The 57671-nt window shown below is 56.0% G+C and carries 48 protein-coding genes and 1 tRNA gene (1 of these 49 running past the window's edge); 18 read left to right on the forward strand and 31 right to left on the reverse strand.

Annotated elements, in window-relative coordinates:
* Positions 1-66: 66 nt before the first annotated feature.
* From ABY734_RS12975 to ABY734_RS13020, 10 genes are all read right to left on the reverse strand, one after another.
* Entirely contained in the window at positions 67-1365 is a 1299-nt protein-coding gene (locus tag ABY734_RS12975; protein ID WP_372779702.1) for a sugar MFS transporter, read from the reverse strand.
* A 126-nt stretch (positions 1366-1491) separates the two neighbouring features.
* Positions 1492-2538 (reverse strand): sugar phosphate isomerase/epimerase family protein, encoded by a 1047-nt coding sequence (locus tag ABY734_RS12980; RefSeq protein ID WP_372779703.1) that lies wholly within the window; start codon positions 2536-2538, stop codon positions 1492-1494.
* Positions 2535-3725, reverse strand: coding sequence for a Gfo/Idh/MocA family protein (locus tag ABY734_RS12985; RefSeq protein ID WP_372779705.1), 1191 nt, complete (start codon positions 3723-3725; stop codon positions 2535-2537). Before ABY734_RS12985 ends, ABY734_RS12980 begins: the two co-directional genes overlap by 4 nt.
* 2 nt (positions 3726-3727) lie before the next feature.
* Entirely contained in the window at positions 3728-4573 is an 846-nt protein-coding gene (locus tag ABY734_RS12990; protein ID WP_372779707.1) for a ThuA domain-containing protein, read from the reverse strand.
* 19 nt (positions 4574-4592) lie between these two features.
* Positions 4593-6287, reverse strand: coding sequence for a GMC oxidoreductase (locus ABY734_RS12995; protein ID WP_372779802.1), 1695 nt, complete (start codon positions 6285-6287; stop codon positions 4593-4595).
* 16 nt (positions 6288-6303) lie between these two features.
* On the reverse strand, positions 6304-6927 hold the full coding sequence (locus ABY734_RS13000) for a gluconate 2-dehydrogenase subunit 3 family protein (RefSeq protein WP_372779708.1): 624 nt from the start codon (positions 6925-6927) through the stop codon (positions 6304-6306).
* Positions 6924-7205, reverse strand: a complete 282-nt coding sequence (locus ABY734_RS13005; protein ID WP_372779709.1) for a hypothetical protein — start codon at positions 7203-7205, stop codon at positions 6924-6926. The genes ABY734_RS13000 and ABY734_RS13005 overlap by 4 nt, the downstream gene beginning before the upstream one ends.
* 99 nt (positions 7206-7304) lie before the next feature.
* Positions 7305-8141 carry a hypothetical protein gene (locus ABY734_RS13010; protein ID WP_372779710.1) on the reverse strand — a complete coding sequence of 279 codons (837 nt, stop codon included), beginning with the start codon at positions 8139-8141 and terminating at the stop codon, positions 7305-7307.
* A gap of 78 nt (positions 8142-8219) precedes the next feature.
* A complete protein-coding gene (locus ABY734_RS13015) occupies positions 8220-9650 on the reverse strand; it encodes an aldehyde dehydrogenase family protein (protein ID WP_372779711.1) in 1431 nt (476 codons plus the stop codon).
* A gap of 102 nt (positions 9651-9752) precedes the next feature.
* Complete coding sequence (locus ABY734_RS13020; protein WP_372779712.1) at positions 9753-10289, reverse strand: PadR family transcriptional regulator; 537 nt, start codon at positions 10287-10289, stop codon at positions 9753-9755.
* 124 nt (positions 10290-10413) lie between these two features.
* Between ABY734_RS13020 and ABY734_RS13025 the strand changes: the two genes are divergently transcribed.
* Entirely contained in the window at positions 10414-12432 is a 2019-nt protein-coding gene (locus ABY734_RS13025; protein ID WP_372779713.1) for an FAD-dependent oxidoreductase, read from the forward strand.
* A gap of 15 nt (positions 12433-12447) precedes the next feature.
* Positions 12448-12888: a nuclear transport factor 2 family protein gene (locus tag ABY734_RS13030; protein ID WP_372779715.1), complete on the forward strand. Its 441-nt coding sequence runs from the start codon at positions 12448-12450 to the stop codon at positions 12886-12888.
* A gap of 3 nt (positions 12889-12891) precedes the next feature.
* On the opposite strand, the gene fghA is transcribed toward ABY734_RS13030, so the two are convergent.
* Together fghA and ABY734_RS13040 are read right to left on the reverse strand one after the other, a co-directional pair.
* The gene (gene fghA, locus ABY734_RS13035) at positions 12892-13725 is read right to left on the reverse strand and encodes an S-formylglutathione hydrolase (RefSeq protein WP_372779803.1); all 834 of its coding nucleotides are present in this window, start codon (positions 13723-13725) and stop codon (positions 12892-12894) included.
* An 8-nt stretch (positions 13726-13733) separates the two neighbouring features.
* Positions 13734-14840, reverse strand: coding sequence for an S-(hydroxymethyl)glutathione dehydrogenase/class III alcohol dehydrogenase (locus tag ABY734_RS13040; protein ID WP_372779716.1), 1107 nt, complete (start codon positions 14838-14840; stop codon positions 13734-13736).
* A 113-nt stretch (positions 14841-14953) separates the two neighbouring features.
* Between ABY734_RS13040 and ABY734_RS13045 the strand changes: the two genes are divergently transcribed.
* From ABY734_RS13045 to ABY734_RS13055, 3 genes are all read left to right on the forward strand, one after another.
* Entirely contained in the window at positions 14954-15850 is an 897-nt protein-coding gene (locus tag ABY734_RS13045) for a LysR family transcriptional regulator (RefSeq protein WP_372779717.1), read from the forward strand.
* 128 nt (positions 15851-15978) lie between these two features.
* Positions 15979-17355 carry a cytochrome P450 gene (locus ABY734_RS13050; RefSeq protein ID WP_372779718.1) on the forward strand — a complete coding sequence of 459 codons (1377 nt, stop codon included), beginning with the start codon at positions 15979-15981 and terminating at the stop codon, positions 17353-17355.
* 51 nt (positions 17356-17406) lie between these two features.
* Positions 17407-19521, forward strand: coding sequence for a molybdopterin-dependent oxidoreductase (locus ABY734_RS13055; protein WP_372779720.1), 2115 nt, complete (start codon positions 17407-17409; stop codon positions 19519-19521).
* Positions 19522-19585: 64 nt separating this feature from the next.
* On the opposite strand, the gene ABY734_RS13060 is transcribed toward ABY734_RS13055, so the two are convergent.
* The 4 genes from ABY734_RS13060 to ABY734_RS13075 all read right to left on the reverse strand — a co-directional run bounded on the left by ABY734_RS13060 (position 19586) and on the right by ABY734_RS13075 (position 24904).
* A tRNA-Pro gene (locus ABY734_RS13060) sits at positions 19586-19662 on the reverse strand.
* A 243-nt stretch (positions 19663-19905) separates the two neighbouring features.
* Positions 19906-21654, reverse strand: coding sequence for a carboxyl transferase domain-containing protein (locus tag ABY734_RS13065; protein WP_372779721.1), 1749 nt, complete (start codon positions 21652-21654; stop codon positions 19906-19908).
* The gene (locus ABY734_RS13070; RefSeq protein WP_372779722.1) at positions 21621-22706 is read right to left on the reverse strand and encodes an NAD(P)-dependent alcohol dehydrogenase; all 1086 of its coding nucleotides are present in this window, start codon (positions 22704-22706) and stop codon (positions 21621-21623) included. The genes ABY734_RS13065 and ABY734_RS13070 overlap by 34 nt, the downstream gene beginning before the upstream one ends.
* A 107-nt stretch (positions 22707-22813) precedes the next feature.
* Positions 22814-24904, reverse strand: coding sequence for a CocE/NonD family hydrolase (locus tag ABY734_RS13075; RefSeq protein WP_372779724.1), 2091 nt, complete (start codon positions 24902-24904; stop codon positions 22814-22816).
* 199 nt (positions 24905-25103) lie between these two features.
* On the opposite strand from ABY734_RS13075, the gene ABY734_RS13080 reads away from it, so the two are divergent.
* Complete coding sequence (locus ABY734_RS13080; RefSeq protein WP_372779725.1) at positions 25104-27536, forward strand: TonB-dependent receptor; 2433 nt, start codon at positions 25104-25106, stop codon at positions 27534-27536.
* Positions 27537-27637: 101 nt separating this feature from the next.
* On the opposite strand, the gene ABY734_RS13085 is transcribed toward ABY734_RS13080, so the two are convergent.
* Both ABY734_RS13085 and ABY734_RS13090 read right to left on the reverse strand, forming a co-directional pair.
* A complete protein-coding gene (locus ABY734_RS13085) occupies positions 27638-28498 on the reverse strand; it encodes a sugar phosphate isomerase/epimerase family protein (RefSeq protein WP_372779726.1) in 861 nt (286 codons plus the stop codon).
* A 46-nt stretch (positions 28499-28544) separates the two neighbouring features.
* Positions 28545-30419 carry a DUF3604 domain-containing protein gene (locus tag ABY734_RS13090; RefSeq protein WP_372779728.1) on the reverse strand — a complete coding sequence of 625 codons (1875 nt, stop codon included), beginning with the start codon at positions 30417-30419 and terminating at the stop codon, positions 28545-28547.
* 208 nt (positions 30420-30627) lie between these two features.
* On the opposite strand from ABY734_RS13090, the gene ABY734_RS13095 reads away from it, so the two are divergent.
* From ABY734_RS13095 to ABY734_RS13105, 3 genes are read left to right on the forward strand one after another with little or no spacing between them, the layout of a single operon-like run.
* A complete protein-coding gene (locus ABY734_RS13095) occupies positions 30628-31245 on the forward strand; it encodes a TetR/AcrR family transcriptional regulator (protein ID WP_372779729.1) in 618 nt (205 codons plus the stop codon).
* A gap of 41 nt (positions 31246-31286) precedes the next feature.
* The gene (locus ABY734_RS13100; protein ID WP_372779730.1) at positions 31287-32510 is read left to right on the forward strand and encodes a phosphotransferase; all 1224 of its coding nucleotides are present in this window, start codon (positions 31287-31289) and stop codon (positions 32508-32510) included.
* A complete protein-coding gene (locus ABY734_RS13105) occupies positions 32507-32944 on the forward strand; it encodes a hypothetical protein (RefSeq protein WP_372779731.1) in 438 nt (145 codons plus the stop codon). The genes ABY734_RS13100 and ABY734_RS13105 overlap by 4 nt, the downstream gene beginning before the upstream one ends.
* A gap of 62 nt (positions 32945-33006) precedes the next feature.
* Here the strand turns inward: ABY734_RS13105 and ABY734_RS13110 are convergent, their stop codons facing one another.
* The 7 genes from ABY734_RS13110 to ABY734_RS13140 form a co-directional block, all read right to left on the reverse strand.
* Entirely contained in the window at positions 33007-33600 is a 594-nt protein-coding gene (locus ABY734_RS13110; RefSeq protein ID WP_372779732.1) for an LON peptidase substrate-binding domain-containing protein, read from the reverse strand.
* On the reverse strand, positions 33593-36124 hold the full coding sequence (locus tag ABY734_RS13115; RefSeq protein WP_372779733.1) for an RND family transporter: 2532 nt from the start codon (positions 36122-36124) through the stop codon (positions 33593-33595). The genes ABY734_RS13110 and ABY734_RS13115 overlap by 8 nt, the downstream gene beginning before the upstream one ends.
* Positions 36125-36187: 63 nt before the next feature.
* Positions 36188-36814 (reverse strand): flavin prenyltransferase UbiX, encoded by a 627-nt coding sequence (locus tag ABY734_RS13120; RefSeq protein ID WP_372779734.1) that lies wholly within the window; start codon positions 36812-36814, stop codon positions 36188-36190.
* A gap of 1 nt (position 36815) precedes the next feature.
* Positions 36816-38174: a UDP-N-acetylmuramate:L-alanyl-gamma-D-glutamyl-meso-diaminopimelate ligase gene (mpl, locus tag ABY734_RS13125; RefSeq protein ID WP_372779735.1), complete on the reverse strand. Its 1359-nt coding sequence runs from the start codon at positions 38172-38174 to the stop codon at positions 36816-36818.
* A gap of 126 nt (positions 38175-38300) precedes the next feature.
* Positions 38301-39494 (reverse strand): alginate export family protein, encoded by a 1194-nt coding sequence (locus ABY734_RS13130; protein WP_372779736.1) that lies wholly within the window; start codon positions 39492-39494, stop codon positions 38301-38303.
* 237 nt (positions 39495-39731) lie between these two features.
* Positions 39732-41462: a protein kinase gene (locus ABY734_RS13135; protein WP_372779738.1), complete on the reverse strand. Its 1731-nt coding sequence runs from the start codon at positions 41460-41462 to the stop codon at positions 39732-39734.
* A gap of 92 nt (positions 41463-41554) precedes the next feature.
* Positions 41555-43027: a NarK family nitrate/nitrite MFS transporter gene (locus ABY734_RS13140; protein ID WP_372779739.1), complete on the reverse strand. Its 1473-nt coding sequence runs from the start codon at positions 43025-43027 to the stop codon at positions 41555-41557.
* 391 nt (positions 43028-43418) lie between these two features.
* Here ABY734_RS13140 and nirB point away from each other — a divergent pair, with 391 nt between their 5' ends.
* Positions 43419-45968, forward strand: a complete 2550-nt coding sequence (gene nirB, locus ABY734_RS13145; protein ID WP_372779740.1) for a nitrite reductase large subunit NirB — start codon at positions 43419-43421, stop codon at positions 45966-45968.
* A 29-nt stretch (positions 45969-45997) separates the two neighbouring features.
* A complete protein-coding gene (nirD, locus tag ABY734_RS13150) occupies positions 45998-46333 on the forward strand; it encodes a nitrite reductase small subunit NirD (protein ID WP_372764428.1) in 336 nt (111 codons plus the stop codon).
* Positions 46334-46394: 61 nt separating this feature from the next.
* Here nirD and ABY734_RS13155 read toward each other — a convergent pair whose 3' ends face one another.
* Positions 46395-48308, reverse strand: a complete 1914-nt coding sequence (locus tag ABY734_RS13155) for a sigma 54-interacting transcriptional regulator (RefSeq protein WP_372779742.1) — start codon at positions 48306-48308, stop codon at positions 46395-46397.
* A gap of 444 nt (positions 48309-48752) precedes the next feature.
* Here ABY734_RS13155 and ABY734_RS13160 point away from each other — a divergent pair, with 444 nt between their 5' ends.
* Genes ABY734_RS13160 through ABY734_RS13180 form a run of 5 tightly spaced genes read left to right on the forward strand, consistent with a single transcriptional unit; the run spans position 48753 to position 52773 of the window.
* On the forward strand, positions 48753-50081 hold the full coding sequence (locus tag ABY734_RS13160) for a CmpA/NrtA family ABC transporter substrate-binding protein (RefSeq protein ID WP_372779804.1): 1329 nt from the start codon (positions 48753-48755) through the stop codon (positions 50079-50081).
* A complete protein-coding gene (gene ntrB / locus ABY734_RS13165; RefSeq protein WP_372779743.1) occupies positions 50081-50911 on the forward strand; it encodes a nitrate ABC transporter permease in 831 nt (276 codons plus the stop codon). Before ABY734_RS13160 ends, ntrB begins: the two co-directional genes overlap by 1 nt.
* 2 nt (positions 50912-50913) lie before the next feature.
* Positions 50914-51801 (forward strand): ABC transporter ATP-binding protein, encoded by an 888-nt coding sequence (locus ABY734_RS13170; RefSeq protein WP_372779744.1) that lies wholly within the window; start codon positions 50914-50916, stop codon positions 51799-51801.
* 13 nt (positions 51802-51814) lie between these two features.
* Positions 51815-52255, forward strand: coding sequence for a cyanase (cynS, locus tag ABY734_RS13175; RefSeq protein WP_372779745.1), 441 nt, complete (start codon positions 51815-51817; stop codon positions 52253-52255).
* Positions 52256-52299: 44 nt separating this feature from the next.
* Positions 52300-52773 (forward strand): DUF1348 family protein, encoded by a 474-nt coding sequence (locus tag ABY734_RS13180; protein ID WP_372779746.1) that lies wholly within the window; start codon positions 52300-52302, stop codon positions 52771-52773.
* Between the two features lie 13 nt (positions 52774-52786).
* Here the strand turns inward: ABY734_RS13180 and ABY734_RS13185 are convergent, their stop codons facing one another.
* From ABY734_RS13185 to ABY734_RS13200, 4 genes are read right to left on the reverse strand one after another with little or no spacing between them, the layout of a single operon-like run.
* The gene (locus ABY734_RS13185) at positions 52787-53371 is read right to left on the reverse strand and encodes a DJ-1/PfpI family protein (protein ID WP_372779747.1); all 585 of its coding nucleotides are present in this window, start codon (positions 53369-53371) and stop codon (positions 52787-52789) included.
* 42 nt (positions 53372-53413) lie between these two features.
* Complete coding sequence (locus ABY734_RS13190; protein WP_372779748.1) at positions 53414-54355, reverse strand: Gfo/Idh/MocA family protein; 942 nt, start codon at positions 54353-54355, stop codon at positions 53414-53416.
* 33 nt (positions 54356-54388) lie between these two features.
* Positions 54389-54721, reverse strand: coding sequence for a thioredoxin family protein (locus ABY734_RS13195; protein WP_372779749.1), 333 nt, complete (start codon positions 54719-54721; stop codon positions 54389-54391).
* An 18-nt stretch (positions 54722-54739) separates the two neighbouring features.
* A complete protein-coding gene (locus ABY734_RS13200; RefSeq protein ID WP_372779805.1) occupies positions 54740-55165 on the reverse strand; it encodes an MAPEG family protein in 426 nt (141 codons plus the stop codon).
* Between the two features lie 164 nt (positions 55166-55329).
* Between ABY734_RS13200 and ABY734_RS13205 the strand changes: the two genes are divergently transcribed.
* Positions 55330-56517, forward strand: coding sequence for a class I SAM-dependent rRNA methyltransferase (locus tag ABY734_RS13205; protein WP_372779750.1), 1188 nt, complete (start codon positions 55330-55332; stop codon positions 56515-56517).
* A gap of 21 nt (positions 56518-56538) precedes the next feature.
* Here the strand turns inward: ABY734_RS13205 and ABY734_RS13210 are convergent, their stop codons facing one another.
* Entirely contained in the window at positions 56539-57507 is a 969-nt protein-coding gene (locus ABY734_RS13210; protein WP_372779752.1) for a LysR family transcriptional regulator, read from the reverse strand.
* Positions 57508-57632: 125 nt separating this feature from the next.
* Here ABY734_RS13210 and ABY734_RS13215 point away from each other — a divergent pair, with 125 nt between their 5' ends.
* Positions 57633-57671: the 5' end (the start) of a hypothetical protein gene (locus ABY734_RS13215; RefSeq protein WP_372779753.1), read on the forward strand. Its footprint extends 198 nt past the window's final position; the window shows 39 of its 237 coding nt (coding positions 1-39); the start codon lies at positions 57633-57635; the stop codon falls past the right edge of the window.

Raw genomic sequence — 57671 nt, forward strand, 5'->3', positions numbered from 1 at the left:
ACACCCCCGCCATTTTTGCGACATCTTTTATCGTAACCATAAAGCCCCCGGAAGCAATCGCCCAGTTTACTGCGCTGCCACCTGTGCGGATACACCCCGGCGATCACGCCACCAGATAAAGCCGAATATCGGCAGCAACAGCAAAGGCAGCAGAGCCACCGCCTGGAAGGATTCTACCGAGGCATAGCGAAGCACCTCCTGCATTTCGGCACCACTCAGGGTCGATAGCTGCTCAACACCACCTGCCGCTTCCAGTTTCGCTGCATCAAAAATCGCGCCCATCTGCGGCAATACAAACTGTATAGACAGGCCCCCGGCAAAACCGGTCAAGCCAAGAAACAGAGCACCGCCTCTGGGATAACGCTCGCTGACCACCGACAGCACCGTTGGCCAGAAATAACAGACACCCATACCCCACAAGGTTGCCGATGCAAAGGCCAGCATTGGTGACGTAGACAGACTCAAGCCGTAGAGGCCCGCTGCGGCGAAAATACAACCCACGAACAACAGCCCCACAGAGGAAATATGCTTGGCAATTGCGCCCGCAAAGTGGCGCATGACAAACATCAGCATACTGACGTAAATCAGTACCAGAATGCCCTGCATACCCACGACGTTAGTCAGCGCCAGATCAACCCACTGCCCCGGCGCCAGCTCAGCTGCAGCGGTAATCATCATCACGAAGAACCAGACAAAGTAGCCGGGCGCGCGGAACAGCTCCTTGAACATATCCGCGTAGGACACGCCTGACTGAACCCGCTCGGTGACAGGAAATGCCGTCGATGCCGTCAGATAGGCCAGCACCGCGCCCGGTACAATCAACATCAGCAGATTCGTCTGCCAGGGTAAATTCAGCGCGGCAAAACCCAGGCCTGCGACACCGCCAACAACAATACCCGCAGGCCACCAGGCGTGCAGAATATTCAGGCGATGGGTTTTTTCTTCAGGATAAACCGCTGTAACCATCGGATTACTGGCGGCCTCCACGGCCCCCCAACCCAGGCCGGTCAGCAGGAAGCCGAAAAAGATCAACCAGTAACTCAGCAGCGTGACCGGCATAAGCGACGCCGCCACCACCAACAGACTCCCGACAATATAACCCACTGCAGAAAACAGCAGCATTGCGCGCATACCCACTTTATCGACCAGGGCGCTGCCAAATAACAAAGTCAGTGCAAAACCGATAAAGGTGGCGCCCAGCACCTCACCAACCAAGCCTGCCGAGCGCGCCAGATCCAGTTCGTTGAAAATATCGCCCTGAATATCCGACGCGATACTGGCGCGAACCGCAAAGCCCAGACCGATCATAAAGATAGAGAGATTGCCGACCAGAAAAAGTCGCTTGCGATCCAGTTGTTCCGTCATGGTAAACCTCGTTGTTATGTATTTTCTCGTTCTGCTGCGGGGAGAAGGTTGGGATAAGGGACGGCGAAGTCACTAGCTTCCCATCTCAGCCCTCACCCCTGCCCTCTCCCAGAGGGAGAGGGGGCGCTAGTCCAAGCCCAGTATTCTGCGGTTCGATAGCTCATCAGCGTCCGCACCCGCAAAATCATCAAACGCCCGGTCCGTCAGCCGAATCATATGGTCACTGATAAAGGGCGCTCCTTCCCGAGCCCCATCTTCCGGATGCTTAAGACAGCACTCCCATTCCAGCACCGCCCAGCCGTCGTAACCGTACTGTGCGAACTTGCTAAAAATGGCCTTGAAATCAATCTGGCCATCACCCAGCGAACGAAAACGTCCCGGGCGATCAACCCAGCCTTGATAGCCGCCGTACACACCGCTGCGACCATTCGGTCGGAATTCCGCGTCTTTCACGTGAAAGGCTTTGATGCGATCGTGGTAGTGATCGATAAAAGCCAGATAGTCGAGCTGCTGAAGGATCAAATGGCTGGGGTCATACAGCATGTTGGCACGCGGATGCTGATCGACCGCATCGAGAAATCGTTCAAAACTGGCGCCGTCGTGCAGATCTTCACCGGGGTGAATTTCAAAACAGCAATCGACACCGGCTTCATCAAATGCGTCCAGAATCGGCAGCCAGCGCTTGCCCAGTTCGGCAAAGCCAGTTTCTACCAGGCCCGCGGGTCTCTGTGGCCACGGGTAAAAAGTGTGCCACAGCAGCGCGCCGGAAAACGTCGCATGGGCTTTCAGCCCGAGGCGACTGCTGGCACGGGCTGCAAGTTTCAGCTGCTCAACAGCCCACGCCTGTCGTGCTTGCGGATTGCCACGCACTTCCGGAGCGGCAAAAGCATCCATCGCGTCGTCGTAGGCTGGGTGTACCGCCACCAACTGCCCTTGCAGGTGAGTCGACAACTCGGAGATTTCCAGGCCTGCCTCGGCAACTCGACCCTTGAGCTCGTCGCAGTAACTCTGACTCTCTGCCGCCAGCGCGAGATCCATCAAGCCGCGCTCAAAGGTAGGAATCTGCACTCCCTTGTACCCAAGCTCCGCGGCCCATTGGCACAAACCATCCAAGGTATTGAAAGGCGCCTCTTTGCCAACAAACTGCGCCAGAAAAATAGCGGGGCCTTTCATGAAGTACTCTCCTGTAAAAACGGTATATCCGGAAGGCTGTACCACTTCTGCTCGCTGGCAGAAGCTTTAACCGCCGATTCTATAAAACGCATGCCGCGCAAGGCGTCCGGCAGTCCCGGAACATCGGCTTCGCTCTCAGTTGGCGCTCGGTTCTCCAGACGCGCACGCACCTGCCCCGCGAAATTGCGATAGTGGTTGGCAAAGGCTTCAAGATAGCCTTCAGGGTGGCCTCCGGGCGTGCGGCAATTGGCGGCTGCGAGTGGCGTCATTTCAGGGCCACCGGCACGAATAATCTGAGCATTCCTATCCAGGGGCTTGAACAACAAAGTATTGGGGTCAGTGTGATTCCACTCCAACCCTCCCGCTTCGCCATAAACACGAATTTTGAGATTGTTCTCTTCGCCGGCGCAGATCTGGCTAGCAATCAGCACACCGCGAGCGCCGTTTTCAAAGCGCAGCAGGATAGTCGCATCGTCGTCCATCTCTCGGCTTTCAACGACCGCGCCCAAATCTGCACAGATCGCATTAATCGCGCTGCCGGTGACATACTCACCGAGGTGGGCTGCATGCGAACCAATATCGCCGACGCAGGTACTGGCACCTGAGCGGGCCGGATCAAGCCGCCACTCCGCCTGCTTGCTTTCGTCTTCAATACCCGCTTGAGACAACCAGCCCTGTGGATACTCGACCAACACTTTACGCACTCGCCCCAGGCCCCCTTCTCTGACCATGTCGCGCGCCTGCTTGATCATCGGGTAACCGGCATAGGTGTAGGTCAGACCGTATAGAAGTCCGCTCTCTTTGACACATTGAGCAAGTTGTTCGGCTTCAGAGAAATTCAAGGTCGCCGGTTTGTCACTCAGCACATGAAAACCATGCTGCAGAGCCAAACGTGCCACGGGAAAATGCAGATCGTTTGGCGTTACAACGGCGACAAAGTCCATCCGCTCATCCGGAGACAATTGCGCCTCGCGCTCCATCATGTCTTCGAAGGAGGCATAGCAGCGCTCAGTGGCTAGAAACAATTCCCGCCCCAAGCGCCGTGACACCTCCGGCTTGCTGGAAAAAACACCACAGACCAACTCAATCTGACCGTCCAGATTAGCCGCAGCTCGATGGATGGGGCCAATCATCGAGCCGGGGCCACCGCCGACCATGCCCATGCGAATTTTGCGTGGTGAACTCATCCTTAGTCACCCCTTAGCCAGTGCAGCGCCTTGGTCAGAAAGGCCTGGTATTCCGGCACATGGTAGGTGTGAGACTGGTGACCAATCGCGGTATACAACACTCGCCCCTTGCCCAACTGATGTCGCCAGGCAATAGGGTGCTCGCCGGGCATCGTATCGGTGCCAATCCAGGTTTCACCGGCGGGGAGATAGCTCGCCTCATCCAGCGTCAGCAGTACTTCGTAGCCCTTATCGCGAACATTCTGGTCGAAGGCGTACCATTCTTCCTGCTTCACATTCCATGGCTTGGGTAGATGATCGGTTATCTTGATGGTTTCATCCGCGACCAGAACATCTGCATCCTGAAACTGTGGCTTCATAGTGTGGCCGACAAATTGCGCACCGATCAGCGTGTCTACATACCACTCCCAGTCATAACTGAAATCGCCACCGGAAGCGTGGATACCCAGCCAGCCACCGCCGTTTTCAATCCAGTTTTTAAGCGCCTGGCGCTGTTCATCTGTCAGCACATCGCCGGATACGTTATTCCAGACAATGGCGTCAAATTTAGCGAGCAGTTCCGGTGAATGTACGGCGCCGTTACCTGTCTGATAAACGGCCCAACCCTCGCCATCAATCAATTCAGCCAGTACCTGCTTCGCTACCGGGATTGCGTCTTTGTGAATAAAGCCGTTGGTCTTGGTAAACACCAGCACAGCAGGCCTGGAAAAGTCCGGCACCTCCGGTGCTACGGTTTCGTAGACTTTGCGCGGAATAATGCCATTGGATTTTAATTGGTAGTAACCGTAGCCAGCTAACACCAAGATAAGAACCAGCAAGCCGAGAAGAATCCGTTTAAATAACTTCATTTTTAAATTCTCTTTCCTATTAGAGTTGTCCGGCCTTCAACTGTGCCACCGCGAAATCACAAGCTCTTGCGGTCAGCGCCATATAGGTCAGGGAGGGGTTCACGCAGGAGGAAGACGTCATAGCCGCGCCATCAGTAACAAACAGATTGGGTATGCCGTGCACCTGATTATGGGCATTCAAAACGGCCTGCTCCGGATCGTGCCCCATGCGGGCAGTCCCCATTTCATGAATACCTGAGCCCATCGGCGTTTCAATCGCTTCGTGCTTCATGGAAAACACCGCGCCCGCCGCCTTCAAGATTCGGTCCGCCTGCTCAGCGGCGTCCGACCACAATTTGTGTTCGTTATCCCGCCAGACTGCATCAAAGGCAACTTGTGGAATACCAAAACGATCTTTTTTTGTTGGGTGGAGGTACATGCGATTGCGTTTATCAGGCAGACATTCAGTAAAGGCCGCCAATGCCCATACCCACATACCTGGCTTGCGCAAGGAATCTTTCAGTTCTGCGCCAAAGCCCTTTTTGTTTATGGACGACTGCCAGTTCATTCGAAGCGCATGCGCCTGATAACCATAGCCGCGCAAAAAGCCCAGCGACTCGTCTGCGGCTTTCAGATTTCGGAAGCGTGGTATATAGGTGCCATTCGGGCGATTGCCATGCCAATAGGTATCCATGTCATCGACAAAGATGCCCATGCCCGCCACGCCGTGTGCGTGATCCATCAGGTAACGGCCGAGCGCCCCGCTGCGGTTTCCCAGACCATTGGGAAAGTACTCCGAGGCGGAATTCATCAGTAGTTGAGTGGAAGCAACCGTTGACGCACAGAGAAAGACCAGCTTGGCGCGGTAAGCCATGCGCTCGCCTGTGCGACTGTCTATTACCCGCACCTCGCTGATACGCTTCAGATCAGGGTCGTAGACAAGCTTTTCCACGACGGAATCAGGGCGGAGGGTTAAATTGCCGGTAGCACGAGCTGCGGGTAAGGTTGAACTTTGTGAACTGAAATAACTGCCGGTAGAACATCCCCGGTGACAGGGGCCGCAGTAGTGACAGGCCGCGCGCCCCTTGTGGTCCTGAGTAAGAATCGCCGCGCGCCCCATGGTCATCTTGACATCGGGCGCCTTGCGCTTCAGGCGGCTGCGAATCGTCTCTTCTATTTTGTGCATACCCATGGGCGGCAAAAATTCACTGTCAGGCAACTCCTCAAGCCCCATCGCTTCGCCGCTGACGCCAATAAACTTTTCCACATAGGAATACCAGGGCGCCAGGTCCTTATAGCCAATCGGCCAGGGAATGCCATGTCCGTCTTCTGCATTAGCCTGAAAATCCTTCTCGCTCCAGCGATAGGTTTGGCGACCCCAAAGCAGTGACCGCCCACCAACCACGTCAGCTCTCACCCAATTGAAAGGCTTGCCTTCGTCGTAGGCATAGGGGTTGTTTTTATCGTTATTGAAAAAATGGCGCGTCGCTTCGCTGAAGGCGTAGCTCTGGCTTTGTATCGGGTATTCTTCTCGATAGAGTTCGCGGGGCTTTTTCCCTTGATAGGGCAATTTCCAGTCCGGAGCATGTTCGCCCAGGTAGTCCACACTATGGCGAACGTCCTTGCCCCGCTCAAGCACCAGCACTTTCAAACCTTTTTCGGTCAACTCCTTAGCCGCCCAGCCACCCGTGATACCGGAGCCGACTACGATGGCGTCAAAATCCTGATTAATCATCTTCACACCATCACCCCTAAAGCAGCTGTCCGGCCCAGCTGCTGTCGTCTTTATCCAGCGGTCGATTGCCATCAAACGTCATCGGCATCGCCTCATATCGCAGTACCTGTGTCGAACCGACTTCGGACGTAAAAAAGCCCCAGATGGTTAGCTCCTTTAGCTTGCAAATAAAGGGCGCATCACTGACCTCCTCTCCCATACCGGCATTGCCCATTTCGTACCAGAGGGAATCACTGGCTTCGCTCTCCAGCTCTTCAAGTATCTTTGTTCGCTGCTCCATACCGAGGGTCTCAAAAGGTTTGTTGAAGTTTTCAAGCGTAGTGCTCATCAGCGCATTCAGGCCATTCAGGAAAATCGCGCGCTCGTCCGGTGTAAACCATTCAAACACCATCAGCTCTACGAAACGGGGAACACCGGCATCGATGGCACCGGGCGTTTCAGTACGGGGAATCACCGTTTCTGTCAGCAGTGCCAGCGTGGAACGCTGTTCGGGCGATAAAAAATCGGCCTTCCTCGCAATATAGTTCGGCGCCGTAGCGAGATAGACGCGCTGTTCTTCAGTTAGCGCAAAGCCCGCCTGTGCCGCAGTGGCACCGGTAATCAGCAGAGCGGCGCATTCCAGAAACTGACGACGATTCATTCTGCTCTCCGAAAGATAGACTTCAGGGCCTGCCACCACGGCAAGGCCACCAACAAGCCCGCCAACACGCTTGCAGGCACATGGTAGGACCACTCACCAAAAAAATAGCCCCCAGCTCGAAACACACTGTAGCCATAGTAGATGGGACCAACACCGGTCAGGTGGTAAAGCTCGTAGAAGAGCCAGGCCGTCGGCTCAAGACACCAAATAAGAAAGATTGCCGCGACGGCACCCAGAATCACGCGCCGGCCACTTATGCGCAGCCTGTTTTTATTCATATCCTGCTAGCCGCCAAAAACACCAAGTAAACGTTTACATTAATGCCCTATCCTTATACTGTCAAGGCGTGCGCTACATGCCTCGCCCAGAAGGCGCGATCAAAACTCCAAAGGGTCGTTGGCCAGCAGCAAAACCATTGCCGCCCCCACAAACGCGACATGCTGCTGCTCACCCACCGGCCTGACCAGACTAATCAGGCCGTCTCCACTGCGATCAATCAGGGCCAAAGTGGTATCACCCCGGCGGATTTCATAGCTGACTGTCGTTGGCGAGGCTCCTATATTCGACGACTGACTACCCACCACTTGGAATTCTGTACCCTGTATGCGCAAAGTACCTCGCATTGGCACCGGCTCGTCGTTATGCAAGTCCAACTGCCACTGCGGCCAAAGTTCGCTTATGCCTTTTGCCATGCAGTTCAGCGAGGCGCTATAGGCGACATTCTCTGACATCGAGAAGGTATTGGTTCCGTCACCCCGACTGACGCCCGTTTTCTGGCTTTCGCTGTACAAACGTTGCCTGCAGCGCAAATCTGCCAGCACGCCGTCTGGCCCGGTCAGACGCACTTGCAGTTCGGATTCGTTGCTTTGGATGACCGTGCCGTGATGCAGTTGATGTCCGCGGCTGTCGTCACTGCCGATGGCAACCTGAACATCTGAGGTACTCGTGCTCGGCAGTGAACTCCACAGCGACTGGGCCTCCAGATCACCGCGAAACGGACCTATATGTATCGGTTGTTTACGCAGGCGCGCCCAACTGCCGGCGCCACTGACCTCGTAGCGTTCGACATCAGCACCCACCCAGTCGAGAGGCTCCAGTGCTTTTTGATGAACAACAGAACAGCCGGAAAGAACCAAGAAAACAGCAAAACATAAGGCTATACAGCGCCCGACCACAGAGAAGGGCCGGGCGAGAGGCAGAGCATTGAAAGGCATGGCAGTACTCGCAAACGGGGCAGGTAAGTCGCGCTACTATGCTCTAGATTTCGGTTTTAGCCAATCCCGAATTGTGCCCTATTCCACACCGAGTATGGCCCTGAGTTCGGTGAATTCTTCCACCCCCGCGAGACCCCACTCGCGACCCACGCCAGACTGTTTGAAGCCACCAAAGGGCGCCTGTAAATCAGGGCCTGCTCCATTGAGCAACACCTGCCCGGCGCGGATGTGCCGACCGACATCCCGGGCGCGATCAATCGATCCGCCGTAGACATAGGCCGCCAGACCGTATTCGGTGTCGTTCGCCATTTCGATGGCGTGGGCTTCATCGCGATAGGGAATCAAGGTCAGCACCGGGCCGAATACCTCCTGCCGAGCAATGGTCGCCTTGTTATCAACCACCGAGAAAATGGTTGGCTTGACGAAGAAGCCCTTGTCCAGCCCGTCCGGTCGACCGGTGCCACCCACCAGCTTTTTCGCGCCATCGGCTTCCGCACGCTCGATCAGCGACTGCACCCGCTCAAACTGTCGGCCATTGGCCAGCGGGCCGGTGGTTGTATTCGCATCCTGGGGGTCGCCAACCTTGATATTGTCCAGCGCGGCAACGGCAAGTTTTTCCACCTCCGCCAGCTTTGACTCGGGCACCAGCATACGCGACGGCGCATTACAGCTCTGCCCGCTGTTGTTCATCAGATGCATAACACCCTTGGTCACAGCCGCTTCCAGTGGCGCATCGTCCAGCAGGATATTCGGAGACTTGCCCCCCAGTTCGAGCGACACCCGCTTGATGGTATCCGCTGCACTCCGCGAGACAGACGCGCCCGCTGCGGTGGAGCCGGTCAGGGAGACAACATCCACCTCCGGGTGAGAGGCCATGTGTGGGCCGATTTCCGGGCCACTGCCCCACACCAGATTAAAAACACCGGGCGGTACACCGGCCGCTTCCATGATTTCGCCAAAAATCTGGCCCGACAGCGCTGCATATTCCGAGGGTTTCAATACCATGGTGCAACCGGCCAGCAGCGCAGGCGCGACCTTGCAGGAGATCTGGTTCAGCGGCCAGTTCCAGGGGGTGATCAGGGCACAGACGCCTGCCGCCTCGCGGCTGACAAGGGCGCCGCCGCGACGGCTTTCCCATTCAATTTCATCGGCCAGGGCAATGGCCGTTTGAAAATGCCCCATACCAATGGGCACCTGGGCCGTTTTCGCAATGCGTTCCAACGGCGCGCCCATTTCCGCGCTGACCGCCTGGGCCAGATCATCGAAACGCTTTTCGTATTCGGCAAGGATGGCTTTTAACAGATCAACGCGACTTTGCAGCGTGGAAGATGCAAAAGCCGGAAAGGCTTTGCGCGCCGCCTGCACAGCCTTATCGACATCCGCGGTGCCGCCAAAATGCAGTTCGCCGATAAGCTCCTCGGTGGCGGGATTGACGATTGGATGTGTTGAGCTGACGGCGACTGAGGGAACCCAGGAACCGTCGATAAAATGATTCTGAATGGTGTGCATGGTTAAGCCCCTGCTTATTTAATTTCCGCCAGACACTAGCGCCCGGCGAAGCGTTACGCAATCACCATTCCGGCGCCCTGAGGTTGCAGGGCTGTGCCAGGATCAGTGATCAAACTCATCTAACACTGCCAACGCTTCATCCAACATTTCAATCCAGTAATCCTCGTATTTCAGGCCCGCTTTCAATACAACATAGCGCAGGGCCGCCGCGCGATCCGCTGGCGACTTACTGAAATCTTTTGCTTCAAATTCCCGATAGAGGGCTCGCTTGGCCAAATGCTGCTTGCGCTGAGCCCGCAGCGAATCCGCCAGCCCCGCCGGCCCGACCACGCCCTCTGCCCGCAGCCGCACCATCATCGGGTCACGCAGCGGCGCCGGGTCGCCGCCTTCGCCCACCCAGCGCTTCAGTTCCTTACGACCTTCGGGTAAGACCCTGTGAATTTTTTTGACACCGCGTGCATTTTCCTCCGGGGTGGACTCAATCAAGCCCTCGGCCTCCATCCTCGATAATTCCCGGTAAATCTGCTGGTGAGTGGCGTTCCAGAAGTAGGCGATAGAGCGGTCGAAACGTTTGGCCAGCTCAAGGCCAGAGGCGGGCTTTTCGAGCAACGCGGTCAGCAGGGCGTGACGCAAGGACATAGTTTGAATCCAGAACCAATAGTTGCCGATAAGTCTGCCGCATTCAATTTTATTTGCAACCAGTTGCAACTTAAGGCACGATTAATTGCAACCAGTTGCAAAAACCTTTGAATCGGTAGATCACATGACACATTACCCCCATCTCACCCGCCCACTTGACCTGGGCTTTACCACGCTTCGCAACCCTGTATTGATGGGCTCCATGCATGTGGGGCTGGAAGAAGCTGAACACGGTTTTGAGCGAATGGCCGCGTTTTACGCCGAGCGCGCCCGCGGCGAAGTGGGCCTCATGGTCACCGGGGGCATTGCCCCCAATGAGCGCGGCGTGCCGCTACCCGGCGGCGCCAAACTGACCACCGAGGCCGAGGCCGACGAGCACCGCATCATTACCTCCGCGGTACACGCAGCCGACGGCAAAATCGCCATGCAGATCCTGCATTTTGGCCGCTATGCCTATCACAATGAGCTGGTTGCGCCGAGCGCAGTGCGCGCGCCCATCAATGCCGCCACACCCCACGCCCTGACTGAAGCCGAGATCGAGCAAACCATCGATGACTATGTAAACTGCGCCGCCCTTTCCCAGTACGCGGGCTACGATGGTGTCGAAATCATGGGCTCCGAGGGCTACCTGATTAATGAGTTTATCGCCCAGCGCACTAACCACCGCGATGATCGCTGGGGAGGCGACTATGCAAACCGCATCCGCTTTCCGGTTGAGATCGTCCGCCGTGTGCGTGAGCGGGTGGGTCCCAATTTCATTATCATCTACCGCCTCTCCATGATTGATCTGGTAGAGGGTGGTTCCAGCTGGGAAGAGGTTGTCGCTCTGGCCCATGCCATCGAAGCGGCCGGCGCCACTATTCTCAATACCGGCATCGGCTGGCACGAAGCCCGGGTGCCAACCATCGCCACAAAAGTACCGCGCGGAGCCTTTGGCTGGGTGACCAAACGCTTGATGGGCGAGGTAAACATTCCACTGGTCACCAGCAACCGCATCAATACGCCGGAGGTGGCCGAGCAACTGCTTGCCGAGGGCTACGCCAACATGGTGTCGATGGCGCGACCGTTTCTGGCTGACTCGCAATTTGTCGTGAAGGCGCGTCAGGGCCGGGCCGACGAGATCAACACCTGCATCGGCTGCAACCAGGCCTGCCTCGATCACACTTTCTCCGGCAAGATTACCTCGTGTCTGGTGAACCCTCGTGCCTGCCACGAAACCGAACTCTTGATTGAACCGACCTCCCAGCGAAAACGCGTGGCCGTCGTCGGTGCCGGCCCGGCCGGTCTGAGCTGCGCCGTCACCGCCGCCGAGCGCGGCCACAAGGTCACCCTGTTTGACGCCGATGCGGAAATAGGCGGCCAGTTCAATATTGCCAAACGCATTCCCGGCAAAGACGAATTCAATGAAACCCTGCGTTACTTCGGCCGCCAGATCGAAATCCACGGCGTTGACCTGCGCCTCAACACCCGTGTCAGTGCCGAGCAACTGCTGCAGGACGATTTCGATGAGGTGGTGATAGCCACCGGCATCGCCCCGCGCACTCCCGAGATACCCGGCGTAGAGCACCCGAAAGTCCTGAGCTACCTCGATGTGTTGCGCAATGGCGCCGAAGTCGGCGAAAGTGTGGCGATTGTCGGCGCCGGCGGTATCGGCTTCGATGTCGCCGAGTTTCTCGCCCACGACACACAGGAAGGCGATTACACCGAAACCTTTTTCCGTGAATGGGGCGTTGATACCGACTACCAAACACCCGGTGGACTGAAACCCGCCGAGATGGCACCGGCCAAGCGCAGCCTGCATCTCCTGCAGCGCAAAACCAGTAAGGTGGGCGCGCAACTGGGCACTACCACCGGCTGGATCCACCGCAACTCCCTGAAGATTCGCGGCGTACAGATGCTGGCCGGTGTCCAGTATCGGGCCATCGATGACAAGGGCCTGCATATTGAAACCGCAGAGGGTGAGACCACCCTTGAAGTGGATACCATTGTCATTTGCGCCGGACAGGAACCCGAGCGCACACTGGCACACGAACTGGAAGCCGCAGGCTGTACTGTGCATCTGATCGGCGGTGCCGACGTTGCCGCCGAGCTCGACGCCAAGCGCGCCATCAAGCAAGGGACTACCCTTGCTGCAAACCTTTAACCTGAGGAGACCGCCATGACCGAAGCCCCCGCGAACCTTCACCCGGCCGTTGCTGAATCACTGGCCGCCTGGCACAAAATGGTTGAAAACCTTGATCTCAAGGCGCTGGAAAAAATTGTTCACCCGGACGCCACCTTTCGCTCTCCGATGTCCATCAACCCCTACAGCCCGGCTCCGGCACTGATTCTCGCCCTGAGCACGGTGATCACGGTGTTTGAGGATTTCACCTACTACCGCCAGTTTGCCAGCGAGGACGGACTGAATGTGGTACTGGAATTCAGCGCCAAGGTCGGCGACAAAACGGTCAAGGGTATCGATATGATCCAGTTTGACGAACAGGGCTTGATCACCGATTTTGAGGTAATGATTCGCCCCCTAAACGGCCTGCAGGCGCTGGGCGCCGCAATGAGCGCAAAGCTTGGCGAGAAGATGCCTTCCTACAAGGTAAAAAGTTAGGCTTCAAAGATACCTGGCGTGAAACGCAATGTGCTCTGCAATAAACGTGGCGATAAAAAAGTAACTGTGATCGTAACCTTCGCGGTAGCGCACATCGGCCTTATCGCCACGTTTGTTTAGCGTTTCTATAAGGCGCTTCGTTTTAAGCTGCTCCTCCAGAAAGCCATCGGCACTGCCCTGATCCACTTTTAGGGGCGCCAATTCAGCGCCCTCTTCCAGCAGCGCTACGGCGTCGTACTCCCGCCAGCAGGATCGGTCATTGCCCAGGTAATTCCCCAGCGCTTTTTCTCCCCACGGGCATTCGCTCGGCGCACAAATCGGAGCAAAGGCTGATACCGAGCGATACGTCGCAGGATTTTTCAGCGCGATGGTAAGCGCGCCGTGCCCACCCATTGAATGGCCAAAGATACCGCTGCGCGCCACATCCACCGGGAAATGTTCAGCAATTAACGTTGGCAGCTCGTCGACGATATACTCATACATCCGGTAGTGCTGGTTCCAGGGCGCCTCGGTGGCGTTGACATAAAAGCCCGCGCCAAGGCCAAAGTCATAGGCACCGTCCGGATCGTCCGGCACCGCCTCGCCACGGGGGCTTGTGTCGGGCGCAACAATGGCAATGCCATGTTCGGCTGCCGCCTGCTGGGCTCCTGCCTTGGTCACAAAGTTCTCATCCGTGCAGGTCAGGCCTGACAACCAATAAAGCACCGGCACCGAGCCCTGCGCTGCCTGTGGCGGCAGGTAAATCGAAAAGTGCATGTCGCAATGAAGACTCGCGGATGCATGTTTGTACCGCAGCTGCCGCCCGTCAAAACAGCGGACGTCTGAAACCTTCTCCAGGGTGCTCATCAGTACAGCACCACCGAGCGAATACTTTCACCGGCATGCATCAGGTCGAAAGCCTTGTTGATATCGTCCAGGCCCATGGTGTGGGTAATCATGTCGTCGATATTGATGCGCCCGTCCATGTACCAGTCAACAATGCGCGGCACATCGGTGCGACCACGGGCGCCGCCAAAGGCGGTCCCTTTCCAGGAGCGCCCCGTCACCAGCTGGAAGGGGCGCGTCGAGATTTCCTGGCCCGCGCCGGCAACGCCGATAATGTAGGATTCGCCCCAGCCTTTGTGACAGCACTCCAGTGCCTGACGCATCGTGTTCACGTTACCGATGCATTCAAAACTGTAGTCTGCTCCGCCGTCGGTCAGCTGGCTAATGGCATCCACCACATTCTCGACCTCTTTCGGATTGATAAAGTCGGTCATACCAAACTTGCGGCCCAGCGCTTCCTTGGCAGGGTTAAGGTCGATGCCGATAATTTTTCCGGCGCCAACCATTTTCGCCCCCTGAATCACATTGAGGCCGATCCCGCCAAGGCCGAACACCACCACATTGGCGCCCGCTTCCACCTTTGCCTCGAACGCAACCGCCCCTACGCCGGTAGTCACACCACAGCCGATGTAACAGACCTTGTCAAAGGGCGCGTCTTCACGGATTTTCGCAAGCGCAATCTCAGGCAAAACGGTGTAGTTGGAAAAGGTCGAGCAGCCCATATAGTGCAATACCGGCTTGCCCTCAAAGCTGAAACGACTGCTGCCGTCCGGCATTACGCCTTGCCCCTGGGTCGTGCGAATGGACTGGCAAAGGTTGGTCTTGGGGTTAAGACAGAATTTGCAGGTGCGACACTCGGGCGTGTACAGGGGAATAACATGGTCGCCCGGCTTGAGGCCTTTAACACCGGGCCCAACCTCAACCACAACCCCGGCGCCTTCGTGGCCCAGAATAGCCGGGAAAACCCCTTCCGGATCATCGCCGCTGAGGGTAAAGGCATCGGTGTGGCAAACGCCACTGGCCTTGATCTCAACCAGCACCTCGCCCTCTTTGGGGCCAGCCAGGTCCACTTCTACTATTTCGAGGGGTTTTCCTGCCTGAAAGGCAACCGCAGCGCGTGTTTTCATTGGCTACTCTCTGTACTCACTATGGGATTGGCGTACTATAGTCCGTCCCCCTGTGAATGATAATTTACCCATGAAGGAATCATTGTTGCCATACAAGAACAATCGAGCTAGCCGTGTTTAATCGCTGGACCGCCACCGAGCTGCTGATCGAGGTCGTGAACTGCGGCAGCTTTTCGGCCGCCGCGCAGCGCCTGAACCTGTCCAAATCCTATGTGAGCCGACAGATCAGCGAGCTGGAAAACCACCTCGGCACCAAACTGGTTCACCGCACCACCCGCAAGCTTGCCCTCACGGAAACCGGCCGCGCCTACTATCAGCGCTGCCGGGAAATTGCGGAGCAGATTGAAGAGGCAGAACGCATGGTGCTGGCGGACCAGGCAACACCTCGCGGCAACCTGCGCATCAGCGTGGCCGGTGCCTTTGGCGAACGCTATATTGCGCCGGCAGCCGCCAGTTTTATGGCCCGTCACGAGCGAGTGCAAATCGACCTCGACTTCTCCAATCGCAATGTGGATCTGCTGGAAGAGGGTTACGATCTTGCGATACGCGCCGGCGTACTGCAGGACTCAACCCTGATCGCACGCCGCATCGCCTCTCGCAACCTGATTCTCTGCGCCAGCCGCGACTACTTTGACAGCCGCGGTGGCCCACCGAAGACGGTAGCCCAGCTCAAACACCACAACTGCCTGGCAGGATCGCGCAGGCACTGGCGCTTGCGAGAGCCCGGCAAAAACAGGCATATCGAAGTTGCAGTCACCGGCAGCTGGCGCACTAACAATGGCTATTCCCTGCTGGCGGCGGCACGTCAGGGGCTCGGCATAGTGCAGCTTCCGGAATTCTATGTGCACGACGAGCTTGCCGCCGGCAGGCTGATAGAAATTATGCCCGACCACAAACCCACCGATATGGCGGTGTGGGCGGTTTACCCCAGCAACCGTCACCTCTCCCCCAAAGTACGGCTGTTTATCGATCATCTGGTAGAAACCCTGGAGGCCGTCGATTATCTCTAAAATCTGCATGCGCTCTCGGTAACCCCGCGGTAATGAAAGCGTGCGAAAACCGGGCGTAGGATTGAGCGACAATGACAATAAAAGCTGCAGGCCACGACCTGCGGCATGACAAGCAGAGGAACAGCACTATGCGGCAACAGGTAATCGACAACGACTACATCCACCGCCCCGATAACCGGCGACTGGATCACCTGCCGGGAGACTACGGCAAGCCTCTGATTGGCTATACCTTTGCCATGCTGAAAGACCCCTTTTCGGTATTTGCAGATATGCGAGCCCGCTACGGCGATGTGTATCGTTTCAACAGCACCTTCCAGCGCATGTTGATAGTCTCGCACCCGGACTTCGTCAAACTGCTGACCCTCGATCCGGAACAAATCTTTTCGCCGCGCATGGGTTATCACGGCCCACTGAAAGATTTCTTCAAAGGCGGCCTGTTGATGCGCGACTTTGGTGAGCACCGGGTTCACCGCCGTATTATGCAAACGGCCTTCAAGACAGACTCCATGCGTCGGTATGTGGAACAGATGAATCCGATCATCGCCAGCCAGGCGAACGATTGGTCACAACAGAATGACTTCCGCTTTTATCCCAATATCAAAAAGCTGCTGCTGGATATTGGCGCCAACGTTTTCCTCGGCCTGGATATGGACGCCGACGAAACGGTAAAGCTGAATCAGAGCTTCCTCGATATGATGGCCGGTTCCCTTGCGCTGATCCGCAAGGACTGGCCTGGCCTGGGCCTAGTCTACCGCAAAGGCATGAACGGCCGCCGCGAACTGGAGCGATTCTTTGTCGATCTAGTGCCGAAACGGCGAGCCGTTGACGGCACCGATATGGCCAGCTATTTCGCCAAGGAAACGGACGACAACGGCGAGCTGTTCAGCGACGAAGTCGTCGCCCAGCATCTGATCTTTCTGCTTCTCGCCGCCCACGATACCACCACGTCTGTGCTCACCATGACCTGCTCCTTCCTCGCCCATCACACCGATTGGCAAGATCGAGTGCGAGAAGAATTGGCCTCGGCTGCCGACAATGGCCTTGCCTACGATGACCTGGCAACCCTGACGCATACGGAAAACCTCTTCAAAGAAGTGCTTCGCCTGCACCCCCCTGTTCCGCAGTTTGCCCGCCGTACCGTGAAAGACACCGAAATCGGCGGTCACCACGTGCCGGCAGACACCCTCCTGCAGGCGCCGGTGCTTTACATTCAACGCATGGAAGAGTTCTGGACCGACCCGCACAACTTCGATCCGGATCGCTTTGCGGAAGGTCGCGAAGAGCACAAGAAACATCCCTTCCAGTGGGCACCCTTTGGCGGTGGCGCCCACAAGTGCATTGGTCTGCACTTCGCAAACATGCTGTTTAAATGCGCACTCGGTGAAGTGCTGACCCGCTATCGGATCGAATTCCCCGAAGGATATGAATACCCGAGCCCGATACAGCACTTCCCCTTTGCCAAACCGGTCGACGATTTGCCGCTGCGGTTGGTGCCACTGCGTTAATTACGACCTCACGGCATCTACGGTTTGGCTCGTGATGGAGAGTGACATCGGATGAGTACAACAAAGCTCAGCTTTTGCCGTATGTGTCTGGGCCACTGCGGCATGGTTGCCACCATTGATGACGATGGCCGGCTGGCTGAATTGCGCGGCGACCACGACGACAGCCAGACCCTGGGTTTTGCCTGCTTTAAGGGACTCAAGTCGCCGGAAGCGCACAACAGCCCCAAGCGTATTCTGCACCCGCTCAAGCGTCAGCCAGACGGCAGCTTCAAACGAATATCGCTCGATCAGGCGCTGACAGAAATACAGCAGAAACTGTCTGCACTGCTATCTGAAAAGGGCCCGGAATCAATTGCCGGCTACAAAGGAGGCGGTGCGTTTTTTACCGCCTCGTCGTCAATGATGCTGAACAGTTTTCTCGCCGCTATCGGCTCACCCAAGGCCTTTTCCACGCTCACTATTGACCAGTCAGCCAAAGCGGTGGCGGCCGGCCGCATTGGCATTTGGCCGGCGGGCAAAACACCCTTTCATCGCGGGGACGTCCTGCTGGTGGTGGGCGGCAATCCGCTGGTATCGGTCTCAACCAATGGCTTTGATCTGCGCAACCCGGTCAAACGGCTGAAGCAGGCGAAAGCCCGCGGTATGAAGCTGATCGTGATTGACCCGAGAGAAAGCGAAACGGCCAAATTTGCCGACGTCTTCGTGCAACCACTGCCCGGCGAAGACTGCGCCATACTTGCCTGCCTGCTAAACGTCATTCTGGAGAATGGCTGGGAAGATAAAGCCTTCTGCCACGACCACGCCGTTCAGCTCAATGAGCTGCGAACGGCCGTCTCAGGTTTTACCCCCGAGCAGGTCGCCGTGCGGGCCGGCGTCACACCGGATGTGCTGGTCACTGCCGCAAAAACCTTTGCACACGATTCGCACTCCGGAGCAGCCATAGGCGCGACCGGGCCGGATATGGCGACCCACGGCAATCTGGCGGAACACCTGATCGAATGCCTGAACGTCGTTTGTGGTCGCTTTCTTCGAGAAGGGGAATCCGTAAATCCCGGTTTCCTTGGCGAAAAATATCCGAAAAAGGCCCAGGTAATTCCTCCACCCCGCTGGTGGGAGTCCGGCTACAAAAGCCGGCTCGGCGACTTTGGGCTGCTCGAAGGCGAACTGCCCACCGGCACACTCGCCGACGAAATTCTGGAACCGGGAGACGGTCAGGTCAGAGCCTTGATGGTGCATGGCGGCAACCCCGCCGCGTCTATTCCGGACCAGCATAAAATTGTCAGGGCACTTGAGTCGCTGGAGCTGCTGGTCACTATCGAGCCCTTTATGACCGCGACCGCCCGCCTGTCAGACTACATCCTGCCGCCAACCCTGCAGTATGAACGGCCCGACCTACCGCTGTTCCTCTATGAATCCATGATCTACCCGGAGCCCTTCAGTCGGTATACCCCTGCGCTGGTTGCACCACCCTCAGACTCTGAAGTTGTGGACGACTGGAAAATCTTCTGGCGACTTGCCAAACAACTTGGCGTGGCGCTGAGTTATTTCGGCGTACCGCTGGACATGACCAGCGAACCCAGCACGGACGATATACTTCGAATCTGCGCACGCAACGCCCCTGTTAGCTTCGACACACTCAAAGCCGCAGAGCGCGGTATAAAAAATGACAGCAATGACCGAGTCGAAGCTGCCGACCCTGGTGTCACCACGCGCTTCCAGCTGCTGCCATCCGATGTTAGTGAAGAGCTAGCTGATGTCGCGACAACAGCCACGCCTGAATCGTTACCCTACCGCCTTGCCGTTCGCAGACTGCGGGACACCCTGAACTCGGCCGGCCGCGATATGCCTTCCGTGCGCCAGCGGCAGCCCTACAACCATGTTTATATGAATCCGCAAGATATGCAGCGCGAAGGTATGGCTGATGAGGCGATGACGACAATACAATCCGAGCACGGAGAGATTCAAGCAAGAGCAAAAGCCGATCCCAGCCTGCGACCTGGTGTTATACAGATCAGCCACGGCTTTGGCGTACTGCCAGATTCAACAAACTATGAAGACAATGGCGTAAATACCAACCTGCTGCTCTCGCTGGAATGCCGGGAAGCGATTAATGCAATGCCCAGAATGAGCGGGGTGCCGGTTGCTATCTTGCGTACCGAGGATTAGAAAGAATCCAGCTTATTCGAGATCACAAAACGGCTGAAATTTTGGATCACTGAGATACTGAAACTGGTCGGAGTGAGAGGATTTGAACCTCCGACCCCTGCCTCCCGAAGACAGTGCTCTACCAAGCTGAGCTACACTCCGACACTATTGCTACAACGCGTGGGATACTGCGTCGCGGCGGGGCTTCACCTGAATGAAGGCGGGAAATCTACCAGCCCTATAGGTGAGAATCAAGGCGCTTAAGCGCTGCGGCGTATTCTAAATACATACAATGCCGACGCCTTGAATTCGGGAGGAACAATTTTACCCCAATCGTCCCGCTGATTAACAGCCTTCCGGAAACAGGTGGGCCACCGTGTCCCTGTTATTTCCGCGTCTTGGCAGCTAAGCCTGTTCAGAAAGCAGTTGAGCTATCAACGCACGCGTTTCGCCGGGCTCAATCACGGCATCTATTTCCAGATAACTCGCCGCTTCAATGGCTCGACCCTGGTCATAGGCCTGGGCCAGCAACTGATCAAACAGCGCCTGTCGTTCGGTGGCATCCGCAACAGCCTCAAGCTGTTTTTTAAAACCGAGTTTTACGGCTCCTTCCAGCCCCATGGCACCAAACTCCCCGGTTGGCCAGGCTGCCGCGTAGACAGGCCGCGCGAAGCTGCCACCGGCAAGCGCCATAGCACCCAAGCCATAGGCGCGACGCAGAAAAATGGCCACCCATGTCGACTGTGATTGTGAGCCGCTGGCAAACAGGCGCGACATACGCCACACCGCCGCTTCGCTTTCGCTGTCCGGCCCCACCATAAAACCGGGGGTATCCACCAGTGACACGATAGGCAGTTCAAACTGACTACACAGATCAATAAAGTCTGCACACTTGTCGGCGGCCTCCGCATCGATGGCACCGCCCAGATGCTTGCAGTTACTGGCGAGCAAGCCGCAGGGCTGGCCCTCAATACGAGCCAGCGCGGTAACAACCGCCGCGCCGAAGGCGGGCTTGAGCTCCAGTACGCTATCGCTGTCACAGAGTTGGTCAATCACTTTGCGGACGTCATAGGCGAAACGCCGGTCACGCGGCAGATGCTCGCCTATTGACGACTGATCCGCGGCCTGCCATTGCGCGTTGCGCCCCTGAAAAAAAGACAGGGCCTGCTTTGCCAGCGCAGTGGCTTCGGCCTCATCGCGCGCGACGACATCCACAACCCCGTTGCGGCGCTGAACCTCTATCGGCCCGATCTGCTTCGGCGAAAATTGTCCCAGCCCACCGCCTTCAATCATGGCGGGGCCGGCCATACCGATGCAGGAGCTCTCGGTGGCAATACGAATATCCGCCGCGCCGAACAGCGCCGCGTTGCCGGCAAAACAGTAGCCATTGTTGACCGCGATGCGCGGCACCTTGCCTTTCAAAGCCGCCCACTGAGCAAAGGAGGGAACGTTCAAACCGGCGAATTGCACCAGCACATCGGTGTCGCCGGGGCGGCCACCCCCGCCCTCGGTGTACATCACCACGGGCAGGTTTTCATCCCGGGCCAAGGTTAGCGCCCGATCCAGTTTCTTGTGGTGAAAGTAGCCCTGCGTGCCGGCCAGTACGCTGTAGTCGTTGACCACCACGACGGTTTTAGCGCCATTGACCCTCGCCAATCCGGTGAGAATGCCATCGCCGGAGGTATTGCGCTGTAAATCGTCCAGGTCACGGTGTTGGCGCTGGGCAGCGACAGCAAAGGCACCATACTCAACAAAACTGCCGGGGTCACACAGATCATCCAGGTTCTCGCGGGCGCTACGGAAACCGCGCTCGTGTCGCTTCGCAATCGCCTCCTGGCGCTGGGCATCACTGCCTTTGTCAGCCCGCTCGCGCAGGGCTACCAGTGCGGGGTTGTCTGCTTCGCCGGCAATAACGTGCTGCTCAGGCGAAGCGTCTGCCTGCATCTCCAATCGACACAGTGGCCTGCCTTTCTGCACGGTTTCACCGGCAGCAATCTTCCAGGAGGCCAACACGCCCGCCGCTGGCGCGGTGAGGGCGGTCTGGATTTTCATCGATTCCAGTACAGCGAGTTCCTGCCCGGTGCGAACCGTTTCTCCCTCGGCAACCTTGAGGCTGACGATTACCCCTGCGACTGGGGCAGAGATTGTTTCCATGCGCTGTTATCCGAATTGAAAGAAGCCATATCGATCACAAAGCGGTATTTCACATCGCTTTTCAGAACGCGTTCATAGGCCGTATTGATTGATTGAATATCAATCAGCTCGACATCACAGCCGATACCGTGTTCAGCACAGAAATCGAGCATTTCCTGGGTTTCTTCAATGCCACCCATCATCGAGCCGGTGATGTTTTTACGACCTGCCGTCATAAAGGGACTGAACGAGAGCGGCTGATCCGGCAACCCCACCAGACAACAGACGCCATCGCGTTTTAGCAGGCGCAGGTTTTTATTAAGGTCATGAGGTGCAGAGACGGTATCAAGCAGGAAGTCCAGACGGTTGCTCCACGCTTTCATGGTTTCCTTGTCTGAAGACAAAACCACATGGTCAGCGCCCAGCTTTTTGGCGTCTTCTGTTTTGGCAGTCGAGGTGGTGAACATCACTACTTCCGCCCCAAAAGCCTTGGCGAATTTAACGCCAATATGCCCCAGTCCACCCAGACCCATTACCCCGACCAATTGGCCGGGGCCAACTTGGTAGCGCTTCAGCGGCGACCAAGTGGTAATACCCGCACACAGCAACGGCGCCGTCGCGGCTAAATCGGCTTGTTCAGAAATCTTGAGGGTGTATTTTTCGTCCACCACGTAGTTGGTGGAATAGCCGCCAAAAGTAGGATGCTGGCTTTCCCTTTCGAAGCCACCGTAGGTCATGGTAGGGCCTTCGGCGCAGAACTGTTCTTCACCTTCATCGCAGGCAAAACAATGGCGACAGGAATCGACAAAGCAGCCAACACCGACGGTATCGCCAGGCGAGAAACGCGTTACTTTGTCGCCTACCGACAGCACCCTCCCCACAATCTCGTGGCCGGGGACGACCGGATAGTTGCTGCGTCCCCAGTCGTTGTTAACGTAGTGGATATCGGAGTGACAGACGCCACAGTAGAGAATTTCAATGGTAACGTCGTTAGCGCCCGGCTCTCGCCTCTCGAACTCAAAGTGTCCAAGCGGTGCGCCTGCGTGATCTGCCGCGTAGCCAACAGCCTTCATCGTGCCTCCCTACCTGTCGCAAAAGACTGATACTGTAGCAGAGGGCTGCAAAGCGCGGCCAGTGAGGATTCACGCTGACCGCAGCCAATAACTGCGGCAGCATTCCGTCAGCCTGAAGGCACTGGCCCCTGACTAAGCGCATTGGCCGGCAGCAAACGCAGATCGAACACGGGCAGCTCAATACCGCGCATTTGCGCCGTGTATGGGTTGGGCGGGTTGAGCTCCGTGTCGTTCTCGTTCGCGGCAGAGGCGATCGGATCATCAAACTGTGTTCCACCTGCCGTCTGCAGCAACGTGGTCGCGCCGGTGGCTGATGCGCCACTGATTACCGCGCTGAATTGCACATGCCGCTGGAAGAACACCAACCCGACTTTGTCACCCGCCTGCAAGCGCTCGCCTACACCGGGCAATAGAAAGCCACCTGTTGCGCTGACATTGGGATTGCCCGTGTAAGGCACGTTGGGATCGGGGCTCTGAACCAGGCCGGTTACTTCTGCATCGACCAGAATGGTTCGATCACCACGCTTGATACCCACACCAAAGAAAGCAATAGCGGTTTGAGGGTTTCCGGCTACATTTTGAACGGTAATTTCATCAATGCTCGGAATACCCGCCAGCACATAATTGTCTGCGGCGCTGTCCGGGACAGTGAAAACCTCCAAAAATACGGGGTTTAACGCACTTCCGGGATCACTACCGATACTAATACTGCCGCTCTCTAGTCGAGTCGGCACGCCACCGGCTGCAGCGCTTTGACTGCCTTTCGGAAAGTCATCCAACAGCAAGCCCTGAGCCTGCGCGTTGTGAGCATTATCGGTATCGGCCACCGAGATGCAGACCCTGGGAATGTTCTTATAGTCGGGAGAATCCTCACCCTTCAAGTGAAAATCAAACCAGCTACGGATAACCGCCAGCCCGTCGACGGCGCCGCAATGGGAATCCCCTTCAAACAAATTATCCAGCGGGTTCATATGGCCGCCTTCGTTAGTAAGCACTCCCACCGGAGCACTGCCCAGCGATGACAGGAATTTGTAATTCCAGTAGGCCTCGGTCAGATTAAACAGCACATCCCGGTTACCCTGCAGCAGCAGCGTCGGAACACTTCGCCCAACAAAGGTACTGGTATCCGTGCAACCGGGACGGTCATTGTCACACCAAGAACCAACACCGTTGCGGTCTTGAAAGTGCCGCACCTGACGATTGAACAATTGCAGCACAACATCCCGGTCGTAACCCTGCAACTCCAGTGGCCTCATCAAATCATCTTTGGTGCGAATAAAATTCGCCACCGGGCTTCGGTAACCAATAAGGTTACACATATCCGCCACCGCCGGAGTATTGGTGACACCGGGGTCCCGCGGCCCTTCGGTACCATCGGCGAATAGACACAACAAACCATCGAAGGACAGCTTCACTGCATCACCGGGCAGCAAACTGTTGATAAGGCTGTGCCAGGTACCCACCGGCACGATGGTGTCCACCCGAGCATCCAGTTGTGACAGGGGAAACTGCCAGCCACCGCCGTAGCTATAGCCAATCAGGCCAACCCGGAAGTCGTTGGCAATACCAGTGTCTTCGCGAAAGATATGAAACTCTTCGGCATTTTCTGCCAGCCAGTCCAGCAGCCGGATCGCATCCTGGGTCTCAGCCTGAGGGTCCATCACCCGCGCCAGACCGCCAGCGTTATCCGGCTGGGATTCGCCGTGACCGCGCTGATCGAAGGACACCGCCACATAACCGTGGTGCGGCAGCGTTTGGAAAAGATCGAGAATCTGAGGAAAGTGTGCGGTGGCGTCAACGACGCCATCGTCATCTAGCTCATTAGATACCTCACCGCCGTAGCCGTGACTGTTGATCACCACAGGGAAACGGTCACCGGGGCAGCGCTCGGGCAGGGCTACGCTGACGTTAAAGGTGGTCGTATCCAGCTCCTGCGCGTCCAGATCATAGTTGGCCGTGTCATAGACATTGGGCAGGCTATTGGTGACCTGCCTGAGCTGACTTGCCGTCAACAACTCAGGCGGAAGACGGTCAGCTTCAGGACACTGCAGACTCGCTGGCGGTGCTGCTGGTGGTGCAGGTTCCTCTGCAGCTATGGCTGCTGGAGCAGAAGAAGAGCTGCTGTCGTCATTGCAGCCACTGATCAATGCAATACTCAGAACAATAGCCGGGACGGTTAGCCCGCGAAATTCCAGCATGGTGACTCCCATCATGTTTTACGTAACAATTGGTTAAATAATGAACTGTTCTTTACTCGCCCGGAGTAGGTATATACGCGTATAATCGGTTAGCCGATGTCCAATCACTGTCGCTCCAAAAAACCAATAAAAACGACACAAAATCGTCACTTATCATAGCCTTAAAAACAATACAACCTCACTTGGTAAGAGGAACACCATGAAGAAACACCTGCTTTCAGCCCTCGCAATCTCAGTGACGCTACTAACACCCTCTGGCGGCAGCTCCGGTCTGCTTATGGCGCAGGCACTGGAGGAAGTCATAGTCACCGCCCAGCGCCGCAGCGAGAGCACTCAGGATATTCCCGTTGCCATCACCGGTTTCACCGGCAATGCGATCGAAAAGTTTGGGGTAGAAAGCACAAATGATGTGGGCGCCCAAGTCCCCAACATGCAGGTCAGCGGTCCCTATGGCGAGGTGCAACCGATCTTCTCCATTCGCGGCGTTAGCATGTCGGACTACAACTCCAACCAAGCCAGCCCTATTGGCGTGTATGTGGACGAAGCCTACCAGCCAGCGGTGTACTCCCACGGTGCTAACTTTTTTGACCTAGAGCGACTGGAGGTGCTGCGGGGACCGCAGGGCACCCTCTACGGCAAAAACACTACCGGCGGCGCCATCAATATGATTACCCGCACGCCGCAAATCGATACCGAACTCAATGGCCGCATCCGGGCCGGTGTGGGCTCCTTCGACGCCACCGTGGGTGAGGCCGCCGTTGAGGGCACACTGATTCCCGGCACCCTCTCCGCCCGGGTCGCATTGATGTTCAAGAAAGATGACGGTTATCAGGAAAACCCGCTCGGTGGCGCCAACGGCGCACAAACCGACACCCGCGGCGGCCGACTGGCACTGAACTGGGCGGTTAACGACAACACCACCGCCATACTGAAAGTTACCCGCACCGAAAACGATGCCAATACCGCACAGGTGCGCAATGAGCCCGGCGTCGATATTCGCAATACCTCCAGCACCGCTAACTCCAACGGTTTTATCGATTACACCGGGTACTCGCGCCCCCATCAGGATCTGGACTTTCACGAAATAGAATCCAACAAGATGGGGCCGCTGATCACTTCAACCGACACCGCCGTGCTCACCGTCACTGCGGACTTCCGGAACTTCTCTCTTGTCTCGGTCAGTTCCTACGGCGATGCCCAGTATTTTCAGGATGCCAACACCGACGGCTCACCGCTGCGACTGCTGGAGATCGACTGGTCATCCGACACCATTTACTACAGCCAGGACATACGCTTTGTCAGTGAATGGGAAAGTCCCTTCCAACTGATCGCCGGCCTGTACTACGGCTATGAAGATCTGGGCCTGCAAAATATCTACTGCATATTCGAAGACTTGCCGGACACGCGGGTGGGTGAAGAAAACCCGGACGCGATTGGCCTTGCGCCCTTTCTGGTGGGTTTCGGTTGCGTCGATCAGCGTCTGCGCACCGAAAAAGACAGCCGCGCAGTGTATGGCCAACTTCGCTTTGAGCCTACCGACAGACTCGGCTTCGATCTGGGCTTGCGTTACACCGAAGATCGCAACGACATGCCCTACTACAATACCTCGCGTTTAGACTACGACGGCACGCCCATCGGCACCTGGGTTCCAGGCAACTCTACCGGTCGCGACGAAGCCTTCACGCCGCTTATCGTATCGCCCAATCAGATCGCCTACTGCCTGGCTAACCCCTCTGCCTGTGGCGCGGCTCCCGGCTACACCCACGGTGATTACACACTGGCCTCCCAAGACCCTCTGGAAGCGCTGGAGAAGGAATGGACCGGCAAGCTTGGTGTGGACTATGCGCTGACACCCGACATTCTGCTCTACGCCTCCTACAGTCGGGGCTATCGCAGCGGCAGCTATAATGGCGGGGTCTACTACCTCGAACGGGATCTCGACGACGCCTATGCCCGCCCGGAATTCATCGACGCCTATGAAATGGGCATCAAGGCGGACCTGCTAGACGGCCGCGCCCGCTTCAATGCAGCCGCCTTCTACTACGACTACACTGACCAGCAGTTTGTGAATGTGGTCGGCATTTCCGTTTTTCTCGAAAATGCTGGCGCATCTGAAATTCAGGGCGTAGAAGCGGAATTCCAATATCAGGTCAATGAGCGCCTGTTTCTGAATGCCGGCGTTGGGCTGCTCGATACCCGCTACAAAGAATTGATGCTGGCTGACACCACCACCCTGGCCAACCCGGAGGATCAGGTGGACCTCGCAGGCAACGATTTGATTTCCGCGCCGGATGTAAACTTTAATCTGTCAGTAGATTGGGATGTGCTGGTAACTGACTACGGCTACCTCTCGTTGAACGTCAACGGCTCCTACCAAAGCAAGCAATGGTTCAGCGCCTACAACGACAAAGCCGAATACGAAGCCACCAAACAGGATGCCTACCACCTGCTCAACGCTCGGCTGAGCTGGTTCTCTGCTGACGACCGCTACAGTTTGGCGGCCTTTGTGAAAAATATCGAAGATGTGGAATACGATTACTACGCCATCGACTTGCAGGCTTCCTTTGGCTACACCTATTTTCTTTCCGGGCCGCCCAAAAGCTGGGGCGTGGAAGCAAGCTACCGCTTCTAGGGCGCCACTGATGTTAGATAGCCTTACCGCCGAGACGACAATAGTTGTCCAAGTCGGGCGCTGCGCAAAGTTTTGGCCTCGGGCAAACCGGGGCCATTCACCTAGTACAGATTATGCGAATCTCTCAGCGCTTTTAAGAACGCTAGCCCGTCAAATGCCAGATCATCCTGGCTTGGCGCCAATGGACGCCATATGGCTGCGGCATCTGCAATCGTGAGGCATTCTGGCGTAAAAGACTCGATGATGCAGTCGCCTTTGTAATCAATTTTCTTAAGCGCTCTGGCCAACTCACTCCAGTACACCTGACCCTGCCCTGGCGTACCTCGATCACTTTCACTGGCATCGATATAAACCAGATCCTCACCTGCCAGGCAGATCGCGTCAAAGAGATTTTTCTCTTCGATATGCATATGAAAGGTATCCAGGTGAATTCGAATATTCGAATGATTTACATCCTGAATAAGCGTTTTGACCTGAGCGCAAGTATTGACCAAATCGGTTTCGAATCGATTGAGTGGCTCGATTGCCAGAGTGACTCCTCGCTCAGCGGCCAGATGCGAGGCTTTGGTCAATCCATCGACGGCTCTATCCCATTCCCGTTTTCTTGCCTCATCAGATAAATGCCGTCTCTTCCCAACGGCAGAATATGCCGGCCCCGCCAGTACCTTTACTTCGAGCTTCTCGCAGATTTCCAGCAATTCAGAAATATAGTTCAAACTGTTTTTCCGCACCGCCGGATCATCGTGTGTCAGATCTCTATCCGGACCATAAGCCCCGGTCAAATACAGAGTCATGGGCGAATTCGCCAGCACGCTCTTTATCGAACGGATATCAATGAATGATGGATCCTCCACCGGCACCGTGAACGCCTCAAAACCCACTTCTGCCGCTTTCGTAATCAGCCTTGCTGAATCTGCAGTAAATGGGGATTGCCATACCCACGCATTAATACCGATCTTCATGCTCCAATCACCTATCTCTTCGCCCCCGATACATCAAAACAGCCTTTCACTTTTCGAGCTGCGGCCGATACCAGATCGCGGAAGTTACGGCCCGCTCCTGTATCGAAACAGGATCAACAGGCTCCAAGCCCAGCTTCACTGCATCGTAGGTCGACCAGCGCGGAGTGGGTATCTCTATCACGCGGGCGTAATAAAATGCCTCGCGCCGCGGATCAAATTCCGGATCCGTCCAGACGGCGGCAAGCTGCGAAGCGCCGATACTGTTGCGATAGGTAGCGGTTTTTGCATCGACGGTATTGCCCACCGCTGGCACCTCGCCGGTGACGGGATCGGGCTGGCGTTGATCGGAGAGGGCCACATCGTAGATTTTTTCATGGGATTGACCGCTTTCATCCACCCAGCCCTTGATAATCTGGATGCGATCCAGATTGCCGCTCTCCGGATCTTTCAGCGCCCAGACTGCAAAGCTCGGCGCATCGCCCTCACTCGCAGGGAGATCGCCGCCCATCGGAACGCCGGTTTTGTCCGCCAACTCGATGCGATTATCGCGTTCAGTCAGATCGTCGGGATAGCGCCAGCCACCGAAAAAGCGCACCGTCATACGCGGGCCTGAGGTGGCATAGGTTTCCTTGCGGCGCATGGCATCAAACAGTGAATCGCGGGTATTCTCCTCGGCCCACACAGCGGCCAGGCCGGCGGCGCTCCACTGCTTTCCAAGATGCCGCTGCTCCGGCAACAGCATACTCTCGCCCAGGCGAATCCCTGCGCTACCATCAAGCAACGGTAGCTTGCCGTGATAGTTGTTTTCATCCGCCGGCGAGGAGGCATTGTGGCTGTCGGTGCTGCCTATCACGCCAAAACGGTAAGGGTTAAAGCCCTCGCTGTGCGCCATCTCTATACCCGTGCGCAGGGCATCGCGGATATAACTCCCCTGCGGACGGGACTGGGTGAGCTTTTGCGACAGCAAATGATCGTAAATCTCGAAGCCGGCAAAAGCATCTTCTTCGGAGCTCAAAGGGTGGGTCTCCGAGGAGCCCTTGACCTGAAAGATTTCACTGAGCGGTTCATTGTTCATTCGGCGCTGCGCATAATCTGCGTCAAAGGCGCTGCCATCGTAGGCCACCCTGTCATACATCCGGCCACCGCTGACATTGCCGTTGTGGGGAATGGCGAGATTGTCCATGCCCTGAGCACGCTGCTGTTCGAGAGCCGCCCAGAGATCACGGGGATCCTCTGAGTCCACCGAACTGAAAGGAACATCGGGTACGTTTTCGCTGCGGTAAATAACGTTCCGGTGCAGGTTTCGATCCTCCGGCATGGAACTCCATTCGTAGCCGACGAAGGCGGTAAAACGCCCCGGTTCGTTGAACTGTTGGGCCGTATCAATAATCTGCTGCCAGGCCTGCCGGGTAATCTGATCGGCCTCCGGCACCCCGACACTGTCCAGATCAAAACCCCACACCGTCCGCAAAAACGCCAGTGTGTTGCGCAGCGGACTGTCGTTGAGCAGGCGCTGTCGCAGGCTGCGTTGCGACAGCGGAAGCTCCGGGTCCAGATGGCGAACCACGCCCAGGTACTCTGAGTGATCCGTCACCGCAGCGAAGTCCAGCGGTCGACTGATGCGGATACTGTAACCGGCGCCGTGTTCGATCTCTCCACCGCGGGCAAAGATATAGGCATCCTCCGGCAGGGTGCGCACGCCCATGGTATAGGCGTCTGTCGACAGGCTCGTGTGAATATGCAGGTCACCCCAGAACAGGTTCCTATCCGGGTTGGCAGCCACTTTGGCCTTGAACGGCGGGGGCGCCGCCGTCGACTTGTCGAAGACGGGAAACAGGCTTGGGTCCTCGACTTTGCTGCAAGCGGCAAGCAGGCAGGCAACAGCGACGCATCCAGCAAGACAGTATCGATCCATTGACATGGTTTGGCCCTTGGGCGGCTCAGGTATAGCAACAGTTTCGAGCAATGATAAAGCGTTTAGTGACGAGCTCTGTGAACATGCCGTCACTTAGCCTGAGAAAAGCACGCACTCCTACAAACACTGCGCATCTCTAGCATTGACACTTTTTCAAATAGTGTCATCATTGGTGACACAAATCAAATTTATGTCACCTCTCAGGAACAGCGACATGACCCTAGACGATAGCCAGCCACTTGCCGAACTCGATGCCAGTTCCAGCCACGACGAGCAGATGCGTTCGCGCCTGATGGATGCAGCGGTGGACTGCGTACACCGAATGGGCATCAGCAAGGTAGGCATGCGTCATATCGCGGAAGCCGCCGGCCTGGCTCGGCAGACGTCCTACAAGTATTACTCGAACAAATACGACGTTCTGGCCGACGCATTCAGGCGCGAAGGTTTGCGCTACAGCGAACAGCTTGCCGCTCATATTGAGAGCATTGAGGACGTAGAGAAACAGTTCGTCGAAGCCTTTCTGTTTGTGGTTGAAACCCTGCCCAAAAATCCTGTGCTGATGCTGCTGGTCGAGCCAGAGGATGGCTTTCTTGCCCACCTGGGTGTGAGCTACCACCCCTTCGGCCTGTTCGGCCAACTCGGTTTCAGGCGTATTTTTGAAGCTCACCCGACACTGGCGGCGCAGGCCGATGATATCTCCGAATACTGGGCTCGCAATGCATTGTCCTTTCTGACATTGAGCGGCACCCGTGAAAGAAAGCGTGCCGAGCTGATCGAGTACATCCGCTACCGCTTGCTGCCCGGCCTGCATCTCGATGAGCTGCTTCGCTAAACCGCTTCTACCACACAACAGAACGCCTGAGGATAACAACAATGACAAACCTGCCCGCGTCCATCACCGAGCTCACGACTGACAATCTCACTGCACTGTTATCGGAATACAACCCCGGCGTTGTCGTGGATAAACTCGATATCACCGAACACGCTCACTGTGGCGACGGACTCGCGTCTACCGCTGATCGGATCGGATTGAAATTGCAGTACCGGGAAGGTACCAATCGAAAAGGCTTACCGGAGTGCATGAAACTCAAAACGATCCTCCTGCACCGCTACCTGCGTTTTGGCATGCCGATGGTCATCGGAACCGCCAAAGTAGTCAGTTCTCTGGAGAAAATTCCTCTGCTGGGAAAACTGTCAGGGCCGACTATTTTTACCCTCATCAATATTTACCAGCGCTACTTCCCCCATGCGCCGGAAGCCATGTACCGCAATGAAGTCAATTTCTACGGCAAGATCCGACCAGAACTCGAAATCGAGGCGCCGGCCTGCTATGCCAGTGTAATCAACGACAGGGACGGGCAGTTCGGCATCCTGATGGAAGATCTCGGGCTTCGCTCAGCGCGCTTTCCAAATGCCGTCGACGGTGTCAGCCTCAATGAAATGCGCAGCCTGATCGGCAACCTGGCCAAGCTGCATGCCCGCTTCTGGGAGAGCCCGCGACTGGAAGGCGATCTGGCCTGGCTACCGACGACCTGCGAAGGCGGCATGTTTCCCGTGTTTGACGCCATCGGCCTGAATATTATTCGCGATCAGGTGGCAAAGAACCCATTCAAGCAGGACCTGATCAAACCCCTGGGTAAAACAGTTGACGAGTTGTGGGAGGCCAACTGGCAGTCGCAGCGCATTATCTACCGGCAACCGCACACCCTGCTGCACGGCGATACTCATATCGGTAACACCTATGTGCTGCCCGACAGCAGCGGCGGCCTGCTCGATTTCCAGCTGACCGTACGCGGCCCCTGGTGTCATGACCTGACCTATCTGCTGATTACCGGCCTGGATATCGAACTGCGACAACAACACGAGCGGGAGCTGATCAATCTTTACCGGGATGCGCTGGCCAGTCACGGGGTCCGGAATGTGCCAACTGAAGACGAGGCCTTCACACTGTACCGACAATCTGCAGTTTGGGGGCTGGTGATCGGCTGGCTGATCTGCCCGCCCCAGAACTACGGTGAGACGATCACCGCTGCCAACATCCGCAAGATGGTTACCGCCATGATCGATCTCGATTCGCTGGGGAGTCTGGAGGGGTGATTTTCCGACAGTCCATACGTTCCGACATAGAGATTGAGGCAACGAGCGATCGCCTTTGGCAGACCCTTTCCGACTTGGAGCAGTATCGCCACTGGAACCGCTCAACCCGTTTCAACACAGCGCCGAAAGCTGGCAAAGTTCAGCTGATGCTGGTTAAGCTCGGCGTATTATGGCTACCCGTACCGGTGTTGATCCAGCACTGTAATGCCCGGCAAGGGCTGCGCTGGATTGGCGGCATCCCCGGCTTGATTACCGGCAGCCACTATTTTCAACCACAGGCTATTGATCAGAACCGCACACGCCTCGCCCATGGCGAGGATTTTTCCGGCCTGCTGGTACCCGGTCTGCTGCCCTTGCTGAGTAGGTCACTAAGCACTCTCTATGACACTATCAACAGTGACATCAAAGCCTATTGCGAACGGGCCCGTCTTTAGAGACTTGCCGCGAATCGCGGCAAGGTAATACTCTCATGTGCACAGCCCGCCGCCAGCCAGGCTTATTCTTCGTACTGACTCAGCAGGTCATGAATCGCATCGAGTCGATCAATCGGATCGCGCAGCACCATCAGCTCGTAGCGATCCACTTCCGGCAGGGGCAATAGCTGGGCGAGCTGGTTGCTCAGGCGGGTAGCGTCGCGGGTTTCCACTTCAATCCCTAGGCGCTGAACGTGGGGGTGTTCCGCAAGCCGCTGCAGCAGCGCCGTCCATTCGGCGTGTTCTTCCGGCAGCGGAATCGATGGTTCCTCGTCCCAGACTCTGGCCTCACACAACCAGAGACCATCGTCCTGTTGGTGCGGGTTGCTGATACTGAATCGCTCTTCCCCCTCTATCACGATACCCAGCAGGCCATTGGGCAGGGAATCCCAGTCCACGATGCGCGCCGATACAGCGGTGCTTTCGAAGCGCGTGTTTACGCCGGGGCGATCCACTTCCCGGCCCTGTGTCAGCAGTACCACGCCGAACTCACTTTCGTTTTTCATGGCCTTGCTGACCAGCGCAAGGTAGCGCTGCTCAAATATCTGTAACGACAGACGCCCACCCGGCATTAACACCGTGCCGAGTGGAAACAGGGCTATTTCACGATCAGCCATCGGATTCTTTACCCAGCGGTTTGAAGAAGATGATCAAACGCGGCAACAACAGCATGGAGCCCATCAGCGCGGCCAACATCGCTGCACCGGTGAGCAGGCCAAAGTAAATGCTGGGCGTAAAATTCGACAGGGCCAGTATGGAGAAGCCAAAAATAATGATCACTGATGTGTAATACATCGCTTTACCGATACTGCCGTGACAGCGGTACATCGTCGCCAGGTAATTGCGATCCTGCGGGAACTCGGTTTTAAAGCGGTGCACGTAGTGAATTGCATGGTCTACGCCAATGCCCACGGTAATTGCGGCAATGGTGATCGTCATCATATCCAGTGGAATACCGAACAGCCCCATGCCACCCAATACCGCACCGGCGGCCAGTAGGTTCGGCGCCAGCGCGATCAGCGCCAAACTCAATGACTGGAACAGCACCAGGAACATTACCAGGATGGCCACAAACACAGCGGCCAGCGTAAGGATCTGGGATTTGTACAGGCTCTGCAGCATATTGTTGTAGAGCACCAGCATACCCGTGAGGCGCACCTGATCTTCTTCGAAACCCATTTCATCTATCAGGTGGGTGCGAATTTCCTTGAGCAGCTCGGCTCGTTGGAGACTGTGGCTGGTTTCCATAACCCGCACCGAAATACGCGCCTGATCCGTTTCTGTTGCTAGATAGGGATCAACCACTATGCTCTTGATGTCGTCCGGCAGTGATTTCTGCACCAACGCCAGCTGCAGATCGTCGATATCGTCGCCCATGATCATTTTCACCAGTTCATAGGGCGTCGCCAGCGACAGGACCTTGCCGGTTTCGTCGAGGCTGTCGACGTAGTTGTGTACCGACTTGATGCGCTCCAGGCCGGCGATGGTAAACCAGTGTGATGACTGGGATGCCTGCTTACCGCCACCGAAGTCGTCGCCGAAGTCATCACCAAAATCATCGCTGAAGTCATTGCCGAAATCGTCGGCAAAATCGTCACTGAATTCACCTTCATCCACAGGCTCCGCTTTGGGCGCGTTAATGATGATGTCCAGAGGAATGGTGCCGCCCAGTTTAGCGTCGATGATTTCCATTCCCTGATAGATCTCAGTGCTCTCATCAAAGTAATCGATAAAGCGGTTTTCCACCTTGAGCTGGGAAATACCCCAGGCACTGCCCACAAACAACACACCGGCGACCAGTGCGATCACGCCCGCATGGTGCTCGGCTATGGCGGCGAAGCGCAAGGTAAAACCCTTACTGTTGTCAGCATCAGCTGTCCGCAAGGGTTTGTTAAGCAAAAGTAGCACTGTGGGCAACACAATGAAGGTCAGTATCAAGGCGACCACAACGCCTATAGTCATCATCCAGCCGAAATCGATGACCGGCCGAATGCCGCTGACCACCAAGGACATAAAGGCCACCAACGTTGTCAGCGCGGTGTAAAAGCAGGGTTTCGCCATCTGCTGCACGGTGTTTTCCACCAGTGTGCGCTGATCCCAGTCACGGTGATTGGCGGCCAGTTCCCGATAGCGAACCACCAGGTGAATGGAAATCGATAGGGTGATAATCAGCAGCAGCGCCACAAAATTGGAAGAGATCACTGTCATACGCCAGTCGAGCATTGCCAGCATGCCGAGCATAAAGGTCGCCGACAGCACGCAGGTGGCCAGTGGCAACAACGTCCACACCACACTGCGGAAAATCACGACTAAGAGCAGAATAATGAACAGAATAATGCCGGTTCCAAAAACCACCAGATCGCTCTGCACAAAGGCAATCATGTCGGCGGCAATCATCGGCACGCCGCCGAGATACAGGGTGGCGTCATCGCGATACTTGTCGAGAATGCTGCGCACGCTGGCTACCAGGTCGGTCATGGCGGCCTGAGCTTTGGGCAGGTAGGCCTGAAACTCCTCGTGCGCCACTTCCAGCTCACGCTCTTCCAGCGGAGTCAGGCCGGCGTCAGCGCGCTTTTCCTTTAAGCGCTCGCGATTTTCCAGCAAGCGCGCATAGGTCTCATCGCGTTTTATATTGACCTGCAGGCCGGTGGTCGTGCCGTCCGTGCTGGTCAGCAGCGATTTATAGAGTGGGCTGGTGGAAAGTTCTTTGAGTGCCAGTTCCCGGTCGGTGTCTTCATGCTTGAGCATGGGAATCTTGCCGGAGGCCACATCGGTCAGGCTCACGCGTGGGCTGTCGAGCAAGGGCACATCCAAAATGGAGACCACCGAAGACACCATCGGCAAGGCCGCCAGCTCGTCCCGCAGACGAGTCAGCTCGCTGAGCGTGTGATCCGACATCAACTCGCCGTCGGGCTGATAAACCACGAGCAGGAATTCTTCAGTGGCAAAGCGCTTGTTGATTTCGCGGTAAAACTTGAGCGAATTATCACCTTCCAACACCAAAGAATCGGAAGAGGCGTCCAACTTCAGGTTGGGCAGAAAACTCGCCAAGCCACCGATAATGGCCAACACCACCAGCAGCGCGACCAGGGGCCGCCGCATGATGAGGCGCTCGTATACAGCCATAAAAGCACTACGCATTCTGTTTTCCTTATTAAATGTTATATCCCCTCTCCCTTTGGGAGAGGGTTAGGGTGAGGGAAACTATTCCCCCCAACGAGGCACCAGAGTCTGTTCTAACCCAAGATGATCAAGCACCCTAGCCACCATAAAATCCACCATATCGCTCACCGACTCGGGTTTGTGATAGTAGCCGGGGCTGGCTGGCATGACCGTCACGCCAGCCTGACTCAGCGTCAGCATATTCTGCAAATGGATGCTCGACAGGGGCGTTTCTCGCGGCACCACAATTAACTGGCGTCGCTCTTTGAGCGCCACATCCGCCGCGCGTTCAATCAGATTATTGCTGGCGCCGGTAGCAATGGCCGACAGGGTGCCGGTGCTGCAGGGGCAGATCACCATTGCCGACGGCGCACCGGACCCTGAGGCCACGGGCGCTGTCCATTCCTCACGACCATAGACCCGAAGCTGCGTTTCGTCCGCGCCAAAGTGCTCGCGCAGTTTGCGAGCCAGCGGCCCGGTCTTGTCTGGCAGGGCCAGATCCGTTTCCATCGCCAACACCATCAGCGCAGCTTTGGAGATCATGAAATGCACTTCGACCTGCTGCGCCAGCAGACACTCCAGCAGGCGCAGCCCGTAAGGTGCGCCGGATGCGCCGGTCATGGCCAGCGTAACCCGGCGATGTGAGGAAGATTGATTGCTCTGTGACACGTTATTCCGCCAATGCTGTCAGCAGCTTCTGGTGAATGCCGGCAAAGCCGCCGTTGCTCATAATCACGACATGATCACCCGCCGTGGCTGTCTTACGCAAATACGCCACGATCTGATCTACATCCGGGTAAACGGTTGCCGGCACGTCGGATTGAGCGACCACATCATCCAGTGACCAACCCAGGCCTTCCGGCGAAAACCACAGCACTTCGTTGGCTTTTGCGGTGGAAGGGGCCAGAGCCGCCCGATGCTGGCCGAGCCGCATGGTATTGGAGCGCGGTTCAATCACTGCAAACACCCGCGCTTCACCGACCCGGCGTCGCAGACCATCCAGCGTTGAGGCAATCGCCGTCGGGTGGTGGGCAAAATCATCGTAGACCGCAATGCCGGCCGGCGTGCCCAAAAGCTCCATTCGCCGTTTAACGCCTTCGAAAACAGACAGCGCCTCGACTGCGTCAGCGAGAGTCACACCAACATGGTTGGCAGCGGCAATCGCCGCCAGTGCATTAAACAGGTTGTGTCTACCCGTCAAGCCCCAACGCAGTTCCGCGCTTACGCCCTTATGAGAAATACGCAGCTCAGAGTAGTCCTCGGCCAGCACCTCGGCCTGCCAGTCAGCGCCGCTGCCACTCAAGCCGAGCCGGGTCTGTTCACTCCAGCAACCCATGTCCAGCACCGCTTCCAGCGCCGGCTCACCCGCCGGCAGAATAATCCGGCCAATACCCGGAACCGTCCGAATCAGGTGATGAAACTGGCGCTGTATGGCTGCCAGGTCAGGGAAAATATCCGCGTGATCAAACTCCAGGTTATTCAGCACAACCGTTTGCGGACGGTAGTGTACAAACTTTGACCGCTTATCAAAGAAGGCTGTGTCATATTCATCCGCTTCCATGACAAAGAAGCGACCACCCCCGGCCCGGGCTGACAGGCCAAAATTGCCTGGCACGCCGCCAATCAGAAAGCCAGGCTCATAACCCAGGTGCTCCAGAATCCAGGCCAACATACTGCTGGTGGTGGTTTTGCCGTGGGTGCCGGCACAAGCCAGCACCCAACGCCCCTGCAGAAAATGCTCACCTAGCCATTGCGGGCCAGACACGTAAGGCAAACCGCGATTCAGCACATGCTCCACCGCCGCATTGCCACGCGACAGGGCATTGCCAATGATGACCAGGTCCGGCGCGGGTTCAAGATGTTCCGGCAGGTAGCCTTCCATGAGTTCGATACCCTGCTCTTCGAGCTGGGTGCTCATGGGCGGGTAAACGTTGGCATCAGAGCCGGTAACCCGATGCCCAAGCTCCCTCGCCAACAGGGCGACACCACCCATAAAGGTTCCGCAGATACCGAGAATGTGAATATGCATTGCTGTCCAGCCATTTTGCCAGTGCGCATGTTAGCACTGGCCGGGGGATAGGAACCAATGTCGGAAAAGGATTTTCACGGGCAAAAAAAGGCCCGCAAAAGCGGGCCAGAGTGGAGGAGGTATTCTCTAGAAGCTCAAACCGAGCCAGAACCAGAGCTTCTCAGTATCTACGGCAAAGTCTTTGGCGTTGTAGTCAGCGTATTTCAGACCGGCGCTGTAGTGCTTGCCGAATTTACGCACGTAGGAGACGTTGAGTTCATCGCCCAGTTTATCCAGCGTGGGTGAATCTTCATCGGCGTCAAAGCTGTGGTGAGTCACGCTCCAGGCACCACCCAACAATTTACCGCTTACGCTGACGTAACTGTCCACCAGACCGACGCCAGGCGTCGCCAGAAACAGATCGGCCCAGCCGTTCCACTTGTGCAGTGTTGCCAGCGGGGTGCTGAAGCCATAGAGGCCATCATCAGAGCCCAGGGTTTCAACACCAGCCTTTGCGGTAATGCCCGCTGCCGCTACGCCCAGCTCAACGAGAGAATAATCCGCATCGCGCTCGACAGTGCCCTGCTCGGCATCCTGCTTGGCATACTCAAGGGTATAGAGCACCTTCACATCCCCAAGCGCCTGTTTGCCACTCAGGCTGACACCCGTCGTATCCAGAGCATTGTCCGTGCCGTTATCGACTTCCAACAAGTAGCTGTAGACAACAACCTTGCCCACCGGCGTATTAATAGACGCATTTAGCAGGTGATCTTTGCTATCCAGATCGGCCTGCTCGGCAAAGATTCGATTACGCTGATCAATGTAGGTATAGCTCAAACTCACGTCTTTCATCGGCGCATAATCAAGTCGCAGCGCATCATACGTCTGTCGATCCTGACGCCAGCCCACGTGCCCGATAAAGCGGTGACCGTCGTAAGTAACGACCTGCCGACCCAGCTTAGCGGTTACACCCTTGGCTTTATACTGAACATAGCCCTGATCCAGCTCCGTGTGTTCGGGGTCGGCAATGACCGAAAACTCCCCCGGGTTGTAACCGGTGGGGCCGACAGTGTAGTCCCCCTGGCCGGCAACAATACGGGTGTCTTCAAGTTCGATCTTCGCCGAAAAGCCTGAAAGCGTTCCCGTCTCATAACCCAGGTGAGTTCTCAGCGTAAGCGCGGAGGCGTCTTTTGCTGCGTTATCCTGAGAGACGTCTTCAAAGCGCAAACGGAAATTCCCCGAGGCCTTGCCCGCGGTGACGGCGTCGGTAAACGCGTCAGCCAGTGTTGGCCCGGCGCCCGTAAGCGACAGGGCCGTGAGTAGTAAAGCAGACTTCTTCATCGATTTTTCCCCAATCGTAGTTGTAGTGTCTATCTACGTCTGAGCAACTAGCGTGCCAACGTCAAAAACTTTCATTTCACCTTAGAAAACCGGTATTTTGCTTAGCACCGGAGCATAGAACGCCATGACGCACCCTTTTGAGGCGCCCGTCAAACCTAAATTGAGATTATTCTGGTGCGCTTTAAGCGCCTGAATTTCAGAAGGGTGCATACCGGCCCCTCGTTGGGGCCGGCAGGCTCAGAGTAAGACGCCCAATGTTATGATCTGCGTGACAAAAAGCAGGGCAGCGACAATCTGCCAGAAGCGCAGCGGATTGCGCTGTGCCAGGGGACGACTGGCCTTCTGCACAAACTCGCGGTTCGGATTCTGTAAATCGTGCAATAGTTCCGATACATCCTGATAACGCAACTCGGGACTGATACTGAGCGCCTTGCGAAGGGCGGCGTCCATCCAGGTAGGCACCAGAGGGTTGTAGTGGTAGGCCGGCACATAACTCAGCCGGGAATACGCGGCAATGCTGGTGCAGTGTTCCAGCTTTCCCTCATACGGCAGCCTGCCGGTAAGCATTTCATAGACGACTACCGCCAGGGAAAACTGGTCTGCCGCGGCAGTGACTGGACGCTGCAATATCTGCTCCGGAGCCGAGTACTGGGCCGTACCCAAAACCGCGTCGCGCTCTATGGTCGTCGCAATCTCTGCCACGCCACCCACAAAGCAGGAGCCAAAATCCACCAGCGTTACATGATTCTGCTCATCAATCATGATGTTTGCAGGCCGAATATCCTGATGCCTCGTGTCACGACGGTGAAAAGCCCGCACACCCTTGACCAGCTGCTCGGCAATATCCATGACCACGTGAATATTCGGTTTCGGATGGCGTTTAACCCACTGCTCGAGTGTTTCCCCTTCAATATATTCCGCTAGGTAGTAGAGACAGCTGCGCTCGCGCTCTTCGTCCAGCACCCTGACCACATGGGGCGAGTCTATTCGGCGGCCGATCCACGCCTCCATAATAAAACGCTCTAGATAAGCCGCGTCTTCGACAAAGTTGACCGAGGGCGTTTTCATCACGTAAGGCGTTGGGTCATTACTGCGGGCATCACGAACCAGATACAGCTGGCTCCGCGAGCTGGCGTGCAGCTCTTTTTCAATGCGGTAGCCATCGACCGTCATGCCCACATTCAAGGCAGGCGGGAACGGCAACTCCGTCAGTTTGCGAAAGGCGTCATCTGCCTCTTCACTGGGCAAACGATCAATGCGGACCAGCTGAGCACTGAGGTTGTCATGACTGCCATGCTCCAGCGCACTGGCAATCATGCCATTGCAGTCCTCCTCAAAGTCGTCGCTCAAGTGGCCGAGGCGATCACGCAACTCAGCGCGGGTGAGAAAATCATGGACACCATCAGAGGTCAGCAGAAAAACGTCGCCCTCCTCCAGATCCACCGTGCGGTAATCCACGTCGAGCCACATATCCAAACCCATAGCGCGGGTCAGGTAGGACTGGTCCTTGTTAATCCGCGTTGCATGGTCGCGTGTAATCTGTTCCAACTCGCCGTGGCGGTAGCGGTAGACCCGCGTATCGCCGACATGAAATACATGGGCGGTGCGGCTTTTGAAGATGACCAGACTGAGCGTGCAGACATAGCCCTTCTCAGCCTGAAGAAAACGCTGACCCTGACCATAAAGCCAGCGATTGAGAGCATTAAGTACCTGCTGGGTCGATTTCTTGACCGTCCAGGCTTCCGGAGTCGAAAAATAGTCTGACAGAAACGACGTCACACAAGTATCGCTGGCTTCCTTGCCGGCTTCCGCCGCAGAAACGCCATCGGCGATGATTGCCACCGCACCTTTGGTGGTGAGCAAGTGGCCTTCGGGAATGCGTATACCGATACTGTCTTCGTTGTCGCTTTTGACACCGGCAAAAGTTGCCTGCCCGAGGCTGAACTTAAGTGTTCCGTCCAAATGCATGTTCACTCCCGTCAGAGAAACACAAAAAGCCGGTTACGCTAGCAACCGGCTTAAGCGAGCGCTTCCTTTTTGAGGAAGCCTCATAGTCAAGCTCAGGTCACCTCAATCAGTGCAACCGAACCATCGTCGTTAACCTCCGCCATGTGACCACGGGGTTCATCGAGGAACTGTACCGCAATAAACACAAAGGCCGCAGATGCCGCGATCAGCATAAAGAAGGAAGACGCATCAACAAATGACAACGCGGTCAGGTAAATAACGGCACCCACATTACCATAAGCACCTGTCATGCCTGCAATTTGCCCAGTCATGCTTCGCTTAACCAGGGGAACAATAGCAAACACTGCACCTTCGCCCGCCTGAACAAAGAATGAGCACATCATCGTAGCGACTACCGCCAGTAAAATGGGCCAGCCCGACGTGATCTGACTCAAAATCATATATCCAACAGCCAGACCTGCGATCAGAATCGTAAGTGATTTACGGCGCCCGAACTTATCCGAGAAAAAACCGCCTGTGGGACGCGCCACGAGGTTCATAAAGGCAAAGCCCGATGCAAGCAAACCGGCTTTAACCGCGCTCAGCTCGAAGGTTTCCATAAAAAACAGCGGCAACATAGAGACTACCGCCAGCTCTGAACCAAAAGTCACAAAGTAGGATACGTTCAGAATTGCAACCTGCTTGAACTTATAGCGTTTGAACTCGGGAATTTCTTCATTGGTAAACAAATGGCTGTTTACGCGTAGAATCTGACTGATCTGTACTACCCCAACCACAGCCAAGATCGCATAAGTAGCGTATGTTGCACCTTGAGTAAGCAGACCAAGGTTAGCCGGTGACAACTTCCAGGTCAGCGTTGCCAGCGCCGCATACATGGGCAGACACATTGCAATGTAAAAGTACAAATCACGCTTGCTGGTTACTTCCAGACCACCATTTTTCTTGGGTTTGAAGTATGTTGAACCCTTCGGCGTATTGCGCGCGCGAGTATAGAAGAACAGGCCATAGACAATTGCCATCACACCAGTGGTAGCAATCGCATAACGCCAACCGTCTTCACCACCGTACATCAAGGCCAATGTCGGCAGGATCATCGCAGAGGCTGCGCTACCAAAGTTACCCCAACCGCCGTAAACACCTTCGGCCAAACCGACCTGTCGCGCCGGAAACCATTCACTCACCAGGCGAATACCGATAACGAAACCAGCGCCAATAAATCCCATCAAAAATCGCATTAATGCGATTGTTTCGTAGCTATCGGCGAACGCAAAGCCCAAACAAAGCCCGCCGCCAATTATCAACAAAACGGTGTAGATAATCCGCGGGCCAAAGCGATCCACCAACATGCCAATTATGATCCGCGCCGGAATGGTAAGCGCTACGTTTAGAATCATGAGTGCCTTGACCTGCTGACTGGTCAGGTCGAAAGCTTCTTTAATAGAAGCCAACATAGGCGCGTGGTTAAACCACACCATGAATGTTAGAAAAAAGGCAAACCAGGAAAGATGCAGCAGCCGGATGTTCGACTGCTTTACATCCAGGAGGTTGAGATTACCGCCAGACATTAGAGACTCCATACAGATTTAAAAATTCTGAAAAGCCTTGAGCAAAGCCTGTGCCAATCATCAGCAAAAAATGACAACCCTATGACTGGTATACCTTTTTCCAGCAAATACAACCCTCGCCCCAGAACGCATGGCAATCCGTAAGCCCTGCTCTAGCAACTCACACGCACAAGCAAGTGGCGGCGCACTATCCGAGTGCATCTTTTTGGTGCCCGCACCCACCCCCGACAGCTCACCGCTTTGGTGCACACCCTGCGTCTCGCAACAAAACCTATAAAATTCATAGGGTTGCGACAGGCGCCACCGATTGGCACATGGATTGCTAAGAATCCTGTACACACGGTGTGCTGGAACGCGCACCACCGGGGAGAACTGAACAAAGGTAAGCAGCATGAGCGGAACAACGCGTCTCGTAGTGGTCGGCAACGGACCGGTAAGCCACCAGTTTCTGGAAACACTTGTCGAGAGTGGCAAGGGTGATCAATTCAACATCACTATCTTCGGCGAAGAGCCGCGGCCCGCCTATGACCGCGTTCACTTAACCGCCTGGTTCGAGACCCGCAAGGCCGAATCATTGAATATGGTTGGCGAAGGCTTCTATGAAAGCCAGAACATGACGGTTCACACCGGCAAAAAAGTATCCAGCATTGATCGTGCCAACAAGGTCGTCACCACCGACTGCGGCACCAGCGCTGAGTACGACATACTCGTGCTCGGCACCGGGTCTTATCCCTTCGTTCCCCCGGTGCCGGGTCACCATCGCGACAACTGCTTTGTGTATCGCACAATTGAAGATCTGGAAGCGATTACTGAAGCCAGCCAAAACGGCAAAATTGGTACAGTCGTTGGCGGTGGCCTGCTCGGCCTGGAAGCTGCCAAAGCCCTTCACGATCTGGGCCTGAAAACACACGTTGTAGAATTTGCGCCGCGTTTGATGGCCGTGCAGATAGATGACGGCGGCGGCAAGCTGCTGCGCAAGAAGATTGAAGACCTCGGTGTATCGGTTCACACCGGCAAGAATACCCAGCAGATTATCGATGGTGACAGCACCACCCATAAAATGTGCTTTGCCGATGGCGAAGAACTGGAAACCGATCTGATCGTTTTCTCGGCCGGTATTCGCCCGCAAGACGAGCTGGCCCGCCAAAGCGAACTGGAAATTGGCGAGCGCGGCGGTATTGTCATCAACAACAACTGCCAGACTTCTGACCCTTCTATTTATGCCATTGGCGAATGCGCCTTGTGGAACGGCCGCATCTTCGGCCTGATCGCACCCGGCTGGGATATGGCTCGCGTAGCTGCCGACCATGTACTGGGCGGCATTGAGGAGAAACAATTCCTCGGCGCCGATATGAGCACCAAGCTCAAGCTGATGGGTGTAGACGTTGCCTCTATAGGTGATGCCCACGCCAACACCCCCGGTGCCAAGTGCTACACCTTTATCGACGAGCAGACCGAGGTCTATAAAAAGCTGGTGGTTAACGAAGACGCCACCAAGATCCTTGGTGCCGTGCTGATTGGTGACGCCGACGACTACGGCACCCTGCTGCAATACGCACTGAACGGCATTGAGCTACCCGAGCACCCTGAGGCCATGATTCTGCCCTCGCTCGACGGCGCAGCCGCTGCCGGCCTGGGGGTTGACGCCCTGCCAGAAAGTGCCCAGATCTGCTCCTGTAACAACGTATCCAAAGGCGATCTTTGCGCTGCGGTTGCCGAAGGCACCCATACCCTCGGCGACCTGAAAGCCTGCACCAAAGCAGCCACAAGCTGCGGTGGTTGCAGCGCGCTAGTAGGCCAGGTGCTCAACGCCGAGCTGGCCAAACTCGGCCTGGAAGTAAACACCGATCTGTGCGAACACTTTCCCTACACCCGCCAGGAAATCTACCACCTGGTGCGCGTAGGCAAGATCAAATCCTTCGATGAACTGCTGGAAAAACACGGCACTGGTAAAGGCTGTGATATTTGCAAACCGACCGCAGCGTCGATTCTGGCCACCTGCTGGAATGACTATATTCTGGAAGCCGAACACGTTGGCCTGCAGGACACCAACGACCGCATGCTAGCCAATATGCAGAAAAACGGCACTTACTCCATCGTGCCGCGCGTCGCTGGCGGTGAAATTACCCCGGATAAACTAATCGTGCTCGGCGAAGTGGGCAAGAAGTACAACCTCTACACCAAGATCACAGGCGGTCAGCGTATTGACCTGTTCGGCGCCACTGTCGATCAACTGCCCGTGATCTGGAAAGAGCTGGTGGACGCCGGCTTTGAATCCGGCCACGCCTACGGCAAATCCCTGCGTACCGTAAAATCCTGTGTTGGCTCAACCTGGTGTCGCTATGGTGTTCAGGACAGCGTTGGCGCCGCCATCGATATCGAAAACCGCTATAAAGGCCTTCGTTCTCCCCATAAACTAAAAATGGCGGTCTCCGGCTGTACCCGTGAGTGCGCCGAAGCCCAAAGTAAAGACGTCGGCATTATCGCAACCGAGAACGGCTGGAACCTGTATGTGTGTGGTAACGGCGGCATGAAGCCTCGCCACGCCGATCTGTTCGCCTCGGATATTGATACCGAAACACTGATCAAATACATCGATCGCTTTCTGATGTTCTACGTGCGTACCGCCGATCGCCTGCAGCGCACCAGCGTATGGATGGACAACTTGGAAGGCGGCCTGGAATACCTGCAAAACGTAATCATCAACGATTCACTCGGAATTGCTGAAGAACTGGAAGCCGAAATGGCCCACGTGATTGGCACCTACCAGTGCGAGTGGAAAACCACCATCGAAAACGAAGACAAGGTCAAGCTGTTCCGCAGCTTTGTTAACGCAGACCAGGGCGACAGTAACGTGGTCTTCGTACAGGAGCGCGGCCAAATCCGACCGGCTACCGACGAAGAGCGTGAACTCGGCAAAGACCTGATTGCCGTGGCCTGATAATGACTGATACAGAAAAGGACAAAAGCATGAACTGGACCGCCGTTTGCTCCATCGACGACATTCCGCCCAACGCCGGTGTGTGTGCACTGGTCGACGGCAAACAGATTGCCATATTTAAAGTGGACAATAACGTCTTCGCCCTCGACAACTTTGACCCCTTCAGTGGTGCAAATGTGTTGTCTCGCGGCATTGTCGGCAGCCTGGACGGCGAGCTGGTTGTGGCATCGCCGATCTATAAACAGCACTTCGCACTGGCAACCGGCCGCTGCATGGAAGATGAAAGTCAGTCCATCGTCGCCTACAGCGTCAAACTCGACGGCGATACGGTAATGCTCTGTGCCGCGGCCCAAGTCGCGGCCTGAGTAAAGCTCTACCCTCTCCCCCCCGGCCAGTCACAGTGCACCTTTGCTGTGGCTGGCCACCTTATTTGTAACCCGCTCTTTCAGCCCCTCGAAACAGCAGCGGATCCAACTTGAACTTCTTCAATCGCGAAGACAAGGTTGTCGCTGGCAACCCCAGTAAAGCCGCCGCTCCGTCCTGACCAAAAACACGGCCACGACAGGCCTCAAGAGCTGCCACCAGATTACGCCGTTCATGTTCTCGCATCTCCTGCTCGGTCAGCACACTACTTTCTGTGGGTGCAAGCGAGGGCTCCGCTGAATCGGCCGTCGTGCTCGACATATCGAAACGCAGTGTTTCTCCGCGCGCCAATATCACCTGACGCTCAATCACATTTTCCAGCTCGCGAATATTACCCGGCCAGTGATAACGCTTCAGCTTTTCAATCTCGCTCAGGGGTATTTTCAAGCCAGACTTGTTCGCTCTGGCGCTGGCACGTGTTAAAAAATGCTGCGTCAGCAGAGGAATATCGTCCAGACGCTTGCGCAGCGGCATCGACTCAATCGGAAATACATTCAGGCGGAAATACAAATCCTCACGAAACTGTCCCTCAGCTACCCGCTGTGTAAGATCCCTATTCGTGGCAGCGACGATTCTCACGTCAACCCGCCGCGTTATCGATTCACCAACACGCTCGAACTGTTGCTCCTGCAGCACTCGCAACAGCTTGCCCTGCAGTCGCAAGGGGATTTCACCCACCTCATCAAGGAACAGAGTACCGCCATCGGCCAGCTCAAAGCGCCCGGGGCGATCAGCCGTTGCTCCTGTAAACGCACCACGCGTATGTCCGAAAAACTCACTTTCGAACAACTCCTCGGGAATCGCTGCACAGTTCACCCTTATCAGTGAACGGTGCGAGCGATCGCTATTGTCGTGAATCGCGCGGGCAATCAATTCCTTGCCCGTGCCGGATTCTCCGTTAATAAGCACCGTCGCTTCCGTTGGAGCCACCAGCTCGATTTTCTGCATGATTTGTTTTACCGCGGCGCTTTTCCCTATCATCTGATGATGATTGAACTCGGAGCTAATCTCTTCCTGCAAATAGGCGTTTTCCATTTCAAGCCGATTTTTGAGCTGCTCAACCTCTGTCAAAGCGGCCAGCAATTGCTTTTTGTCGGCTTTCTTTTGCGACACATCGCGGAAAATCACCACGGCACCGACGATAAACCCGTTATCCCGAACCGGTGTGCTTGTGTATTCCACATCGACTCGCTTTCCGGATTTTGACCAGAACACATCGTCATCTACGGTATGCACCGTCCCATCCTTTAAGACCGCAAATATCGGGCACTCATCCACCGGATAATGCCCCCCATCACCGTGACGGTGGTGCACCATGCTGTGCATGTTGCGACCGGCCAGCTCCTCGGCGCTATAGCCAAGAATCCGCTCCGCAGCCGGGTTAACAAAGGTCGTCATACCATTGACGTCTACCCCGTAAATCCCTTCGCCGGCGGCATCAAGCAACAGTTGATTCTCACGCTCAAACTCCTGGAAAACCTGGCTGACACGATTCCAGTGGCCGATGCCCGACAGGAAATGGCGCTCAGCATCCGAGCGCTCTCGCGCTCGCAGTAATTGATCAGCAAGTTGCAGGGTAAGATAGAGATGCTGCTCCTCACCTGCGGCTACACAACGGGCTGTAACCTCTACCCGAACCTCATCGCCACCATGCAGTATCAGCAGGCGATCACTCCAGGCGCGACCATTGCCCAGAACCTCCTGAGTGAACACCACCAAAGTCGGGAAACTCGGCGCAAACAAAGCACTCGCGCAACTTTCACACAGCTCCTGCAGGCTGGAGCCAAACAGCCGACAGGCCTCCTGATTCGCGGTTACCACCTGATCCACAAAGGGGTTTATCACCAGCTGGGCAGAAGCGGCATAGTTAAAGTGTCTGTCATTAGCAGGCACAACCGCGGCTCGTTTATAGGGCATAGCAACCTCTTTTCCACTACCTGCCATAACACTACGAAAAATCGTGCCAACTCCCACGAAATCTCGTTAATTACGATTTTTCGTAGCCCATCCGCCGCTTTTGCGATGCCGCCCAACCCCGCACCGAACGTTATTTTCTCTTTCTATAACAGCTAGTTAAATTTTTATCGCCGACACATCAGCAACACTGGCATGCACGTTGCTCTAGTCCTCCACAGGCATGCACACCTTTTCCGAAAGCACGTACGCGTGGACTGCAACGGAGCACATGCCCCAAAACAGCCCGCTACCGATATAGAGGACAACACGATGACCTACAAAAGCCTCGGCGACCCATTCAGCGCCGACAGTAAGTTAAACCACTCTCGGGATTGTCGCTGCGATGTCTGCAGCGCGAGCCTAGCCTCACCGGCCGGTCTCAGCGACAAAGAGCGCACCAGGCTGATGGAAAAACAAGCCGAAGCAATGGAAACAAGCCCTGCTCCCGCTGCCAGCCAGAGCCAGTTTGACAGCGCCGAAGATGTAATGGACCGTGCGGTGGAAAGTGCGATTGTCCGCGGTATGTTTGGCCACAACGACGCCAGCCGCCGGCAATTCATCAAACTTGTCGGAGGGGGCACACTGGCAGCGGCACTGGGCTCCATTCTGCCACTGGAAAAAGTAAAAGCAGCTGTCAAGGACTCCATCGGCCCACTGGAAAAAACCAAACTCAAGGTTGGTTTTGTCCCGATCACGTGCGCCACTCCGATCATCATGGCCCAGCCTATGGGGTTTTATGCCAAATACGGCCTCGACGTAGACGTGATTAAAACAGCCGGCTGGGCGGTAGCTCGGGATAAATCCCTCAACGGCGAATACGACGCCTCCCACATGCTCACCCCCATGCCACTGGCGATGAGCCTGGGCGCTGGCTCCACCGCCGAGCCCTACCTGATGCCCGCAGTGGAAAACATCAATGGCCAGGCCATTGTGTTGCACAACAAGCACAAGGACAAACGTGACCCCAAACAGTGGAAGGGCTTCAAGTTTGGTGTTCCTTTTGAATATTCAATGCACAACTTTCTGCTCCGTTACTACGTGGCAGAACACGGTATTGATCCGGACAAGGACATTCAGATTCGCGTGGTGCCACCGCCGGAAATGGTGGCCAACCTAAGAGCGGAAAACCTTGACGGTTACCTCTCACCCGACCCCTTTAACCAGCGCGCCGTTTACGAGAAAGTCGGCTTTCTCCACATGCTTACCAAAGATATTTGGGAGGGCCACCCCTGCTGCGCCTTTGCCTGCAGCAAAAAATTTGCAACTGAAATGCCCAACACCTACGCGGCGCTGTTCAAATCCATCGTAGACGCCACCCACTACTCGGCTAAAGCGGAAAACCGCGACGAAATAGCGAAAGCCATCTCGCCAAAGAACTACCTCAACCAACCCGAAGTTGTGGTCAAGCAGGTGCTCACCGGGCGCTATGTGGACGGGCTGGAACGCAAAGTTCACAACGTGCCTGACCGAATCGACTTTGATCCCTTCCCCTGGCATTCAATGGCAGTGTGGATACTGACCCAGATGAAACGCTGGGGCTATATCAGTGGCGATATCGACTACAACAAGATCGCGGAAGAGGTCTACGTGGCATCGGAAACTGCCGACGTGATGAGGAGTCTTGGCTATACCCCGCCCAGCAAGACCTACGAAAACTACAACATCATGGGCAAGACTTTCGACTACACCCAGCCGGAAGCCTACATCAATAGTTTTGCAATCAAGAGGTCCTAATGCCTTTATCTATCAACGTGCGCGCCACACTGCTGTCTGTCATTCTGCTGACAGTCATGCTCGGTCTGTGGGAAGCACTTAATCAGCCCCCGGAAGCCTCCGGGGAACTCTCCGAGTATGAGCTGCTGATGGGCGGCGCGGAATCCGAAGCCCGGGTTCCGCCACCCTCGCAGGTCATTGCACACGCGATCAACGAACTGAGCGACCCTTTCTATGACGCAGGACCCAATGACAAGGGTATAGGCATACAACTCGCGTACTCTCTATACCGGGTGATGGCGGGCTATTTAAGCGCAGCGCTTATCGCGATCCCTCTTGGCTTTGTCATTGGCATGTCACCCATGTTTTACAAGGCGCTGAACCCTTACATACAGGTGCTACGACCGATCTCGCCGCTGGCATGGATGCCGCTTGCACTGTTCATCATCAAAGATTCGGAAAAGTCCGCTGTCTTTGTGATTTTCATCTGCTCTATCTGGCCCATGCTGATCAACACCGCCTTTGGTGTAGCCAACGTGCGCAATGACTGGATCCGCGTTGCACAGACCCACGAACTCGGGTCCTTGCGCACCGCTTTTCAGGTAATCCTGCCAGCCGCGGCACCCACTATTCTGACCGGCATGCGCATTTCCATCGGCATCGCCTGGCTGGTGATTGTCGCTGCCGAAATGCTCGTCGGTGGCACCGGTATCGGCTACTACGTGTGGAACGAGTGGAACAATCTGGACCTTAACAGTGTGATCTTTTCCATCCTCATGATTGGGGTGGTGGGCATGATGCTGGATGTCGCGCTGGGCGCCGTAGCACGCTTGGTGCAGTACGAGGAGTAATCATGAACCAACGATTTATCAGTGTCGAAAAACTATCCAAGGCATTTCCTGCCAAGGATGGAGAGCTTGTCGTCTTTGACGACGTAAACATCAGCCTCGATAAGGGGGAGTTTGTCTGCATTATTGGCCACAGTGGCTGCGGAAAATCCACCATCCTCAATGTGCTCGCGGGGCTCGACAGCCCCAGCAGCGGCGGCGTCATCATGGATGGCAAAGAAGTGGCCGGCCCCAGTCTGGAACGGGGCGTGGTATTTCAAAACTACAGTCTGATGCCCTGGCTTACCACACTACAAAACGTAAACTTCGGTGTGCGCGCTCGCTGGCCTGAGTGGAACAAGGAGCAGGTTAATGCCCACAGCCGAAAATTCCTCGAACTGGTGGGGCTGTCGCACTCACTGGACAAAAAACCGTCGCAGCTTTCCGGTGGTATGCGGCAACGGGTGAGCATCGCCCGCGCCTTTGCCACCAATCCGAAGTTGTTATTGCTGGATGAACCATTTGGCGCGCTGGACGCCCTCACTCGCGGTGTCATCCAGGATGAGCTGCTCAAAATCTGGAGCGAAACCCACCAGACAGTTTTTATGATCACCCATGATGTGGACGAGGCCATCTTGCTGTCCGACCGGATACTGCTGATGACCAATGGGCCCGGTGCGCGCGTTGCCGAGTCGGTGCGCATCAATCTGCCGCGGCCGCGCAATCGAGCCACCATCATCGATCATCCGGACTACTACAAAATCCGCAACCACCTGGTTAACTTCCTGGTATCTCGCTCCGGCGAACGTCCCGACGACGGCACCAGAAACGTTGACCCCACCGAACCTAAAACCCCAGACACACCCGCATCACGCGAGGGTAGTGTTATTAGCTATGAGCGCGCTGCGCGCTAACCAAGGAGAAACTATGGATAAAGTAACCATGACGGAAACCATCGTCGCCGCCAAACTCGCTAAAGGTGACAGCTGGGAAACGATCGGCAAGGCACTGGGCATGTCCCCGGTCTGGGTGACGTCTGCCTGCCTCGGGATGAATAGCGCACCGCCGGAAAAAGCAGCGGCCATTGCCGAATACCTCGGTCTCGGCCCTGAGGTTGTCACTGCACTGGAGGCTTTCCCCACCAAAATATGGGATCAGGCCGTACCGACAGACCCGTTGATTTACCGTCTCTATGAGGTCGTGGGTGTTTACGGTGAGACGCTGAAAGAAGTTATTCAGGAAAAATTTGGCGACGGCATTATGAGCGCAATCGATTTCTCCATGGAAGTCGACAAGATTGAAGACCCGAAAGGGGACCGTGTGCTGCTTACCTTGAACGGCAAATTTCTGCCCTACAAATCCTGGTAAACCGTCGGCGCACTGGCGCCGAACTTATCCTAAAGGAGAACGCGATGGCTGATGCAACCCGCCCGCCGCTGCCACCATTTGATTATGACAGCGCAGTCGACAAGGTTCGACGCGCGGAAGATGCGTGGAACAACAGGGATCCCGAGCGGGTTGCTCTTGCGTATTCGGCTGATTCACGGTGGCGGAATCGCACCGAATTCCTAAATGGTAGGGCGGAGATTGTCGCATTTCTGCAGCGCAAGTGGCAGCGCGAGCTCGAATACCGGCTTATCAAGGAGTTGTGGGCCTTTGGCGACAGTCACATTGCCGTGCGCTTTGCTTATGAATGGCGTAATGATGTCGGCAACTGGTTCAGGGCATATGGCAATGAGAACTGGTCGTTTAACGAAGCAGGGCTGATGACGATTCGCCACGCCAGCATTAACGACCTGCCCATCCAAAACGATCAGCGATTGTTTCACTGGCCAAGCGGGCCGCGACCGAAGGATCACCCCGGCCTGAGTCAGCTTGGACTTTAGTAAACCCGGGCTGTCAGCCTTGCCAGTCAAAGTCCATCTGCCGTGCCGTCTTTTCTGCCAGCGCGCGGCTGTGCAGGCGCTCTACCAGATGCAGGCTCATATCAATTCCCGCCGAAATCCCGGCCGACGTAATCAGTGTGCCTTCGTCTAACCAGCGCACGTTTTCCTGCACTGGTATTTGCGGAAATTGCTGTCGGAAATCGGGAATATCTTCCCAGTGTGTCGTTACACGCTTGCCAGCACAGACGCCCGCCTGGGCCAGCAGAAAGGCACCGGTACAGACCGAAGCGACGATTGATATCTGCCCAGCCTGAGTCGCAATCCACTCGATGACTGGCGTATTGGTCATTTCGTCGGTGTGTACGCCGCCAGCAACGATCAGCACATCCAGCGGTGGGTGGATGTCCATCGCATAATCCGACACCACCCGATAGCCCGCTCGGGCTACAATCTGCCCACCGGACTGGCTGATGAGGCTGACCGCAAAGGGATCATCGTCAGGACAAACCCGCGAGGCGGTACTAAATACTTCAAAGGGCCCGGAGAAATCCAAAACCTCGGCCATTGGGTAAATATAGATTCCAATGTGTCTGGTCATTGCACCGCCTCCCCTATGCCCCACTATCCGGCCAGATCGCTGTCAGCCAAAACTCTGCCGGAGTTGCTCCAGAATCCGGGCGGTGGCTAGCCCGTCGGCAAAGGACGGTCTTAGCGACTCACCGCTTTGCACTGCATCTTTTACCTTGGCAAGCCACGCCGCTTGCGCGCCCATAAACTGGTTTTGCTCGCCACTGATGGTGAGGGTTTCCGCTTCCTGATCCGGCTTTTTCAGCACCAGCGTTTCGTCGTTGTAGAGTTCGATAACACCTTCGCTGCCAATCAAGACCGTAACGGGGGCGAGATAAACCGGCGCTACCGCGCTGATATCGACCGTCGCGGTAAAACCGTTTTCCAGCGTTAGCTGGAAACTGACCGCATCTTCTGCGGTGCAGGTTTGAAGCTGCCCGTCGCGATCCTTGCGCTGTGACTGACTGATCGAGCTCACTCCACCACACTGAATCACCCGGCTGTCGCTCAGCCAGAGAATATTGTCGATCAGGTGGGAGCCATAGGCGCCCAGCCAACCGCCGCCGAGTGAGGCGTTGAACAACCAGCCGTAGGGTCTGTCACGCAATAAGGGCGTAAAGGACTGCCAGCTCCCGTGCTGCAGGCGGCCGATAGCGCCGCTGTCGACCAGCTCTTTGACTTTCAGGTTGGAACTTCGGCAACGAAATTCAAAGTTCAGAAAGTTAGGTGTGCCTTTTTCCCGTGCCGCGTCATACATCTCGCGCGCATCACCAGTCGAAACGCCAAACGGTTTGTCGCACAACACGGCGCAGCCCTGCTCCAGCGCAAACAGTACATGCTCCCGGTGCATAAAGGGCGGTGAATGCACGGATACCAGATCCACGCCTGCACGACAGCCTTTTCGCAACGCTTCGTCGTCGCGGGGCGATACCACCGTCACCTCACAACCCAGACGTTGGTACCCGGGTGCCACGACGGTTTCGCCAAAGCCAGTGCCTATCACTACAACTTTCATCGCAATACCCCAAAAATGATTTCCGCAAATAGCTCAGCCATTGGCCAGCAGCATTTCAACCTCAGCCACAGACGCAGGCCGCACCACTCTCGCCACTTCCTCGCCGTCGCGCAGCAGGATCAGCGTCGGCCACAGCTTTACCTTGTAGGCTCTTCCCAATCGCTTTCCCTTGCCGTCGAAGATCCTGGCGTGGGGCAGAGACTTCTTTGACAGCGCCTGTTCAACCAGTGGCTCGGCGCCCTGGCAATGCCCGCACCAGGGTGCACCGAACTCGAGCAAGGCCAGCCCGCTTAAACCTTCCACCTCCGCCGGTGTCGGCGCGTCTTCGTGGTAGGTCGGGTTAAAGCCTTGCGTCAGCCAGCCCATGTTTTCTCCAAATAAGCGTTAAAGAAACAGCTTTGTCGCGTTATAGGTCAGGGCGATAAGCGGCAGGGTCGACAGGGTGAATACCAGAAACCGAACTTCGATTTTGTTGACCAGCACCTGTATCAGGCTGTGCAGCACACGCAAACCGACATAGGCCCAGGCCAATGTGGCATTAACTCCATCGCCAGCACCCAACACGGCCAGCGTGATGGCAATGGCGTAAAACAGGGTAGGCTGCTCCATCAGATGATTGTAGTTATCTGCCTTCCAGCGCACTCTGGGCGGCAGCAGCGCCATCTGCTGACCATTCGGTGCGTTCGGATCAAGTTCCAGATTGGCCTTGGCAATGGCCGGAATACGCGTTGCGTACATCCACAGCCACATCACCAACGACCAGGCTACCAGCGCGACGACAGCGCCAAGAATTGGGCTTTGCTCAACCATCATTATTCCCTCTTTTTGGTTATGGTTTATCGATTACCACGAAGCATCCATCCTCGCTGTTCACTCCGGCCAAGGCAAGCGTCAGCGCGCAATCTTGTCATTCGCTGGCAAAGCCGACTGCCAACCGGGATAATAGCGCCCACATTTTCCTGCCGTGATACCCCATGACCCTGCCAGCACTCCGCCTGAACAAAAACGAAGAACGCCGCCTGCGCGGTGGTCATCTGTGGATTTACAGCAATGAAGTCGACACCAAGGCCACCCCGCTCAAGAGTTTCGAAGCCGGACAGCAGGTCATTGTAGAAGCGGCCAACGGCAAAGCGCTTGGGACCGCTTACGTCAACCCCAACTCCCTGATCTGCGCCCGGTTGCTCGACACCAGCACCACCGCCTTTGGCCAGAAACAGATCAAACAGCGCATCAAACAGGCGCTCGAGCTTCGCGAACAGCTCTTTCCAGATCCTTGCTACCGGCTGATCTACGGCGAAAGCGACTTGCTGCCGGGGCTGGTCGTGGACCGCTTTGGCGATCACCTGTCCGTGCAATTCAATACAGCCGGTATGGAGGCGCTGCGCGAACCGGTGCTGGAAGCCCTGCAGAAAGTACTGCAACCAAAATCCATACTGCTGCGCAACGACGCCGGCGTGCGCAAGCTGGAGGGCTTGCCAGAGATAGTGGAATGCGTTCACGGCGAGTCGCCCGACGATGTCGAGCTAATTGAAAATGGCGTGCGGTTTATGGCTCCGCTTGCCTCCGGCCAGAAAACCGGCTGGTTTTACGATCAGCGCCCCAATCGCGCCTGGCTGCGCGAACTGGTGCCGGGCAAGCGCGTGCTGGATGTGTTCAGTTATGTGGGCAGTTTCGGGGTGCAGGCCGCCGCCTTTGGTGCCAGCGAAGTCTGGTGCAACGATGCCTCGGAATTCGCCCTCGACAAAGTCCATGAAAACGCCGCGCTGAACGGCGTCGGCGACAAACTGAACACCTTGCAGGGCGATGCCTTCGACGCGCTGCGTCAGCTCAAAGACGATGGCGAGCGCTTTGACGTGATCATTGTCGACCCGCCTGCCTTTATCAAACGCAAGAAAGACCTGAAAGAAGGCACCCTCGCCTATCGCCGCATCAACGAACTGGCCATGCGCCTGCTCAACTACGGTGGCTACCTGATTTCCGGCTCCTGCTCCATGCATATGCCGCGAGAGGAAATGCTCGACATTGTGCGCGCCGCCTCACGCCATATCGATCGCAACGCACAGGTGTTGATGGAGGGTATGCAGGGGGCTGATCACCCTGTGCACCCGGCGATTCCGGAAACGCGTTATCTGAAAGCGGTATTGAGTCGCATTTCCCGCTGAACCACGGCATCTGCCGGTACGTCAGCGGAGTCTTTTGGTCGCAATCAGGCCGGTTCGTTTGAATTCCCCCTCTATCAGGCGGCGCCCCTCGTCGTGAACGTACTGCAGAAAGCGATCGGCGATGGGCGACAGAGACTTACTTTTTGGCCAGACCATATGCCATGAGGTGGTGATCGGCAGTTTGTCGACGCGCAACTCCACCAGACCGGCATTGCCGCCAAAGGTCAGGGTGTGAGCCGAGAGTATTGAAATACCCAGCCCCGACATCACCGCGTGCTTGATCGCCTCGTTGCTTTCGATGGTCATTCTAACGTTCAGCTTCAAGTTCTGCTTTTTCAGGAACTGTTCTATCGCGAAGCGAGTGCCCGAGCCCGGTTCGCGCATCAAAAATGGTTCCTTTGCCAACTGTGCCAAAGACACCCGGCGCTTGCCCGCCAGTGGATGCGACTCCGGTGCAATCACTACCAGGGGGTTCACCAGAAACTCCGTCGAGACGGTGTCGATATCTTCAGGCGGATGACTGAACACGTAAAAGTCTTCATCACCTCTTTCCAGACGATCAATAATCTGCTGGCGGTTACCCACGTTCAACTGAATATCGATGCCGGGATATCGCTCGCAGAATGGCCCCAGCATGTGAGGGATAAAATACTTCGAGGTGGTGACTACCGAAAGCTTGAGCGCACCCGAGCGCAATCCACGCAAATCAGCCAATCGCATTTCCAAACCGCTTAATTCACTGAAGACGCGCGTGGCCGACTGAGCAATCTCACGGCCGAAATCTGAAAAAACCAGCTTGCGTCCCATCATCTGATAAAGGGGCATACCGACAGCCTCCCCAAGCTTTTTGAGCTGTATGGATACCGTAGGCTGAGTGAGATGCAGCGCTTCGGAGGCCGCTTTGATACTCCCCAGGCGGTAAACGGTCGCGAGTATTTCCAACTGCCGGAGCGTGGCGGCGCGGGACAGGTTTCGCACAAGATTCTGCATGGCAAGCTGTTTCCGAGAGAAACTCCAGATTAGATTAATTTCTATCTTATAGATAGCTATTATCTATTTTTATCTATCATGGATTTACAGCAGGATAGCGCGCATCAACTTGAGGAGAACCCACCATGCGCGCTCATATCAACAGCCCAGCCATACGGCAACTG

The organism is Litorivivens sp. (assembly GCF_041624475.1).
GTDB lineage: Bacteria > Pseudomonadota > Gammaproteobacteria > Pseudomonadales > Spongiibacteraceae > Litorivivens.

Excerpts from the sequence above, each read along its gene's own strand:
- ABY734_RS13010 (WP_372779710.1), bottom strand. The coding sequence starts at position 8,141 with ATGCCTTTCAATGCTCTGCCTCTCGCCCGGCCCTTCTCTGTGGTCGGG.
- mpl (WP_372779735.1), bottom strand. The coding sequence starts at position 38,174 with ATGCATATTCACATTCTCGGTATCTGCGGAACCTTTATGGGTGGTGTC.
- ABY734_RS13155 (WP_372779742.1), bottom strand. The coding sequence starts at position 48,308 with ATGCCCTATAAACGAGCCGCGGTTGTGCCTGCTAATGACAGACACTTT.
- ABY734_RS12990 (WP_372779707.1), bottom strand. The coding sequence starts at position 4,573 with ATGAAGTTATTTAAACGGATTCTTCTCGGCTTGCTGGTTCTTATCTTG.
- ABY734_RS12985 (WP_372779705.1), bottom strand. The coding sequence starts at position 3,725 with ATGAGTTCACCACGCAAAATTCGCATGGGCATGGTCGGCGGTGGCCCC.
- ABY734_RS13210 (WP_372779752.1), bottom strand. The coding sequence starts at position 57,507 with ATGCAGAATCTTGTGCGAAACCTGTCCCGCGCCGCCACGCTCCGGCAG.
- ABY734_RS13070 (WP_372779722.1), bottom strand. The coding sequence starts at position 22,706 with ATGAAGGCTGTTGGCTACGCGGCAGATCACGCAGGCGCACCGCTTGGA.
- ABY734_RS13190 (WP_372779748.1), bottom strand. The coding sequence starts at position 54,355 with ATGAAAGTTGTAGTGATAGGCACTGGCTTTGGCGAAACCGTCGTGGCA.
- ABY734_RS13065 (WP_372779721.1), bottom strand. The coding sequence starts at position 21,654 with ATGGAAACAATCTCTGCCCCAGTCGCAGGGGTAATCGTCAGCCTCAAG.
- ABY734_RS13110 (WP_372779732.1), bottom strand. The coding sequence starts at position 33,600 with ATGGCTGATCGTGAAATAGCCCTGTTTCCACTCGGCACGGTGTTAATG.
- ABY734_RS13205 (WP_372779750.1), top strand. The coding sequence starts at position 55,330 with ATGACCCTGCCAGCACTCCGCCTGAACAAAAACGAAGAACGCCGCCTG.
- ABY734_RS13115 (WP_372779733.1), bottom strand. The coding sequence starts at position 36,124 with ATGCGTAGTGCTTTTATGGCTGTATACGAGCGCCTCATCATGCGGCGG.
- ABY734_RS13185 (WP_372779747.1), bottom strand. The coding sequence starts at position 53,371 with ATGACCAGACACATTGGAATCTATATTTACCCAATGGCCGAGGTTTTG.
- ABY734_RS12975 (WP_372779702.1), bottom strand. The coding sequence starts at position 1,365 with ATGACGGAACAACTGGATCGCAAGCGACTTTTTCTGGTCGGCAATCTC.
- ABY734_RS13030 (WP_372779715.1), top strand. The coding sequence starts at position 12,448 with ATGACCGAAGCCCCCGCGAACCTTCACCCGGCCGTTGCTGAATCACTG.
- ABY734_RS13050 (WP_372779718.1), top strand. The coding sequence starts at position 15,979 with ATGCGGCAACAGGTAATCGACAACGACTACATCCACCGCCCCGATAAC.
- cynS (WP_372779745.1), top strand. The coding sequence starts at position 51,815 with ATGGATAAAGTAACCATGACGGAAACCATCGTCGCCGCCAAACTCGCT.
- ABY734_RS13135 (WP_372779738.1), bottom strand. The coding sequence starts at position 41,462 with ATGCATTTGGACGGAACACTTAAGTTCAGCCTCGGGCAGGCAACTTTT.
- ABY734_RS13075 (WP_372779724.1), bottom strand. The coding sequence starts at position 24,904 with ATGCTGGAATTTCGCGGGCTAACCGTCCCGGCTATTGTTCTGAGTATT.
- nirB (WP_372779740.1), top strand. The coding sequence starts at position 43,419 with ATGAGCGGAACAACGCGTCTCGTAGTGGTCGGCAACGGACCGGTAAGC.
- ABY734_RS12995 (WP_372779802.1), bottom strand. The coding sequence starts at position 6,287 with ATGATTAATCAGGATTTTGACGCCATCGTAGTCGGCTCCGGTATCACG.
- ABY734_RS13085 (WP_372779726.1), bottom strand. The coding sequence starts at position 28,498 with ATGAAGATCGGTATTAATGCGTGGGTATGGCAATCCCCATTTACTGCA.
- ABY734_RS13100 (WP_372779730.1), top strand. The coding sequence starts at position 31,287 with ATGACAAACCTGCCCGCGTCCATCACCGAGCTCACGACTGACAATCTC.
- ABY734_RS13130 (WP_372779736.1), bottom strand. The coding sequence starts at position 39,494 with ATGAAGAAGTCTGCTTTACTACTCACGGCCCTGTCGCTTACGGGCGCC.
- ABY734_RS13140 (WP_372779739.1), bottom strand. The coding sequence starts at position 43,027 with ATGTCTGGCGGTAATCTCAACCTCCTGGATGTAAAGCAGTCGAACATC.
- ABY734_RS13195 (WP_372779749.1), bottom strand. The coding sequence starts at position 54,721 with ATGGGCTGGCTGACGCAAGGCTTTAACCCGACCTACCACGAAGACGCG.
- ABY734_RS13055 (WP_372779720.1), top strand. The coding sequence starts at position 17,407 with ATGAGTACAACAAAGCTCAGCTTTTGCCGTATGTGTCTGGGCCACTGC.
- ABY734_RS13170 (WP_372779744.1), top strand. The coding sequence starts at position 50,914 with ATGAACCAACGATTTATCAGTGTCGAAAAACTATCCAAGGCATTTCCT.
- ABY734_RS13000 (WP_372779708.1), bottom strand. The coding sequence starts at position 6,927 with ATGAATCGTCGTCAGTTTCTGGAATGCGCCGCTCTGCTGATTACCGGT.
- ABY734_RS12980 (WP_372779703.1), bottom strand. The coding sequence starts at position 2,538 with ATGAAAGGCCCCGCTATTTTTCTGGCGCAGTTTGTTGGCAAAGAGGCG.
- ABY734_RS13020 (WP_372779712.1), bottom strand. The coding sequence starts at position 10,289 with ATGTCCTTGCGTCACGCCCTGCTGACCGCGTTGCTCGAAAAGCCCGCC.
- ABY734_RS13025 (WP_372779713.1), top strand. The coding sequence starts at position 10,414 with ATGACACATTACCCCCATCTCACCCGCCCACTTGACCTGGGCTTTACC.
- nirD (WP_372764428.1), top strand. The coding sequence starts at position 45,998 with ATGAACTGGACCGCCGTTTGCTCCATCGACGACATTCCGCCCAACGCC.
- ABY734_RS13090 (WP_372779728.1), bottom strand. The coding sequence starts at position 30,419 with ATGTCAATGGATCGATACTGTCTTGCTGGATGCGTCGCTGTTGCCTGC.
- ABY734_RS13200 (WP_372779805.1), bottom strand. The coding sequence starts at position 55,165 with ATGGTTGAGCAAAGCCCAATTCTTGGCGCTGTCGTCGCGCTGGTAGCC.
- ABY734_RS13160 (WP_372779804.1), top strand. The coding sequence starts at position 48,753 with ATGGAAAAACAAGCCGAAGCAATGGAAACAAGCCCTGCTCCCGCTGCC.
- ABY734_RS13095 (WP_372779729.1), top strand. The coding sequence starts at position 30,628 with ATGACCCTAGACGATAGCCAGCCACTTGCCGAACTCGATGCCAGTTCC.
- ABY734_RS13005 (WP_372779709.1), bottom strand. The coding sequence starts at position 7,205 with ATGAATAAAAACAGGCTGCGCATAAGTGGCCGGCGCGTGATTCTGGGT.
- ABY734_RS13180 (WP_372779746.1), top strand. The coding sequence starts at position 52,300 with ATGGCTGATGCAACCCGCCCGCCGCTGCCACCATTTGATTATGACAGC.
- ABY734_RS13040 (WP_372779716.1), bottom strand. The coding sequence starts at position 14,840 with ATGAAAACACGCGCTGCGGTTGCCTTTCAGGCAGGAAAACCCCTCGAA.
- ABY734_RS13080 (WP_372779725.1), top strand. The coding sequence starts at position 25,104 with ATGAAGAAACACCTGCTTTCAGCCCTCGCAATCTCAGTGACGCTACTA.
- ntrB (WP_372779743.1), top strand. The coding sequence starts at position 50,081 with ATGCCTTTATCTATCAACGTGCGCGCCACACTGCTGTCTGTCATTCTG.
- ABY734_RS13015 (WP_372779711.1), bottom strand. The coding sequence starts at position 9,650 with ATGCACACCATTCAGAATCATTTTATCGACGGTTCCTGGGTTCCCTCA.